General features: G+C 71.1%; 46 protein-coding genes (1 of these 46 running past the window's edge). 19 read left to right on the forward strand and 27 right to left on the reverse strand.

Annotated features, from left to right (window positions below; all coding sequences use genetic code 11):
- On the forward strand, positions 1–747 hold a 747-nt coding region (locus ACIRDX_RS03050; protein WP_396623927.1), incomplete at its 5' end, for a class II aldolase/adducin family protein.
- A 32-nt stretch (positions 748–779) separates the two neighbouring features.
- Here the strand turns inward: ACIRDX_RS03050 and ACIRDX_RS03055 are convergent.
- The 7 genes from ACIRDX_RS03055 to ACIRDX_RS03085 all read right to left on the reverse strand — a co-directional run bounded on the left by ACIRDX_RS03055 (position 780) and on the right by ACIRDX_RS03085 (position 13,801).
- The gene (locus ACIRDX_RS03055; RefSeq protein WP_396623928.1) at positions 780–1,709 is read right to left on the reverse strand and encodes a ThuA domain-containing protein; all 930 of its coding nucleotides are present in this window, start codon (positions 1,707–1,709) and stop codon (positions 780–782) included.
- A gap of 5 nt (positions 1,710–1,714) precedes the next feature.
- Positions 1,715–5,140, reverse strand: coding sequence for a PVC-type heme-binding CxxCH protein (locus ACIRDX_RS03060; protein WP_396623929.1), 3,426 nt, complete (start codon positions 5,138–5,140; stop codon positions 1,715–1,717).
- Between the two features lie 38 nt (positions 5,141–5,178).
- Entirely contained in the window at positions 5,179–6,195 is a 1,017-nt protein-coding gene (locus ACIRDX_RS03065) for an SGNH/GDSL hydrolase family protein (RefSeq protein WP_396623930.1), read from the reverse strand.
- 209 nt (positions 6,196–6,404) lie between these two features.
- Entirely contained in the window at positions 6,405–7,241 is an 837-nt protein-coding gene (locus ACIRDX_RS03070) for an aminoglycoside N(3)-acetyltransferase (RefSeq protein ID WP_396623931.1), read from the reverse strand.
- Between the two features lie 238 nt (positions 7,242–7,479).
- Positions 7,480–8,484: a YpdA family putative bacillithiol disulfide reductase gene (locus tag ACIRDX_RS03075; protein WP_396623978.1), complete on the reverse strand. Its 1,005-nt coding sequence runs from the start codon at positions 8,482–8,484 to the stop codon at positions 7,480–7,482.
- Between the two features lie 84 nt (positions 8,485–8,568).
- Positions 8,569–11,562: a chemotaxis protein CheB gene (locus ACIRDX_RS03080; protein ID WP_396623932.1), complete on the reverse strand. Its 2,994-nt coding sequence runs from the start codon at positions 11,560–11,562 to the stop codon at positions 8,569–8,571.
- Positions 11,546–13,801: an ATP-binding protein gene (locus tag ACIRDX_RS03085; protein WP_396623933.1), complete on the reverse strand. Its 2,256-nt coding sequence runs from the start codon at positions 13,799–13,801 to the stop codon at positions 11,546–11,548. The genes ACIRDX_RS03080 and ACIRDX_RS03085 overlap by 17 nt, the downstream gene beginning before the upstream one ends.
- Before the next feature lie 157 nt (positions 13,802–13,958).
- On the opposite strand from ACIRDX_RS03085, the gene ACIRDX_RS03090 reads away from it, so the two are divergent.
- Positions 13,959–14,702 carry a zinc ribbon domain-containing protein gene (locus tag ACIRDX_RS03090; protein WP_396623934.1) on the forward strand — a complete coding sequence of 248 codons (744 nt, stop codon included), beginning with the start codon at positions 13,959–13,961 and terminating at the stop codon, positions 14,700–14,702.
- On the opposite strand, the gene ACIRDX_RS03095 is transcribed toward ACIRDX_RS03090, so the two are convergent.
- Positions 14,657–15,916, reverse strand: a complete 1,260-nt coding sequence (locus tag ACIRDX_RS03095) for a PQQ-dependent sugar dehydrogenase (RefSeq protein ID WP_396623935.1) — start codon at positions 15,914–15,916, stop codon at positions 14,657–14,659. The two genes, ACIRDX_RS03090 and ACIRDX_RS03095, sit on opposite strands and share 46 nt — an antisense overlap.
- Positions 15,917–16,076: 160 nt before the next feature.
- Here ACIRDX_RS03095 and ACIRDX_RS03100 point away from each other — a divergent pair, with 160 nt between their 5' ends.
- Positions 16,077–16,640 carry a reverse transcriptase-like protein gene (locus tag ACIRDX_RS03100; RefSeq protein WP_396623936.1) on the forward strand — a complete coding sequence of 188 codons (564 nt, stop codon included), beginning with the start codon at positions 16,077–16,079 and terminating at the stop codon, positions 16,638–16,640.
- Positions 16,641–16,712: 72 nt separating this feature from the next.
- On the opposite strand, the gene ACIRDX_RS03105 is transcribed toward ACIRDX_RS03100, so the two are convergent.
- A complete protein-coding gene (locus ACIRDX_RS03105) occupies positions 16,713–17,489 on the reverse strand; it encodes a polyphenol oxidase family protein (RefSeq protein WP_396623937.1) in 777 nt (258 codons plus the stop codon).
- Positions 17,490–17,868: 379 nt separating this feature from the next.
- On the opposite strand from ACIRDX_RS03105, the gene ACIRDX_RS03110 reads away from it, so the two are divergent.
- Positions 17,869–18,201, forward strand: coding sequence for a hypothetical protein (locus ACIRDX_RS03110; protein ID WP_396623938.1), 333 nt, complete (start codon positions 17,869–17,871; stop codon positions 18,199–18,201).
- Here the strand turns inward: ACIRDX_RS03110 and ACIRDX_RS03115 are convergent.
- The 16 genes from ACIRDX_RS03115 to ACIRDX_RS03190 form a co-directional block, all read right to left on the reverse strand.
- A complete protein-coding gene (locus ACIRDX_RS03115) occupies positions 18,188–19,939 on the reverse strand; it encodes a hypothetical protein (protein WP_396623939.1) in 1,752 nt (583 codons plus the stop codon). The genes ACIRDX_RS03110 and ACIRDX_RS03115 overlap by 14 nt on opposite strands.
- 16 nt (positions 19,940–19,955) lie before the next feature.
- On the reverse strand, positions 19,956–21,704 hold the full coding sequence (locus tag ACIRDX_RS03120) for a radical SAM protein (protein ID WP_396623940.1): 1,749 nt from the start codon (positions 21,702–21,704) through the stop codon (positions 19,956–19,958).
- A 348-nt stretch (positions 21,705–22,052) separates the two neighbouring features.
- The gene (gene ftsZ / locus ACIRDX_RS03125) at positions 22,053–23,321 is read right to left on the reverse strand and encodes a cell division protein FtsZ (RefSeq protein WP_396623941.1); all 1,269 of its coding nucleotides are present in this window, start codon (positions 23,319–23,321) and stop codon (positions 22,053–22,055) included.
- A gap of 30 nt (positions 23,322–23,351) precedes the next feature.
- Complete coding sequence (gene ftsA / locus ACIRDX_RS03130) at positions 23,352–24,590, reverse strand: cell division protein FtsA (RefSeq protein ID WP_396623942.1); 1,239 nt, start codon at positions 24,588–24,590, stop codon at positions 23,352–23,354.
- A 29-nt stretch (positions 24,591–24,619) separates the two neighbouring features.
- A complete protein-coding gene (locus ACIRDX_RS03135) occupies positions 24,620–25,558 on the reverse strand; it encodes a cell division protein FtsQ/DivIB (RefSeq protein ID WP_396623943.1) in 939 nt (312 codons plus the stop codon).
- A complete protein-coding gene (gene murC, locus ACIRDX_RS03140; protein WP_396623944.1) occupies positions 25,558–26,964 on the reverse strand; it encodes a UDP-N-acetylmuramate--L-alanine ligase in 1,407 nt (468 codons plus the stop codon). Before murC ends, ACIRDX_RS03135 begins: the two co-directional genes overlap by 1 nt.
- 1 nt (position 26,965) lies before the next feature.
- Positions 26,966–28,090: an undecaprenyldiphospho-muramoylpentapeptide beta-N-acetylglucosaminyltransferase gene (gene murG / locus ACIRDX_RS03145; protein WP_396623945.1), complete on the reverse strand. Its 1,125-nt coding sequence runs from the start codon at positions 28,088–28,090 to the stop codon at positions 26,966–26,968.
- The gene (ftsW, locus tag ACIRDX_RS03150; protein WP_396623946.1) at positions 28,083–29,201 is read right to left on the reverse strand and encodes a putative lipid II flippase FtsW; all 1,119 of its coding nucleotides are present in this window, start codon (positions 29,199–29,201) and stop codon (positions 28,083–28,085) included. Before ftsW ends, murG begins: the two co-directional genes overlap by 8 nt.
- 184 nt (positions 29,202–29,385) lie before the next feature.
- Positions 29,386–30,777 carry a UDP-N-acetylmuramoyl-L-alanine--D-glutamate ligase gene (murD, locus tag ACIRDX_RS03155; RefSeq protein WP_396623947.1) on the reverse strand — a complete coding sequence of 464 codons (1,392 nt, stop codon included), beginning with the start codon at positions 30,775–30,777 and terminating at the stop codon, positions 29,386–29,388.
- Positions 30,774–31,859 carry a phospho-N-acetylmuramoyl-pentapeptide-transferase gene (gene mraY / locus ACIRDX_RS03160; RefSeq protein WP_396623948.1) on the reverse strand — a complete coding sequence of 362 codons (1,086 nt, stop codon included), beginning with the start codon at positions 31,857–31,859 and terminating at the stop codon, positions 30,774–30,776. The genes murD and mraY overlap by 4 nt, the downstream gene beginning before the upstream one ends.
- Positions 31,859–33,250: a UDP-N-acetylmuramoyl-tripeptide--D-alanyl-D-alanine ligase gene (gene murF, locus ACIRDX_RS03165; protein WP_396623949.1), complete on the reverse strand. Its 1,392-nt coding sequence runs from the start codon at positions 33,248–33,250 to the stop codon at positions 31,859–31,861. The genes mraY and murF overlap by 1 nt, the downstream gene beginning before the upstream one ends.
- Entirely contained in the window at positions 33,247–34,788 is a 1,542-nt protein-coding gene (locus ACIRDX_RS03170) for a UDP-N-acetylmuramoyl-L-alanyl-D-glutamate--2,6-diaminopimelate ligase (RefSeq protein WP_396623950.1), read from the reverse strand. The genes murF and ACIRDX_RS03170 overlap by 4 nt, the downstream gene beginning before the upstream one ends.
- A complete protein-coding gene (locus ACIRDX_RS03175; RefSeq protein ID WP_396623951.1) occupies positions 34,785–37,151 on the reverse strand; it encodes a penicillin-binding transpeptidase domain-containing protein in 2,367 nt (788 codons plus the stop codon). Before ACIRDX_RS03175 ends, ACIRDX_RS03170 begins: the two co-directional genes overlap by 4 nt.
- A complete protein-coding gene (gene ftsL / locus ACIRDX_RS03180; protein WP_396623952.1) occupies positions 37,148–37,531 on the reverse strand; it encodes a cell division protein FtsL in 384 nt (127 codons plus the stop codon). The genes ACIRDX_RS03175 and ftsL overlap by 4 nt, the downstream gene beginning before the upstream one ends.
- A 1-nt stretch (position 37,532) precedes the next feature.
- Positions 37,533–38,417, reverse strand: a complete 885-nt coding sequence (rsmH, locus tag ACIRDX_RS03185; RefSeq protein WP_396623953.1) for a 16S rRNA (cytosine(1402)-N(4))-methyltransferase RsmH — start codon at positions 38,415–38,417, stop codon at positions 37,533–37,535.
- 7 nt (positions 38,418–38,424) lie between these two features.
- Complete coding sequence (locus tag ACIRDX_RS03190; RefSeq protein WP_396623954.1) at positions 38,425–38,871, reverse strand: division/cell wall cluster transcriptional repressor MraZ; 447 nt, start codon at positions 38,869–38,871, stop codon at positions 38,425–38,427.
- A 135-nt stretch (positions 38,872–39,006) separates the two neighbouring features.
- Here ACIRDX_RS03190 and ACIRDX_RS03195 point away from each other — a divergent pair, with 135 nt between their 5' ends.
- The 9 genes from ACIRDX_RS03195 (at position 39,007) to ACIRDX_RS03235 (ending at position 47,870) form a co-directional block, all read left to right on the forward strand.
- Positions 39,007–40,077: a glycosyltransferase family 4 protein gene (locus ACIRDX_RS03195; RefSeq protein WP_396623955.1), complete on the forward strand. Its 1,071-nt coding sequence runs from the start codon at positions 39,007–39,009 to the stop codon at positions 40,075–40,077.
- 6 nt (positions 40,078–40,083) lie between these two features.
- Positions 40,084–40,944 carry a glycosyltransferase family 2 protein gene (locus ACIRDX_RS03200; protein WP_396623956.1) on the forward strand — a complete coding sequence of 287 codons (861 nt, stop codon included), beginning with the start codon at positions 40,084–40,086 and terminating at the stop codon, positions 40,942–40,944.
- The gene (locus ACIRDX_RS03205) at positions 40,941–41,684 is read left to right on the forward strand and encodes a polyprenol monophosphomannose synthase (protein WP_396623957.1); all 744 of its coding nucleotides are present in this window, start codon (positions 40,941–40,943) and stop codon (positions 41,682–41,684) included. Before ACIRDX_RS03200 ends, ACIRDX_RS03205 begins: the two co-directional genes overlap by 4 nt.
- Before the next feature lie 26 nt (positions 41,685–41,710).
- A complete protein-coding gene (locus ACIRDX_RS03210) occupies positions 41,711–42,463 on the forward strand; it encodes a glycosyltransferase family 2 protein (protein WP_396623958.1) in 753 nt (250 codons plus the stop codon).
- On the forward strand, positions 42,460–43,455 hold the full coding sequence (locus tag ACIRDX_RS03215; RefSeq protein WP_396623959.1) for an NAD-dependent epimerase/dehydratase family protein: 996 nt from the start codon (positions 42,460–42,462) through the stop codon (positions 43,453–43,455). Before ACIRDX_RS03210 ends, ACIRDX_RS03215 begins: the two co-directional genes overlap by 4 nt.
- Positions 43,455–44,558, forward strand: a complete 1,104-nt coding sequence (locus tag ACIRDX_RS03220) for a DegT/DnrJ/EryC1/StrS family aminotransferase (protein WP_396623960.1) — start codon at positions 43,455–43,457, stop codon at positions 44,556–44,558. The genes ACIRDX_RS03215 and ACIRDX_RS03220 overlap by 1 nt, the downstream gene beginning before the upstream one ends.
- A gap of 169 nt (positions 44,559–44,727) precedes the next feature.
- Complete coding sequence (locus ACIRDX_RS03225) at positions 44,728–45,567, forward strand: hypothetical protein (protein WP_396623961.1); 840 nt, start codon at positions 44,728–44,730, stop codon at positions 45,565–45,567.
- A 42-nt stretch (positions 45,568–45,609) separates the two neighbouring features.
- Positions 45,610–46,068 (forward strand): GatB/YqeY domain-containing protein, encoded by a 459-nt coding sequence (locus ACIRDX_RS03230; RefSeq protein ID WP_396623962.1) that lies wholly within the window; start codon positions 45,610–45,612, stop codon positions 46,066–46,068.
- Positions 46,069–46,214: 146 nt separating this feature from the next.
- A complete protein-coding gene (locus ACIRDX_RS03235; protein WP_396623963.1) occupies positions 46,215–47,870 on the forward strand; it encodes a CRTAC1 family protein in 1,656 nt (551 codons plus the stop codon).
- On the opposite strand, the gene ACIRDX_RS03240 is transcribed toward ACIRDX_RS03235, so the two are convergent.
- Complete coding sequence (locus ACIRDX_RS03240) at positions 47,851–49,440, reverse strand: tetratricopeptide repeat protein (RefSeq protein ID WP_396623964.1); 1,590 nt, start codon at positions 49,438–49,440, stop codon at positions 47,851–47,853. The two genes, ACIRDX_RS03235 and ACIRDX_RS03240, sit on opposite strands and share 20 nt — an antisense overlap.
- 41 nt (positions 49,441–49,481) lie before the next feature.
- Between ACIRDX_RS03240 and murJ the strand changes: the two genes are divergently transcribed.
- The 3 genes from murJ to ACIRDX_RS03255 all read left to right on the forward strand — a co-directional run bounded on the left by murJ (position 49,482) and on the right by ACIRDX_RS03255 (position 53,198).
- The gene (murJ, locus tag ACIRDX_RS03245; protein WP_396623965.1) at positions 49,482–51,101 is read left to right on the forward strand and encodes a murein biosynthesis integral membrane protein MurJ; all 1,620 of its coding nucleotides are present in this window, start codon (positions 49,482–49,484) and stop codon (positions 51,099–51,101) included.
- Positions 51,094–52,323, forward strand: coding sequence for an MFS transporter (locus ACIRDX_RS03250; RefSeq protein ID WP_396623979.1), 1,230 nt, complete (start codon positions 51,094–51,096; stop codon positions 52,321–52,323). The genes murJ and ACIRDX_RS03250 overlap by 8 nt, the downstream gene beginning before the upstream one ends.
- Positions 52,324–52,457: 134 nt before the next feature.
- A complete protein-coding gene (locus ACIRDX_RS03255) occupies positions 52,458–53,198 on the forward strand; it encodes a rhomboid family intramembrane serine protease (protein WP_396623966.1) in 741 nt (246 codons plus the stop codon).
- Between the two features lie 163 nt (positions 53,199–53,361).
- On the opposite strand, the gene ACIRDX_RS03260 is transcribed toward ACIRDX_RS03255, so the two are convergent.
- Positions 53,362–53,670, reverse strand: a complete 309-nt coding sequence (locus tag ACIRDX_RS03260; RefSeq protein WP_396623967.1) for a cupin domain-containing protein — start codon at positions 53,668–53,670, stop codon at positions 53,362–53,364.
- 182 nt (positions 53,671–53,852) lie between these two features.
- Between ACIRDX_RS03260 and ACIRDX_RS03265 the strand changes: the two genes are divergently transcribed.
- From ACIRDX_RS03265 to ACIRDX_RS03275, 3 genes are all read left to right on the forward strand, one after another.
- Positions 53,853–55,979 (forward strand): thiamine pyrophosphate-dependent enzyme, encoded by a 2,127-nt coding sequence (locus ACIRDX_RS03265; RefSeq protein ID WP_396623968.1) that lies wholly within the window; start codon positions 53,853–53,855, stop codon positions 55,977–55,979.
- Positions 55,942–57,042, forward strand: coding sequence for a hypothetical protein (locus ACIRDX_RS03270; protein WP_396623969.1), 1,101 nt, complete (start codon positions 55,942–55,944; stop codon positions 57,040–57,042). Before ACIRDX_RS03265 ends, ACIRDX_RS03270 begins: the two co-directional genes overlap by 38 nt.
- A 169-nt stretch (positions 57,043–57,211) precedes the next feature.
- Positions 57,212–57,671, forward strand: the 5' portion of a protein-coding gene (locus ACIRDX_RS03275) for a LuxR C-terminal-related transcriptional regulator (protein ID WP_396623970.1). The gene runs 155 nt beyond the window's last position; the window shows 460 of its 615 coding nt (coding positions 1–460); it begins with the start codon at positions 57,212–57,214; the stop codon falls past the right edge of the window.

Consider the following 57,671-nt stretch of genomic DNA (forward strand, 5'->3'; position numbering starts at 1 on the left):
CGCACGGCCCTGAATGCCACCGGCCTGCGCCCCTCCATCGAGACCAGCGTGCATGCGCTCATGCCGCAGCGCGTCGTCGTGCACGTGCACTGCGTGAACACGATCGCGTGGGCGATCAGGCGCGATGCCGAGGCCGTGCTGACGTCACGGCTGGCCGGCTTCGAGTGGGCGTTCGTGCCCTATGCGCGGCCGGGCCTCCCGCTGGCCGACGCGATTGCCCCGCGCCTTCGTCCAGGCGTGGACGTGCTGGTGCTTGGCAACCACGGGCTCGTGGTGGCAGCCGACACGGTCGGCGCGGCCGAGGCCCTGCTCGAGCGCGTCGTCGGCGCACTGGAGCGCCCCGCCAGGGCGCTCGTCCCCCCGGATGTCGATGACCTCGAGGCCCTGTGCGAGGGCACGTCCTACCGGCTCGCCGCCAACGACGACACGCACGCACTGGCCACCGACGAGCACGCGCTCGCCATGGGCGGCACGCAGGTGCTGTACCCGGACCACGTGGTGTTCCTCGGCGTTGGTGTAGCCTCCGACATCGCCAGCGACGCCGCCCTCGTGGCCGTGCCCGGACGCGGCGTGCTCGTGCGCCACGACGCGAAGCCCGCGGCCGAGGCGATGGGCCGATGCCTTGCCGACGTCCTCCGCCGCGTGGAACCCGGCGAGCCCCTCGCGGCCCTCGACGCGTCCCAGATCGACCAGCTGGTCAACTGGGACGCCGAGAAGTACCGGCAGGGGCTCATGCCCCATGCCTGATGCCTCATGACCGCATGAGGCATGACGCATGACTACCCCTTTGGCGCCTTCGACAGATCGAAGCTCTCCGGGGCGACGTAGGGGGTGACGGGCGTCGGGTCGGCGCCGCCCTTCGGGATGTCCTTGCCCAGCGCCCAGAGGATGCCGTTGACGACGAGGCGGCGCATCGAGGGCTGCTCGAAGTCGGCGGGATGGCCGAGCGTGGTGAAGAACACGCGCGCGCCCTTGTGCTCGCGCGTCCAGGCGACGGGTTGGTGCGTCGGGTACTTGTTGTCGGGCTTGATGGCCTGCTGCGAGTTGAGGCTGTCGCCCTCGAGCAGGATGGTCGCCGGGCCGTTCAGCGGCTCGACGTGATAGAGCCACGACCGCGCCGGGAAGGGCGACACGCCGCGCAGGATCGGGTGCTGGGCCTGCGTCGTAGTGAGGGTCACCGCCGTCGTCGACTTGTTGCCGTGGTGCGTGATCCACTTCTGCCCGAACACGTCGCGCCCGAACCCGTCGTTGAGCGCCACGTGCGGGCTGCCCTGGGGATACAGGAACGCGTGCGTGCTCGTGCGCAGGCCGACCACGGGCTTGCCCGAGTCCACGTACTTCATGATTCGCGCGAGCTGGTCGTCCGGCAGCGCGCGGAACCGCGTGAACATCACCATCAGGTCGGCCGTCTCGAGCGCCTCGAGGCCCTCGATGTTGGCCTTGGTCTGGGGAATCGGCTTCGAGGTGGCGACCGAGGTGCGCATCCCGAACTGCTTCTCCAGCATGGCCGCGATCATCGGCATGGTGATCTCGGACCGGTACTCGTCGTCGCCGGTCACGAACACCACGTGCGGCGCCCGCGCCTGCGCCTGGAGCGCACTGCCGACGCCCGCGGCCAGCACTGCCGCGACGCCCGCCGTGCCGAGTGCCAGCAGCACCCGCCGGCGCCCCGTGTTCCGTCCGCGCTGTCCCGCATCTCGTCTGGTCATGGTCCTCACTGTGGCGACACCTGCACCGGCTCCCGCACGACCTGCACGATGCCGTTCATCGTGCGCCAGTGGCCGGGGAAGGTGCACACGAAGGGATAACTGCCCGGCTGCGTCGGCGCGGTGAATCGTGCCTGCAGCGTCTCGCCCGGCTGCAGCAGGCGAATGGCGAAGAGCACCTCGGGCGTCTTCGGGATGAAGCTCTTGCCGAAGGCGTCGGGCGACGACACCATCGCCTCGGCGGCCAGGCCGACCGTCTCGAGCGCGCCTTCCTTGGTCACGAGCAGGTTGTGCGGCATCTCGTCGCGGTTGACGAACTCGATCACGACCTCCTCGCCCGCGGTCACGGTGATGCGCGACAAGTCGAACTTCATCTGCGCAGCCACGGCCTCGATGCGGATGATGCGGACGACGAGCTCGTCGAGCGCCTTCGTGAAGCGCTGGCGATCAGCCTCCGGCAGCTTGAGCGCGAGCTCGTGGCCAAAGCCCATCGCCTCGAGGAACGCCGGGCCGGTGCGGTCTGCCGGCGGGATGGCGCGCACGTGGGCGAGCACCGTGTCGGCCAGCGGCGCAACCTCCGCGGCGGGCCAGGCCGTCGACGGCAGCCGACGGATGGCGGCCATGGCCGCCTGCCGCTGCGTCGCGTCGCGCATGAAGGCCGAGAGCACGCCCACCGCCTCCGCTTCCTGCCCCTTCAACTGCGGCAACACCGCAATCCCCGCCGCATTGACCATCGTCGTCATGTCGCCGCCGAGCGTGACGGCCTCGGGGGCCCGGGCGATGCGGAACCCGTCGCGCATGAACACGACCTTGCGGTTCGCGTCGAGCACCGCCACGTACAGGCCCGAGCGCGTGTCCTGCGCCGCCGGCCACAGGCGGATCTCGTCGAGCGGCATGTCGGCGCCGAGGTCGACCTCCCACCACGGGTCCTGCTCGGCCGTCGTGAAGGCGTGCGTGCCCGTCAACGGGTCCTTGCCGGCGCTCGCCGCCATGTCGACACCGCCGTCGATGGCGCGCGGCGCATGCCCGCCCGTGGCGCCGCCAGCGACGATGCTCGACTGGGTGGCGGTGCCCTTGCGGGCGACGTTCTCGCCGCGGCTCATCACCTCGACCTCGGTCACGCTCAGCACCTGGGCGCGGCCGGGACGCACCAGCCGCACGTAGCGTCCGGTGACCGGCGCCGCGACCTGCCGGGGCGCCCCCGGCGTCGACGCCGTGCGCAGAGACGGCAGGAGCAGGCCCTGCAGGCTCGTGAGGGCGGGGCCTGCTGGCAGCTTCGTGGCGCCGCGGAGCATGTCGATGCGCAGGCGCGGCGACGAGGAGGCAAGCTCCCACGCGGCCGTCGCGTTGCCGTCGATCTGCATCAGCGCGAGGAAGGCGCCTTCGCGCACGCTGTCGGTACGCGCCTCGCGCGCGAGGCGCTCGACGGCGGACCGCTCGGGTGCGAGCTGTGCGGGTGACTGCGTGGCGAGCACCTGCATCAGGTCGGCGGCCGCGGCAGCGCTGCCCGGCTTGCCATCGAGCCGATCCACCGCGGCGATGATCTCGCGCAGCACCGAGGTGCCGTGCTGCGCGGCCAGCGCGTCGAGCGCCTCGCGGCGCGCGGCGGCGGGCACGCCCGGTCGCGAAAGGAGCGCCTCGTACACCGGCGTGCTGCGCTTCACCTGCACGAGGTCGGCAGGCGTGAGGCGATCGAGCACGAACGCGACGCCGGCCGCATTGCCCTCGGCGAAGCTCCCGCCGGTGGTCAGCACCGGCTTCCACACGGGCTCGAGCGTCGTGATGGTCGAGTCGAGGACGTAGTGCAGGTAGTAGTCCATCGGCCGGGCCAGCACCTTCAGGGCGAGGCTGGCGGCCTCGGCGGTCGGCACGAAGCTCAGGGCGCGCACCGCCTCGAGGCGCACGCGCGGCTCGGCATCGTCGATGGCCGCAGCCAGCAGCGCCATGCCGTCTGGTACGCGGTCGAACCAGTGCTGCAGCACGCGGACGCCGGCGGCCCGCGCGCGGAACTCCTTCGCGCCGAGCACCTGCTTGAGGAGCGGGATGTTCACGCGATCGTGGTGTTCGTGCACCCACAGCGCCTCGAGCACGTGGTGCTCGTACTCGACGTCGCTACGGTCGAGGCCGGCGAGCCACTGCTCCACCGCGGGGAAGAGCTCCGCGGCGTTGCGCTCGCGCAGCGCGAGGCGCGCGTGGTAGCGGGTACGGTCCTCGTAGGCCTTGAGCAGGTCGAGCTGCTGCGCGATGGCCGCGCCCTCGATCTTCGGCGCCGTCAGCAGCGGACGCCCTTTCGCCGTGATGCGCCAGATGCGGCCGCGCGACTTGTCGCGGCGGGCGTCGCGAATCGAGTACTGCATGTGCCCGATCAGCGGGTTGAACCAGTCGATCACGTACAGCGCGCCGTCGGGGCCGAACTGCATGCCCACGGGGCGGAAGTTCGGGTCGGTGGACTGCAGCAGCGGCTCGACCTCCACGCCCACGAAGCCGGAGCCTTCCTCGACCGTCTTGTACTGCTTGATGCCGAGGAACCCGATGACGTTGTTGTAGAGGAAGTTGCCCTGTGCCGACTCGGGGAAGTGGCGGCTCTTCACGAACTCGCTGCCGCTGGTCGGGCGCACGCGCGTCAGCGTCCACTCCTGCATCGGCTTCTGCTTGTTCGGGTAGTTGACGTGGCCCGAGAAGGCCGTGCCCCAGTAGTTGTAGCCGTTGGAGGCGTCGGAGACGAAGTTCTGCCCCCACTTGTCGATGACGTGCCCCCACGGGTTGGCGAAGGGGTACGACACGAAGACGTCGAGCTTCTCGGTGCGCGGCTCGTACCGCCACACGCCGGCGTAGGCCATGCGGCGCGGGCCGTAGGGCGTCTCGACCTGCGAGTGCAGGAAGGTGCCTTCCTGGAAGTACAGCGCGCCGTCGGGGCCCCACTGCCAGGCGTGGATCGAGTGGTGGCTGTCCTCGGTGCCGAACCCGTGCAGGAGGATGCGGCGCTCGTCGGCCTTGCCGTCGCCGTTGGTGTCCTTCATGAACATCAGGTTCGGCTGATGCGCGATGTACACGCCGCCATCGCCGAGCGCGAAGCCCGTCGGGATGTAGAGCTGATCGGCGAACACGGTGCTGCGATCGGCACGGCCGTCGCGGTTGGTGTCCTCGAGCACGATCAGCTTGTCGTTCGGCTTCTCGTCGGGCAGCGCGTGCGGATAGGTCGGCGAGGTGAGCACCCAGAGCCGTCCGCGCCCGTCGAACGTCATCTGCAACGGCTTGGCGAGATCGGGGAACTCGACTTCCGAGGCGAACAGGTTCACCTGGTAGCCGTCGGCGATCTTCATCCGCTCGAGCGCGACCTTCGGATCCTGCGACGCGAGATCGAGCGCCGCCCCGCGATTGGGTTCCTGTCGGTCGGCGACCTGCGCGGAGGCAACCGTCCCGCCCACGAGCATCACAATCAGGCAGCCTGCCGCCTGTAGCCTGTAGCCCTTCACTGCTGTGCCCCCTGCTGGTCGGGCGACACGGCGGAGCCGGCGGGTCGTGGCGGGGCGGGCGGTTTCAGGGAACGCGCCTGCTTCCAGATCTTCTTCTCCTGCTGCGCCACCAGTTCGTCGAGGCGCTTCATCTCGGGCGGGAAGCTGACCGAGCCGAAGGGATCGACGCGACGCCCCACCACGTACTCGGCGTTGAGCGGGCGGAAGCGGAGGAAGAAGAGGCGGTTCTTCTCGTTGATCAGGGTTCGAAGGTCCGCGTAGCCCTTCGAGGAGGCCGGCAACGTCTCGGGCGCCAGGCCCAGGGCCGTCAGCAGCGCCACCGCGAACGCCTTGTCGCCTTCCTCGTTGAGGTGCATCCCGTTGATGGTGAGCGGCGCCTTCGCCTCGGCCATGGCCTTCTGCATCGGCGTGAACACGTCGGCAAACGGCACGCCGACCTTCGCGGCCACGCGGCGCATGGCCTCCGTGTACCGCGCCAGCTCGCGCGTGCGGGCCGCGACGTCGACGTGCACGAGGCGATCGAGCCGCTCGTGCGCAATCGGCGAGACCAGCGCGAGGCGCGGGGCCTCGACGCCGTTGTACTTCGCGGCCAGGTGCCCGCGCAGGTACGCCTCGAGGTCCTTCTCGAACCGCGGCAGGCCCGCCTCGCCCTCGAACGACTCGTTGGCGCCGAAGAACAGCAGCAGCACGTCGGCCTTGAACGTCGCCAGGTGCGTCTTGGTCTCGCCGAAGTTCAACGGGCGCGGCTGCAGCGTGATCGTGTCGGCGCTCCAGCCCATGTTCCGCATCGAGAGCTCCAACTGCGGGTACAGCGACAGCAGCAGCGTCTCGAAGTGGTTGAAGTACTGCTGCCGGTCCGCGAGCGTGTTGCCGACGAGGATGATGCGGTCGCCCGGACGGAGTTCGAGGCGGGCCGATACAGGCGCGGGGGCCGGCTGGGCGATGAGCGGGGCGACGGACAGCAGCGCGCAGGCCGCCAGCCACAGCGCCCGACGATGGGGCGTGAAAGTCATGGTGGACATCGTGATCTGTCGCGACTGTAAGCCGCTTCCGCCCTGCTGGGCAAGGCGAAGCGGGACGACCGGGGGTTGGGCGCTTGGGGCTTGGGGCTGGGGGCTGGGGGCTCACGGCTCAGCGCGCTGGCCTTGGCTCAGGGCTCGCAGCACAGGACAGGTACAGGGTGCTGGGTAGGCCGGCAGAGGCACGGCTCTTGGGAATGGGGTCAGCGATCCGCGGGTGCCAGCAGGTCCGAGGCACGTGGCGGATCGAGGACGAGGGCGCGCAGGACGTCCATCGCGAAGCGCCCGAGGGCGGATGCGTCGAGCACCCAGCAGTCCGCATCGCCGATACGGCCGGCGGGCGGGTGCGTCTGGTCGATGAAGGCGTCGGTGATCTGGCGGAAGACGTCCTCGGGCCAGGCCGGATGGGCCGGCTCCGACGTGTCGAACTCCTCGCACGGACGCCAGACGCGCGCGCCCTGCTCGAGCACCGGCACCCGATAGCGCACGACCCGCTTGCCCGGCACGTCCACGAGGTGCTCGGCGTGGTGCAGGAACGTGACCTGATCGTGATCGCTGCCGAGCAGCAGGATCCGCCCGCCGAGCGCCGCGAACCGCGACAGTGGGGTGTCGGCTCCGTACGCGTAGGTCCAGGCCTGTGGGGCGAAGAGCGCTGCCGCATGCGGGCCGCGGCAGATGAACCGCACCACGTGGTCGTTGGCGACCGTGCCGGGCCAGGTGCGCAGCAGTTCGACAAGCGCCCCGTTGTCGCGGGCCGATCGCGCCGTCGCCGGATCGAAGGCGGGCAGGTGCTCGATCAGCCTGGCCTCGACGTCGGCCAGGAGCTCGCCGTTCCCCACCTCGTCGTAGAACGCCGGGCACGAGGCGTACATGAAGAGCGACCCCGCGTCGCCCACCGCCTCCTTCAGCGCCAGGTGAATCTGGTCGGGCCCACCCACTACAGCCCCGACCGCACGCACCGACGCGTGCACCATCAGGAGATCGCCCTCACGGAGCCCCAGGGCGCGGGCGTGCGAGACGAGATCAGCGCGGGAATGCATGGGCGGAAGCGGGTACCGGGTGCCGGGTACCGGGTACGGAAGCGTTGCCGAGTCGGGGCTCGGGGCTCAGGGCTCAGAAAGCACGCAGACGCGAGGGCCACGGGCCATGGGCGACAGGCTACCCGTCCTTGACGGACCTTCCGCCCGCAGTGTTCCGCTCGCGTCCTTCCCCAGTGGTGGTGCTCTACATGAGGCATGACTCATGACTCATGAGGCATGAGGCACGAGGCATGCCCCCCTACTCCTCCGTCTTCCAGTGCATCTCCCCGAAGCGGATGGCCTCGGTGTGCTGCCCGGCGATGTGCTTCACGATCTGCTGGGCGTGGAAGCGGCCGTTCTCGATGAACCACCGGTTGGTCTTGAGTCCGCCGCACACCGTGCCCGCCACGAACACGCCCGCCCGGGCGGTCTCGAAGGTCGTCTCGTCGAAGATCGGCGTGCGGTAGTCGTCGGCCGCGAAGGTGAGGCCGAGGGCTTCGAGGAACGCGAAGTCGGGCCGGTACCCCGTCATCGCCAGCACGAAGTCGTTGCCGATCTCGACGACGCCGTCCGGCGTGCGCAGCAGGATCGAGCGCTCGCGAATGGCCTCGATGGTCGTCGAGAAGTAGGCGCGGATCGCGCCTTCCTTGATGCGGTTCTCCAGGTCGGGGCGGATCCAGTACTTCACCGTCTCCGACAACGCCGCCGCCCGCACCACCATCGTCACCTCGGCGCCGTGCCGGTAGCAGTCGAGCGCGGCCTTGGCGGCCGAGTTCCGGCCGCCGACCACGGCCACGCGCTGCTGCACGTACGGGAACGGCTCGCGGTAGTAGTGCGTGACCTTCGGGAGGTCCTCGCCTGGGACGTCCATGCGGTTGGCGATGTCGAAGAACCCGGTCGCCACCACGACGTGCCTGGCCCGGTGGCTGCCGCGGCCGGTCTCCACGCGGAAGTCGCCCCGCGTGCCGTGCAGCGCCGTCACCGGCTCGTACAACCGGACGTCGAGCCCCTCGCGAGCCGCGACGCCGCGGTAGTACTCGAGGCCTTCCTCGCGCGTCGGCTTGTAGCCCTGCACCGGGAACGGATGCCCACCGATCTCGATCAGGTCGGGCGTGGAGAAGAACTCCATGCGGGCCGGGTAGCCCACGATCGAGTTGACGAGCGCGCCCTTGTCGAGGACGCGCGCCCGGAGGCCATGCCGGCGGGCCTCGATCGCGCAGGCGAGCCCCACCGGGCCCGCGCCAATCACCACGAGGTCGAGGATCTCTTCGGGAGCGTCTCCGGTGCGCACGCCCCCATTGTCGCAGGCCCGGAACCCCGTCCACGGCCCGCTCCCCGCCGCCCCGCCTCAGGGTCGGGGTTCGGCGGGGAGTCGCTCCTGCAGGCCGGGCACGTCCAGGGCGCGGACCGCGGCGATCCAGTGCCGGAGCTGATCTTCCTTGACGACCCGGGACGTGATGTCGAAGTGCTGCACCACGGCGCCGCCGGTCGACAGGGGCGACACGACCATGCGGTACCACCGGTGCCGGCCGGGCCCGTGGCACGGGTACTCGAGCTCGAAGAACGGCAGGTCTCCTCGCAGCACGCCGCGGATGCCGTTCTCGGCGGTCGTGGCGCCCGGGTCGTCGGGCCTGGCCCGACAGGCATCGAGGTAGTTCAGGCCCACGCCGCTGCCGAGGACGTCGGGCGCCTCGTTGGCCCGAGCGAACTCGGTCCAGTAGCGGTTGGCGCGGCGAATCACGCCGTCGGGGCCGAGGACGGCGACGTTGCCGGGAATGGCATCGATCACGGCCTGGAGCTGCCGCTCCCGGCTGCGCATTTCCGAGACCTCCAGCATCGCCAGCACCAGCCCGCTGGGCCGCAGCACCTCGTCGAGGTACGGCAGGACACGGACGAGCACTTCCGAGCCATCGGGCAGCATGATGTCGATCGACTCGGTCGTGCCGGTCGCGAGCACGCGTCTCGAGGGAGCGATGAGGTCGACGCCGTGGGCGGTGGGCACGACGTGCTCGAACGGCCGGCCGATGTCGTGCGGGAGGAGGTTGAGGATGCGCGTCGCGGCGGTGGTGTACTTGCGAAGCCGCAGCGTCTGGTCGAGGAACACCACGCCCACGCCGCTGGTCCGGAGCAGGTTGTCGATGTCGTTGCTGACGGCCGTCAGCTCGACGATCTTCGACTGGTACTCGGCGTTGATGGTGTGCAGTTCCTCGTTGACCGACTGCAGCTCCTCGTTGGTGCTCTGCAACTCCTCGTTGGAGGCCAGCAGTTCCTCGTTGGTGGCCTGCAGTTCCTCGTTCGAGGTCTCGAGCTCCTCGATGGTGGCCTGCAGGTGCTCACGCGTGTACTGCAGCTCCTGCTCGAGCACCGAGAGCCGCGACTCGGCGCGCGTGTCGTCCTGCATGGCTTCGGACGGCACGTCGGCCAGCGGGCTGGTGCCGCGCGAGAAGAACACCGCAAAGCAGCGGCCGCGGTCAGGACCGAGGTCGATGGGCCTGACCTGGATGCGCATGGGCGCCGACCCGTCGCCGGGATCGACGTTCTCGTACGACACATCCGCCCCGGTCTTGAGCGTCCGGGCCAGCGCCGCGCGGAGCATGGTGGCCAGCGGTCGTGGCAGCAGGCGCGACACCTCGAGGGTCGTGCGCCCCTGGGGCATCTGCAGCAACGCGCCCGCGTCGCCGAACGTGTGGAGCAGGTTGAACTCGGCGTCCACCAGCAGGCATTTCAGCTGCAGGACATCGGCCAGTTCCTGGTACACCCGCTCGAAGACACTGGCGTCCGGCACGGCCGCACGAGGCCGGGATCGGGCCAGCTCGTCGGGGATCGTGACGCGGCGGCTGCCGAGCGGCATGACGTCGAGCAGGCGCTGGCGCGACGGGCTGAGCGACCGGTAGATCCGCCATCGCGCGTCGATCGGCTCGAACAGGTGCGCCAGGCCGCCGAGGGTCTCGCTCGGCCCGAGAAACAGCACGCCCTGCGGCTGCAGGCCGTAGCCCAGCAGCGCGATCGCGCGCGGCTGCACCTCGGGCTGCAGGTAGATGAGCATGTTCCGGCACGACACCAGGTGCATGCGCGTCAGCGGGGGGTCGCGCAGCAGGTTGTGGCGCGCGAAGATCACGTGCTCCCGCAGCGATCGGGCCGCGCGATACCGGTCCCCGTCGCGCAGGAAGAAGCGCGACAGCCGCTCCGGCTCGAGGTCGGCCGCGATGCTCTCGGGATACAGCCCGTTGGAGGCGAACTCCACCGAGTCCGGATCGATGTCGGTGGCGAAGACCTTGATGATCGGCGCGGGGCCCTGCTTGGGCGCCTGCTCGAGGAGGAGCATGGCAATCGAGTACGCCTCCTCGCCCGTCGAGCAGGCCGGCACCCACACCCGCAGTTCCCGTTGCCGGGCGGCGAGCCGGAACAGGTCCGGCACGACGCGGTCGCGGAGCACGGCGAACGCCTCGGGGTCGCGGATGAACCGCGTGACGCCAATCAGCAGGTCGCGCTGCAGTTGCCTGAGCTCGCGCGGCGACTCGTCGAGCACCGTGAGGTACTGCTCCCAGTCGAGGCCGCGCAGCAGCCCCATGCGTCGCTCGATGCGGCGCAGCATCGTCTGGGGCTTGTAGCCCGAGAAGTCGGCGCCGAGCCGGTCGCGCAGCAGGGCGAGCACGCGGTGGAACTGGGACTCGGGGGCCAGGCCCGCCCGGGGCTGCCGGGTGGGGCTGGTGGCGTTGGCCAGCAGGGCGGCATAGCGCTGGACCAGGCCCGGCAGTTCCGCGACGTCGCTCACCTGGTCGGGCAGGCCGGTCGAGACGACGGACTGCGGCATTCCGTCGAACTGCGCCTCGTCCGGCGACTGCACCAGCACCAGGCCGTTGGCTTCCTTGATCGCGCGCGCCCCGCGGGTGCCGTCGCTGCCCGTCCCGGACAGGATGACCCCGACGGCGAACTCGCCCAGCGTGGCCGCCATCGACTGGAAGCAGACGTCGATCGGCAAGTGCAGCGCGCCCGGGGCGAGCGACGGCTCACGCAGGCGGAGCCGCCCGCCCTCGAGGACCATGTCCGTCTTGGGCGGATTGAGGTAGATCGTGTCTGGCTCGAGCGCGATACCGTCGGTGGCGCGCACGACCGGGAGCCGCGTGTGGCGCGCCAGCAGCTCCGCCATCAGGCTCTTGTAGTCGGGCGAGAGGTGCTGGATGACGACGAACGCCATGCCCGTGGGCGGCAACACGCCCGCGAAGAAGCGCTCGAGCGGCTCGAGGCCACCGGCACTCGCGCCGACGGCGCACACGGGACACCGCGGCACGTCGGGCGGGTCAGGCACGCCGGTGGACGGGAGGTCAGGTACGTCGTTCATCGAGGATTCTGCGCGCGGTCGACTGGAGCTCGGAGGGCGTCCATGGCTTCTGGAGCAGGGGGATGCCGGTCAGTTCGTCGGGAGTGGCCGCCTGCGAGGGCCGGCTCGGATACCCGGAGGTGAGCAGCAGGCGTGCCCGCGGTGCGAGCCGGGTCACGGCGTTGACCACCGCCGGTCCCCCACCGCCCGGCATCACCAGGTCGGATACGACGAGGTCGATGTCGTTGCCATGCTGGTGCAGCACGGCCACCGCATCGATGCTGTCGGTCGCAGTCAGCACGCGATAGCCGGCGAGCTTCAGCGTCCGGGCCGCGATGTCGCGCACCGCCGGCTCGTCCTCGACCACCAGCACGCGCTCGTGTCCGCCCACGGGCGCGCCGCGCCGCGGCGCCTCGACGACGGGCGCCTCCGGACGGCCCTCGAGCAGCGGCAGCAACACGTAGACCGTGGTGCCCGCGCCATGGCAACTCTGCACGTGCATGTGGCCGCCGTGCTGCTGCACGAGGCCGTACACCATCGCCATGCCCAGGCCGCTGCCCTCACCGACGCCCTTGGTCGTGAAGAAGGGCTCGCAGATATGCCGCAACGTATCGGGGTCCATGCCGCAGCCGTTGTCGCCGACGGTGAGCGCGACGAATCGCTGGCCGCGCACCGCCGGCGGGATCCACGACATGCCGGCGCCGGTCACCGGCGCCACGCGGATGCGGATCACGCCGTCGCCGGGGCCGATGGCATCGCGGGCGTTGGTGGCCAGGTTGAACACGATCTGCTGCAGCGCGCCGCCGTCGGCGAGCACCATGAGGTCGTGCGGCGCGTCGACGTCGACGCGGATGTTCTCGGGCACCAGCCGGCGCAGGACGGGCTGCAGATCGCGCACGAAGCCGGTCACCGACAGGCGCGTCGGCTGGAAACGCTGCTTCCGGCCGAAGGCCAGCAGTTTCTTCACCAGATCGGCGCCGCGCTCGGCCGCCCACATCACCTTGCGGAGGTCTTCCTTCGCGACGCCGGCCATCGGCGCCGCGAGGGGCACACCGCTCCCCTCGGGACCATCGAGCAGGTCGTCGACGTGCGAGACGTTGCCAATCACCACGGTGAGCAGGTTGTTGAAGTCGTGAGCGATGCCGCTGGCGAGCTGCCCGACTGCCTCCATCTTCTGCGCCTGACGCAACTGCTCCTCGGCCCGACGCGCGGCCGTGACGTCACGCAGCACAGAGAGGTGGCGACCAGGGAAGAAGCCTGCGCGCGACGAGTAGTCGATGTCAACTGGGGGGCGCCCCGGCAGGTCGAGGCGCAGCGACCCGTTCAGTTCGCCGTTGCGCAGCAACTCCGGCCAGATGTGCTCGAAGTCGGCGTACACCTCCCGCAGGTCGAGTCCCAGCATGTCCTCCGCGGTGCGCCCGAGCAGGCGCGCCGCCGCCTCATTGGCCTCCACACACCGTCCCTCATCGTCGGCGATGAGGATGCCGTCGACCGCGTGGTCGAACACGGCGCGGAAGTGCGCCGTCAGTTCGCGTTGCCGCTCGGCGGCCGCGTGGCCAGCGGTGACGTTGGTGTGCGTCACGAGCCTCCAGGGCGTCTCCTCCAGGGCCGAGGCGTTGAGGCGATAGTGCCTCACCTGGCCCGACACGAGGCACCGGTACGTGAACTCGAACGCCAGCGCTCGCCGGCCGAGGACGTCCTCCAGGCCCGCCGCCACATCGGCAACCGTCCTGCCATCGGGCGCGCCCATCACGTTCCGCGCGGTGGCCAGGTAGGGACTCCCGACACCGTCATCAGGGATGACCAGCCCGTTCTGGCGAACCAGCACGCGCCACGGCACGTTGGCGGCCTGGATGACCCCGGCGGGATCCAGAATGACCGCCTTGGCGGGCAGGGCGTCGAGCAAGGGTTGCTGGGCCGACAGGCTGTCGTGGGCCTCCACCGAGGCTTCCACGGCATGAATGCGTACGAGGCGTGCCGCCGTGCCGTCGGAAATGCGCACTGCCGTCTGGGTGACCGTGGCATGACGCACCGGTCCGCGCCCGAAGAACGCCACGCGGTGGGTGCCCATCGGCACGTGCGCGAGCGCCTGCTCCAGCACCCCGGCGCGTGGGAACTCGGTCCGGGCGGCAGAATTCAACGCCAGGACGCGGCCGTGTGCCGACAGCACCACGTGCGGCTCGGGCACGTACTGCAGCAGGCCAAGGATGGCGGCCTCGTCCCTCCGGTGTTCCGGTACCACGTCCTGGGAGAGCGTCATGGGCGTGCCCGCAACGCGACGTGGAACTCACGTGGCGACTACGGCCTCCGAATCGCCAAATCGACCAGACCAGCGAAAGGTAGAGTCAGGCCGATCCCCCGGATGGCCGGCCGCTCCTGCCGATGGCCCTTCCCCGGCGGGTGGCACCTGTGACAACGTGCGTCTCGTGATCCCCGACCTCGAACGCCTGCAGGCGCTGCAGGAACTGGAACGGCAGGCGGCCAGCCTTCAGACCGCCATCGGCCAGGTGGACGCGAGACGCCTCGCCATCGAGGCCCCCGTCGTCGAGGCCCGGAATGTCCTCGAGACGCTCACCCGGACCATCGAGGAGCGGCAGACCCAGCGCCGGGCCGGCGACCGCGACGTCGCGACCATCCAGCAGCGCCTCACCAAGTACCGGCAGCAGTTGATGGCCGTGACCAACGCGCGGGAGTACGAAGCGGCGCAGCACGAGGTGGCGACCGCCGAGGCCGACCTGAAGGCCCGCGAGGACCAGACCATCGCGCTGCTCTTCGAGCTCGACGAACTCACGCCACAGGCCGAGCAGGCGCGCCAGTTGCTGGCCGACCGTGAGGACGCCGCAGGCCTCGCGCTGGCAGGCCTGGCCGACGAGACGCGGCGACACAAGCTCGAACTCGCCAACGTGGAGGGCAGCATCACCGCGCTGCGCCCCACCGTGACTCCCACGGCGCTGGCCCTCTACGATCGCGTGTCGAAGCGCTACCCGCGCGGCGTCGTCTCCGAGCTCAAGGGCGAGCTCTGCGTCGCCTGCAACGTGAAGATCCGGCCCATGCTGGCCTCCGCGGTCCGCAAGGCCGAGCAGCTCGTGCAGTGCGAGAACTGCACGCGCCTGCTCTACGCCGTGAAGCCCGCCGCACCCGCCGCCCCGCCGGCAGGATAGGCCTCCTCGGCGCGTCCGCCCGCGACCTCGCGGTCGGCGCGCGGCACGGGCTCGAGCCGCACGATGCGGGTGGCCTCTCCCGATCGCAGCTCGAAGGCGACGTACACGAAGCCGTCAGGCCCCTGCCGCACGTCGCGAATGCGACCGTGCCCCTGCAGCAACTGCTCGACGTGCGTCACGCGACGGCCGTCGATGGTCAGGCGCACCAGTTGCTCCCCACCGAGCGCGCCCGCGAGCAGGCTGCCCTTCCAGCGCGGAAACCGATCCCCTGTGTACAGGGCCAGCCCCGAGGGCGCGATGGACGGCACCCACACATGCACCGGCGGCTCCATCCCATCACGCATCGTTCCCGCGTGGATGGCCGCCCCCGTGCGGTACATGACGCCGAACCCCACCACCGGCCAGCCGTAGTTCCGGCCCCGTTCGACCAGGTTGACCTCATCGCCCCCCTGCGGTCCGTGCTCGGTCAGCCAGAGACGCCCCGTCGCGCCGTCGTGAACCAGCCCCTGGGCATTACGGTGCCCGTACGACCAGATCTCGGGCAACGCCCCTGCCTGCCCGACGAACGGGTTGTCGGCCGGCACGCGCCCGTCGTCGTGCAGGCGCAGCACCTTGCCGTGGTGCGTCGACAGGTTCTGGGCCGGATGTTGCGTGAGGTCGCCACCCGGGTACACCTGCCGGTCGCCGATCGTGATGAAGAGGTGCCCCTGGCCGTCGAAGGCCAGGCGGGATCCGAAGTGCCCCTGCCCGTCGGACCAGGCACGCGCCTCGAGGATCTCCTGCACGTCCGACAACCGGCCGTCCGCATACCTCCCCCGGATCACCGCGGTGGTGTTCCGGGCGCCGTCGGCACTCGGCTTCGCGTAGGTGAGGTACACGAGCCGGTTCGACGCAAATCCGGGATGCGGGACCACATCGAGCAGCCCGCCCTGCCCGCCCGCCTTCACCGTCGGCACGCCCGTGACCGGCACGGGCGCCAGGCGGCCGTCGCGCACGCTGCGCAGCGCGCCTCCCCGTTCGGTGACGAGCAGTTCGCCGCCTGGAAGGAACGCGATACCCCACGGCACCTTCACCCCCTCGACGACGGTGACGATGCGGTAGTCGTGCCGCGCGGACGACTCGACGGGCGACTGGGCCAGCATCGCGGTCGATGCGGCGCCGAGCAGCAGGGCCATCACGGGAACGGCCGTGGAGATGGTGGATGCGTGGCGCATGGGGCCTGACCTCCGCGTCATCGTGGCACAACGCTTCCGGCGGTGGCGCTCCCGAACGGCCAGTCCGGTGCGTCCGAGGAACCCAGGCCGAGGCCTGAGCCCCAGCATCCGCCCCGCGACATCCGTTCGCAGACCGACGCATCAGCTACGATCGAGGCCGATGATCACGGCGTACACCGACGGAGGCGCGCGGGGCAATCCCGGGCCGGCAGGCTATGGCGTTCACATCCTGGATGAGACGGGGGCGACCCTGGCCGAACTGGTCGGGCCGCTCGGCCACGCGACCAACAACGTGGCCGAGTACTCCGGGCTGATTGCGGCCCTGCAGTGGGCCGTGGACCACGGCCACGACCGCCTGCGCGTGAAGATGGACTCCGAGCTGGTGATCAAGCAGATGCGGGGCGAGTACAAGGTGAAGCACGCGCAGATGCAGGTGCTGCATGCCGAAGCGCGCGCGCTCATCGCTCGACTGGGCCGTGTGACGTTCGAGCACGTCCGGCGCGAGCAGAACAAGGTGGCCGACGGCCTGTCCAACCGCGCCATGGACATCGTCGAGGGCAAGCCGATCGCCGAGGCGGTCGCGCCGAGCCCGGTCAGGCCGGCGGCGCCCGCGCCAGAGGAACCGCTCGCCCCCCGCACGATCCACATTCCACGTCCGCCCAAACCGTCGCAGGCACGGCAGCCCGCGTCGTCGATGCCGCGCTTCGACTTCGACATCGAGTAGACGCCGCGCCGCGGCCCTGCATCGGGCTGGCTCAGCAGGGCCGGGTTCGGTGGGCCGGGTTCGCCGTTCGCGCTACGCGTGCCCTCTGCGAATCGCCGCGACCATGCGCCCCGCGGCCGCGCCGTCGACCCGATGGGAGTGCAGCACGGCGGCGTGGGTCACCGTGCACAGTCCGGCCAGGTGCATCCGCGCACGTCCCACGCCCGCCAACGCCAGTTGGTCCTGCGTGATGGTCCACAGGTCGAGCAGGTACTTCCCCGGCATCGCGCGCCCGCGCCACCAGGTGCCGCGTTCGGCCTCCCCGGGCCAGGCCGCGGCGAAGGCATCGATGACCTCCTGGCTGACCTCGTAGACGTCGGGGCCGACGCACGGGCCGATCGCCACGATCAGGTCCTCGGGCCGCGTGCCGAACCGGTCGTGCATGAGTCCGACGATGCGGCCGGCCGCGCCGGCGACGGTGCCCCGCCAGCCGGCATGGACCGCGGCCACCGCGCCCGTCCGGACATCGACATAGAGGAGAGGCACGCAGTCGGCGGTCCGGATGGCGAGCGCGACATCCGCGCGGTCGGTCGCCAGCAGGTCACCCTCGGGCCACGCGCCCGCGCAGGGCGCGACGGCGTCGAGGTGCGCGGCCACGCCGTGCACCTGACGGAGCCGCCATACCGCATCGGTCGGCACGCCCAACCACTGCGCCAGCGGAGCCCAGCCCTCGCCGGCGTCGGCATGCGGGACATCGAGACCACGGGCACTGAACACGTGGCGGGCGTGGGGACGGAGGGCGACGCACTGCAGCGCCAGCCCCCAGGGCATGTCCACCCACTCGAAGGACGACAGCGGCGCAGGACGCATGGCCCGTCATCATGCAACGGCGGTTGCCGTCCGCCAACCCTGGTTGCCGGCACGTCTCGCAGGAATCCGGCCAGCCCCCGACCTGTCGACGCGCTGGCGCAGGCACGCGTCAACCCGCGTTGACGCGCGCGAGGTCGCGCCTGTCGAACGCTCCAGCCAGAAGGGTCCAAAGCAACACTCCAAGTTCTTATTTTTCAGTCACTTGCGCGTGATCAACCAGGCGCAGCCGGCGATGGCGCGCATCGTGAAGTGGTGAGAAGCGGACGCGAGACCCCGCCCATGTGGCTCCAAGCCGCCACTCCGGCCAGACGGCCGCGACCGGGTCTCCGTCCTTCACCCACGCCGCGGCTGCGCGCGGCGCACCACGGAGGAACACGTCATGGTCATCAGGATCGTCGCCGCCAACGAACAGGCCAGTCCCGCCGGCAAGCTCGCCGACGCAGAACTCCACTTCCCCGAGGGCCCGCTGCTCGGGCTCAAGCTGATCGGCTTTGCCATCTGGGAGCGTCGGTCGCCGTCGGGCCGCCGCAACGTGACGTTCCCCGCCCGCACGTACTCGGTGAACGGCGAGCGCCGCAGCTTCTCGCTGCTGCGCCCCCTCGGCGACGTCGAGGCCCAGGACCGCCTGCGCGACGAGATCCTGGCCACCTACACGCAGCACGAGGCGCAGAACGCACTCGCGTCGTCGGCCGCGGGGGTCAGCGCCCGGTGATGCGGACCGTGCGCACGCGTCCACCCGACAGGTAGGGCTCACGATCCTCGTCGACCCACACGCGCGTGACGACCGGTCGCCCCACCTCGGCGCGGGGCGGCCAGTCGAGCGCCGCGAGTCCCGCGGCGCCGAGGCGCTGGCGCAGCGCGGCCGACTCGGCCTCGTCGAGCACGAACGCGAGGGGCCGCCGCGCGTCGCGGGCCCACGCCGCGAGCGCGCTGAGAGCCTCGGGTGTGAGCAGGTCGGCGCGCACCACCGGGCGCTGCCCGTAGTACGACGCGGAGGCGCTGTGCTGGCTGGCGACGACCACCGCCGTGGTGGGGACCTGAGTGCGCACGAACTCACCCGCGGCCCGGTACCGGACCTCGCGGTCGCGGACGGAGAACACCGTCAGCCGCTGCGCCTGCTGCAGGTTCGGGAGCACGACCACGAGCACCGCCGCCGCGAAGGCGGGAAAGCGCCACCACGCCTCGCGGTCCGGCGTCGCGGCCAACAGGGCACCGGCGCCCACGGGCAGGATGGCGAGCGGCACGAGGATGAAACGCAGATAGCTCCAGGAGTCGAAGGGGGCGTAGACCAGATACAGGGCCAGCGTCACGAGCGTCATCGCCACAGGCGGCCACGCGCGCACGTCGCGGACGGCCGTGGCCAGCCACCACACGAGGCCGGCAACGAGGGCCAGCAGGGTGGCGACGCCGCACGACTCGACGAGCCACTGCGGATAGAGCGACAGGTTGGGCGCGACATGGGCGAAGGCGAACAGCTCGGACGCACTGCCATATCCGGACTGGGCGGGCGCTCCGTACAGCCGCCACTGCACCACGGCCACGGTCGCCACCGCGAGCATCGTCGCCATGGCGATGGCGCCGGCGCGCATCTCGGCACGCACGCGCCCGGGCGCGAGCCAGGCCTGCCAGGCGACGAGGAGCGCGAGGGGGGCCAGGTTCGGCCGTACCAGGATGGCGACGGCGGTGGCGAGGCTGGCCCCGGCGAGCGCCGGCTCGGACGGCCGCCCGGCAAGCGCGATTGCGGCAAGCCATCCCGCCAGGGCCGGTACGTCCGACATCGGCTGGAGCGCCTGGAACAGGAAGGTCGGCAGCGACGCCAGCGTGGCGACGGCGAAGGCGGCGCCCGCAGGCCCGATGCGTGGGCGCGCCAGTGCCCACAGCCCGAGGAGCGCGCCGATGGCAGCCGCCACGGGGAGCCCCTGCACGGCCAACGCCTCGCCGCCGGCCGCGAGGGCCAGTGCCTCGAGCCAGGGCAGGCCTGGGGGGTAGGTGGGCACGGTGCCGGTGCCGCCGGGGTCGGGCCGGGTGCCGAGCGGGCTCTGCAGCCAGGCGCCGGGCATGCCGGGCACGGCGAGCGGCACCGGTTGCCGAATCTCGCCCTGCACCCAGCGGCGCGCCTGCAGGAGGTACCCGGCGGAGTCGGCGCCGCCGACGTTGGTGGCGCCCCGAGCGACGAGGAGCAGTGCCACGAGGGCACACGTCAGCACCAGCGTCACCAGGTACGGCAGCGTGCTGGTCGAGAGGTCGCGCAGGACACCCGCGGCCCCACGCGCGAGCACCGCCAGCACCAGCAGCACGAGGGCGGCCGCCAGCGGCCGGGAAGGATGAGAGATGGAGAGGCCGATGGCCGGAACCGACAGGGGGCCCACCACCGCCACGATCGCGCCGACGCACGCGGCGCCCCAGGCGAGCGAGGCCAGCAGGGCGGCCGATGGACGATGCGCGGTCACCGCACCGTGGCCTGCGTCACGAGACGATGGGCAGGAGCTTGGCGTTCTCCTGCTGTCGCTTGGGGGGCAGCGTCCATTCCTCGCGCATGCCCTTGTCGAACTCGCTGCGGAAGAACGCGTCCTTCATGCCCGCGTCGATGACGTCCCAGGGCAGGAAGGCATCGCGGCTGCGGTCGCGGAAGATGTAGAAGCCGGCATCGACGCCCGTCGCCTCGACGGCCTCGCGCCAGTTCCCGCCATTGCGCTCCACCATGTCGATCACCGGGGCCACGCGGCGGTCGCCGAGCGACATCAGCGCCTGGTAGTACGAGTGCCGCTCCGACTTCACCGTGAAGTACACGTTGTCGAGGTCGGCCACCAGCTTCTTCAGCCGCTTCGCCTTGCGGTCGGTGATCGCCGGGTCCTCCATCGGGAGCCACTGGTAGGCGGTCCCGGGCTTCGGGATCAGCGGGTTGACGCTCGCCACGATGCGCCCGATGCGGCCCCGCGTCCGCTGGTGGTCGAGCATGATCCCGCGCAGGCGGGCCGTCAGGTCCCGCATCGCCACCAGGTCTTCGTCGGTCTCGGTCGGGAGGCCGATCATGAAGTACAGCTTGAGGTTCTCGACCCCGTTGGCAAACAGCAGGTTGGCCTTGTCGAGGATCTCCTCGTTGGTGAAGGTCTTGTTGATCACCCGGCGGAGCCGATCGGAGCCCGCCTCGGGCGCGATGGTCACACCGCGCTCGCCGCTGTCGACGAGCCGGCGCACGATCCGCTCGTTCAGGTCGTCGAGGCGGAGCGACGCCGGGCTGATCGAGTAGCCCATGCCGGCGAGCCGCTCGAGAATCAGCTCGATCTCCGGGTGGTCGCACAGCGCGATCGACACCAGGCCGACGCGATTGGCGTAGGGGCGCGCCGCTTCGGCCAGCGCCAGGATGCGCCCGGTCTCGAACGCGCGCACCGGCAGGTAGTTGTAGCCCGCCCAGCAGAACCGGCACAGGTTGGCGCAGCCGCGCACCACCTCGATCAGGAACCGCGATCCGAGCTCGGTGTCGGGCGTGAAGATCTGCGTGTGCGGCGGATCGAGCCGCTCGGTCGTCTTCACCGCTGCCTTGCGCACCGGTGCCGCACCGCCCCGCGCCGGGTCGCCCACCATGCCGCGCAAGGTGCCGTCAGGTGCGTACTCGGGCGTCCAGGCCGACGGGATGTAGAAGCCGCGCTCGTGCCCGAGCGACTCGAGCAGCGACGCCCGGCCCGTGGCCTCGCGGATCTTCTGCACCAGCATCGGCACCAGCACCTCGCCCTCGCCCGCCGCGACGACGTCGGCAAAGAGGGCGAGCGGCTCGGGGTTGACGAAGGTGACCGCGCCCCCCAGCACCACCAGCGGGTCGCGCCCCTGCTGCCGCTCCGCCGCGTAGATCGGCAGGCCGGCCAGCCGCAGCATCGTCAGCACGTTCGGGTAGTCCCACTCGAACGACACCGAGAAGGCGAAGACGTCGAACTCCTTGACGGGCGTCTGCGACTCGATGGTGAGGAGCTTCAGCCCCGCCGCCTGCTGCGCCTGCAACTCCTGGCGCGGCGGCAGGAACACCCGCTCACAGACCACGTCGTCCATCTCGTTGAAGAGGCGGTAGACGGTCTGGAAGCCGAGGTTCGACATCCCGATCGTGTAGGTGTTCGGAAAGGCGAGCGCCACGCGAAGGCGCTGCCCGTGCGGCTTCACGAGCACGCCAGCTTCGCGGGCCAGCGTGGCCCGGGCCCGATCGCGGAGGTCCTGCGCCTTCATGAGGGATCACCGCCCGGCCGGGGAGCCCGACACGGGTCCATGGGCACGGGGGAACATCCCAATCTAGCACGCCGGCACGGCCGCCGACGGGCCGGGAGCACCGGTACGACCGGCGCGGCCGCGCCGCGGACGTCAGCCCGGCCGGCCCGCGGCTCGGTCCATTCCGGGCCTGTCTCAGGCCGCCTGTGGACTGTGGCCTGTCGCCCGAGAGGCGCCGGCAAGGCGAACCACGGCGGGAAACGGCGGGGCGGGTACTCGGCCGAACCGGCAGACGGGGGAGTCGCCGGCTCGGCTTTGGGGCGTGGGGGACGCCGTGGCCCTCGCCTCAGGCCACGAGACGGCCGGGGCTCAGCTCTCGTGCCCCCGGTTCAGGAACGACGGCTTGTACTCCACGGGCGCGGCATCGTCGGTGCCCGTCGCCAGGTGCTGGTCATCGTCGAGCAGCATGGGCGGGGGAAGCACGGCCTGACGCCGGGCGGGATTGAACGCGAAGCCGGACGTGCCGGTGCCCCCGTTCGGCGACCAGTTGCCGTGGGTGACGTACTCGTCGAGGCCGACCGGGGTGCGGCTGGGCGTGGCCTGCGAGAGGCCGGGCTTGTCGAACCCCGTCGCGATCACCGTGATCTTGATGGTGCCGGTCATCGCGGGGTCGACCACGGCGCCGAAGATGATGTTGGCGTCCTCGTGGGCCGCGTCCTGGATGATCGCGGAGGCCTCGGCCACCTCGGTCAGCGAGATGTCGGTGCCGCCCGTGACGTTGATGATCACGCCTCGTGCGCCCTTCACCGACGCGTCCTCGAGCAGGGGGCTCGAGATGGCGCGGTTGGCCGCCTGCATGGCCCGGTCCTCGCCGTCGGCGACGCCGGTGCCCATGATGGCCAGGCCCATGTGCGACATGATCGTCTTGACGTCGGCGAAGTCGAGGTTGATCAGCCCGGGCACGAGGATCAGGTCGGAGATGCCCTGGATCGCCTGACGCAGGATGTCGTCGGCGGCCGCGAAGGCCTCCGGCAGCGGCGTGCGGCGATCGATGGTGGCGAGCAACCGCTCGTTCGGGATCGTGATCACCGTGTCGACGCACTCACGCAGGTCCGCGAGGCCGCGTTCGGCCTGCTCGGACCGCCGCTTGCCCTCGAACCGGAACGGCTTGGTCACGACCGCGATCGTCAGCGCGCCGAGTTCGGTGGCCAGGCTCGCGATCACGGGCGCCGCGCCCGTCCCCGTGCCGCCGCCGAGACCCGTCGTCACGAACACCATGTCGGCGCCGTCGAGCACCTCGATCAGCCGGTCGGTGTCCTCGAGTGCCGCGTTGCGGCCGACGTTCGGATCCGCGCCGGCGCCGAGTCCCTTGGTCAGCTTGCCGCCGATCTGGATCTTGGTCGACGCCGGGCTCTGCTGCAGCGCCTGCAGGTCGGTGTTGGCGACGATGAACTCGACGCCGCTGACGCCCGAGCGCACCATCCGGTTGACGGCGTTGCTGCCGCCCCCGCCCACGCCCACCACCTTGATGCGCGCGCCGGCGCGCACCTCGGTGTCGAGCGTCAGCCTGAGCGCCTGTTCCTCGGCGCTGCCCGCGCCGCGTCGACGGCCCGTGCCGTCAAGGTCATTGATGTGCATGCGTGTTCCCCCGTCCCCGTTCCCGTCGTCTCAACGCCCGATGAAGAAATTGTTGAACAGCGAACTCACGGCCTCGAGCAGGCGTCGCACGCCGATCGGCGACGACGCGGGCACGGCAGGCCGGTTCTTGTTCGCGTAGATGACGGCGCCGACGGCCGTCGCGTACATCGGGCTGCTGGCCTGATCGCCCAGCCCGGCGGCCCCGGCCGGCACGCCGCGACGCACCGGCAGGTCGAAGATCTGCTCGGCGATCTCGGCCATGCCGTCGAGGGACGCGCCCCCGCCGGTCAGCACGATGCCGGAGTGCAGCGAGTTGCTGCAGCCGGCCTTGTCGATCTCGTCCCACAGCATGTGGAACACCTGCTCGGCGCGCGGCTGCAGGATCTGCGAGAGGATGCGGCGCGACATGACGCGCGGGCGACGCCCGCCGACGCTGGCCACCTCCATCGTCTCGTCCTCGCCGACCATGGAGTTGAGCGCGCAGCCGCAGCGGCGCTTCAGCTTCTCGGCATCGGGGACGGGCGTGCGCAACCCGACCGCGATGTCGTTGGTGAAGTGGTCGCCGCCGATGGCGACGACGCCGGTGTGCCACAGGCTGCCGCGCTCGAAGATCGCGAAGTCGGTCGTGCCGCCGCCGATGTCGACCACGGCCACGCCGAGTTCACGCTCGTCTGGGGTCAGCACGGCCTCGGCGGCCGCCATCTGCTCCAGCACGGTGTCGACGACGTTGACGCCGGCGCGATTGACGCAGGCGATCAGGTTCTGCATCGACGCCGCGCCACCGGTCACGATGTGGACGTTCACGTCGAGGCGCGACCCGGTCATGCCGACCGGGTCGGCGATGCCTTCCTCGTCGTCCACCGCGAAGTCCTGTGGCAGCACGTGGAGGATCTCGCGGCCGCTCGGCAGGGCGAACGCCTTGGCGGCATCGATGGCGCGCCGGACGTCCTCGCGCGTGATCTCGCGCGTCTTGCCCGACACGGCGACGACACCGCGGCTGTTGAAGCCCTTGATGTGCGCGCCCGAGAGCGTCAGATAGGCCGAGTCGATCTCGATGCCCGCCGTCAGCTCGGCCTCCTCGACCGCCTTCTTGATCGACTCGACCGCCTCCTCGAGGTTCACCACCGCGCCACGGCGGATGCCGCGCGCGTCGGCGGTCCCGATGCCGATGATCTCGACATCGCCGTCGTCGGTCACCTCGCCGACGATGGCGGCGACCTTGGTCGTCCCGACGTCGAGCCCGACCAGGTATCGTTCATTCCGAGGCACGGTGCCCTCCCACTGCTTGCCTCATGAGTTCAGTGCTGTCCATCAGCGTCCTCTGGTTCCGCCAGCGCTTCCTCCACGGTTTCCCCGTCGGGGACCTGTGGCATCGTCGCGAAGGTCACGCCCGACTTGCGCGGGCGGACGTACACGCGGTTGTCGAACCGCAAATCCACCGATTCCACCTGCTCGACCATGCGGGTGAGCCGCTCCTGCATGTCGAGGTAGCCCTGCACACGCTCGGCGAACCGCTCGTGCCCGACCAGCAACTGCGCCGTGTCGCCCGAGAGCATCACCACGACGTTGCGCGGCTGCCGCACGTCGATCTGCGACACCCGCCCGAGCAGGCCCGCATCACGCAGCGACACCAGCACCGACGACACCAGCGCCACGCGCGCCTCGTCGGGAGGCGTGGCCGGCGGCGCGGCCGTGTCGACCAGGCCGTCGACGATGGGCAGGTCGAGGCGCCCGTACCGCGGGCCGAACTCGTCCACCACGGCGCCCTGCTCGTCGATGAGCAGCAGGAGATCGCCAGCGCGGGCGACGGCCATCGGCAGGCGCTCGGTGATCCGCACCTCGATGGTCGACGGCAGGGCGCGCCGGAGGCTCGCCTCTCGCACCCACGGCGAGGCCAGCAGCTTCTGCCGCCAGGGCTCCAGGCTGGTCCGGACGATGTTCCGGCCCACCAGGCCGTCGAGCAGCCCCTGCACCTCGCCCTGCGACAGCCGCGACACGCCGATCACGTGCAGCTTCTGGACCGCGAAGGCCTCGCCACTGGTCATCACGTGCTGCACGTACCAGCCCGACCCGATCAGCAGCACGACCAGCGTCGCGACGCGCGCGATGGTCCAGGCCCGGGCCCGCCAGGCCGCGCCGGCGCGCGTCCCGCCGTCGCGCGCGCGCAGCAGGCGCGGGTCGCGCGGGGCGGCGCCCGGCACGCGGCGTGCCCCTCGGCCCTGTGGACGGGGCGGCATCAGGCGCGTCCCTCCAGCGCGGCCAGCACGCGCGGTCCGAGGCTGCCGACCGAGCCGGCGCCGAGCGTCACGATCAGGTCACCGGGGCGCAGCAGTGCCGCGACCATCTCTGGCGCAGCGTCCAGGCCATCGACCAGGTGCACCTGTCGCCCGCTCCGCGCGCTGATGCGCTCGGCGAGCGCGGCGGAGGTGACGCCGGGCAGCGGGTCCTCGCTGGCGGCGTAGATCGGCAGCAGGCACACGTCGTCGGCGCGCGCGAGGACGTCGGCGAACTCGTCCATCAGGCCGGCGGTCCGGGTGTAGCGATGCGGCTGGAACAGCAGCACCAGCCGGCGCGCCCAGGCCTCGCGGCACGCGGCCACCACGGCCGCGATCTCGGTGGGGTGGTGACCGTAGTCGTCGACCACCAGGACCCCGGCGCGCTCGCCCACCACCTGCAGGCGGCGCTCGGCGCCGCGGAACTCGGCCAGCCCTGCCGCGATGCGGTCGAACGGGACGTCGAGCTGCAGCCCGACCCCTACCGCGGCGAGCGCGTTGCGCAGGTTGTGGCGCCCGGGCACGTGAATCGTCAGGCGTCCGAGGCACTCGTGCGCCTGACCCGCATCCGATCGCGCCGGCCGTCGCCACACCGTGCACGACGCCTGCCCCTTGCCGCTCTCGATGTCGCGGGCGACGAGCGTGGCGTCGTCATGGTCGGTGGCGTAGGTCACCACTGTCCGCGTCATGCGGGGCAGCAGGCCCATCAGCACGGGGTCGTCGGCGCACACCACGACGGCCCCGTCGAACGGCACCCGGTTGGCGAACTCGACGAAGGCGTCGAGCGCCCGCTCGAACGTCCCGTAGTGATCGAGGTGTTCGCGGTCGACGTTGGTGATCACGCTGATCACCGGCGACAGCTTGAGGAACGACCCATCGCTCTCGTCGGCCTCGGCGACGATGATGTCGCCCTGGCCGAGACGCGCGTTGCTGCCGAAGGCGCTGAGCCGGCCGCCGATCACGGCCGTCGGGTCGAGCCCCGCCCGCTCGAGCATCAGCGCGACCATCGACGTGGTGGTGGTCTTGCCGTGCGCCCCGCCGATGGCGATGCCGATGCGACGCAGGCGCATCAGCTCGGCGAGCATCTCGGCACGCGCGATGACCGGCACGCCGCGGCGCCGCGCCTCGACGATCTCGGGGTTGTCCTGCCGGGCCGCCGACGTCACGACGACGACGTCGGCCTCGCCGACATGCGCCGCATCGTGGCCCTCGTGCACGCGCACGCCCATCGACGCCAGCCGCCGCGTGATGTCGGTCGTCCGGGCGTCCGATCCGCTCACGACGTACCCGAGGTTCACGAGCAGCTCGGCGATGCCGCTCATGCCGATGCCGCCGATGCCGACGAAGTGCACGTGCCGGGGCGCAGACATGTCAGTGCCTCCCCTGCATGAGCGCCTCGGCCCGGGCGGCGATGACGTCGGCCGCATCGGGTCGCGCCAGGCCGCGCGCGCGCGTCGCCATGGCCACGCGCCGCTCGTCGTCGAGCAGCAAGGCGCGGATCTCGGCGGCAAGCCGCTCGCCGGTGAGGTCGACCTCGTCGAGCATCACCGCGGCGCCCGCCGCCTCGAGCGTGCGGGCATTGGCCCGCTGGTGATCGTCGGTGGCCTGCGGGAACGGGATGAGGATGCCGACCCGGCCCGCGGCGGTGAGCTCGGCGAGCGTCGTCGCACCGGCGCGGCACACCACCACGTCGGCGTCGGCCATCTGCTGGGGCATGTCGGCGATGAAGGCACGGACATCGGCTGCGATGCCGGCCGCGGCATAGCCCGCCTTCACCGTTTCGAGGTCACGCTCCCCCGTCTGGTGCACGACGGTGCAACCCTGGTCCGCCAGTTCACGAATGTGCGCCGCTGCCGCCACCATCGCCTGATTGATCGCGTGTGCACCCTGGGAACCTCCGAAGACGAGCACCCTCCGTTCACCCGCCGTGACCGGCCGCGGCCCGATGGCGAGGAACGCCTCGCGGACGGGATTGCCGGACACGAACCCGTGGCCATGGAAGAAGCGCAGCGACGACTCGTAGGTGACGCCTGCGGCGTCCACCAGCCGGGCGAGCCAGCGATTGGTCAGGCCCGGGGTCGCGTTCTGCTCGAGCAGCAACGTCGGGATTCCCCGCGCCGCGGCCAGGGCCACGACGGGGCCGGAGCTGTAGCCCCCGACGCCGATCACCAGATCCGGATGTCGCCGCGAGATCGCCTGCCAGGCGTCGAGGGCGCTCAGCGGCAGCAGGCCGACGCCACGCGCCACGGCCCCCGCGCTCTTGCCCTTGAGCCCCGCGCTGCGGATCACGTCCAGGTCGAAGCCCTCCTGCGGGACGATGCGCGCCTCGATGCCGCGCGCCGTGCCCACGAAGGACACCACGGTCCGCGGATCGCGCTTGCGCAGCGCGTGGGCCACGGCGATGCCCGGGTACAGGTGTCCCCCGGTGCCGCCGCCGGCAACCAGCACGTGGCGAGGCCGCGTGCCCACGGGCGCAGTGGCCGGGGTCTCAGGCATCGATGGACGCGTGCTGCGACACGTTGAGGAGGATGCCGAGGCCGATCAGGTTGACCAGCATCGAGGACCCGCCGGAGCTGACGAACGGGAGCGGGAGGCCCTTGGTCGGCAAGAGCCCCAGCACCACGCTGATGTTGATCAGCCCCTGCACGGCCATCATCGTCGTGAGGCCGACGGCGAGGAAGGTGCCGAAGCGGTCCTGGGCATTGGCCGCGATGCGCAGCCCGCGCCAGCCGATCACCAGCAGCGCGAGCAGGACGGCGATTGCCCCCAGCATCCCCAGCTCCTCGCTGATCACGGCGTAGATGAAGTCGGTGTGGGGTTCGGGCAGGAAGCGCACCTTCTGCAGCCCCTCCATCAGGCCGCGTCCCCAGTACCCGCCGGTCCCGACGGCGATCAGCGACTGGATGATCTGGAAGCCGCTGCCGAGCGGGTCGGCCCACGGGTCCAGGAACGCCATGACGCGCGCCTTCCGGAACGGCACCAGCCACACGAGCACGTACAGCACCGGCACGGCGACCAGCGCCGCCGCGCCGATGTAGTGCAGGCTCAGGCCGGCCGCGAAGAGCATCGCGAAGGCGATGAGGATGATCGAGACGGTGGTGCCGAGGTCGGGCTGGTAGAGAACGAGCGCGGCGATCGTCGCCAGCACGGTGCCGACCGGCACGAGCACGCTCCGTACGTCGTTGACCCGCTCCATGCGCTCGCTGAGCAGGCGCGCGACGAACAGGACCACGGCGAGCTTGGCGAACTCCGAGGGCTGGATGCCGACGCTGCCGACGCCCAGCCACCTGACCGCCCCCTTGACGCTGTGCCCGGCCCCGGTCAGCTTCATCACCGCGAGCAGGAGCAGCGCGGCAATCACCCCGCCCATGGCGGTGTTGATCACGGTGGGGTGCTGCCACGCGTGATACGGCACCCGCATCACGATCACCATCAGGAAGGCGCCGAGCGCCACCCACGTCGCCTGCCTGGCGATCAGCTGCACGGAGATCGACGTGGCGTCCATGGCCTTGCCCGCGAGCGCCGAATACACCATCACCACGCTCACGCACACGAGGAAGAAGGCGGCCCCGAAGAGCCACTTGTCCGACTTCAGCTTGCGAGCCATGACACCCTCCCCCTAAAGGCGCAGCGCGCTGCGCCCGAAACGATGGGGTGCGGAACGAATGGTGAGCGGTCAGCAGTCATCAGCAAGCGCACGGGCCGGGACACAGACCTCGCAAGACGGGGCATCCTGCGTTCCCAGCGGCCAGCTCCCGACCGCGTCGCGCCAGCTGATGACTGCTCACCACTCACCCGTTCCGCACCTCCTGGCCGCCGTGCGCCGCCGCGAGGCGGGCCACGATGGCCTTGAATGCGCGACCACGATCGGCGTAGTCGCGGAACATGTCGAAACTCGCGCAGGCCGGCGCCAGCAGCACCACGCCACCGGACGCCCGCTGCGCCAGCGCCTGCGACACCGCGTCGTCCAGCGTCGACGCGTGCGTCATAGGCACCAGCGATCCGAGGGCCTGCTCCACCAGTGGCGCCGCCTCACCGATCGCCACGACGCTGCCCCCGCGCGCACGCAGGGGCGGGCCGAGGCGCGCGAAGTCGCCGCCCTTGTACACGCCACCGACGATCGCCGTGACCGGCACGTCGAACGCCTCGATCGCCATCGTCGCGGCCTCGACATTGGTGGCCTTCGAGTCGTTGTAGAACCGCGCGCCGCCGATGGTGGCCACGTACTCGAGCGCGTGCTCGAGGCCCGTGAAGCCCTCGACCGCCTGCGCCATCGCCTCGCCTGACACGCCGGCGAGATCGGCCATCGCGCAGGCCGCCATCACGTTGCCCAGCATGTGACGCCCCGTGAGGCGCACCGCCGACACCGGCACCAGCGGCTCGGGACTGCCGCGGGCACGGCGCCGCGCAATCACGTCGCCCTGCAGCCCGACACCGTCCTCCTGCGACAGGTCGACGCCGAAGGGGACCAGGCGCGCGCCATGCCGCGCCGCATGGCCGCGGATGCGCGCGTCGCTCGCCGGCACCACCGCCCAGTCCGCCGGCCCCTGGTTCTCGAACACGCGGGCCTTGGCCTGCTCGTAGGCGGCCTCGGTCCGGTGCCGATCGAGATGGTCCGGCGAGAAGTTCAGCCACGCCGCGACGTGCGGGTGGTAGCGGACGATCGTCTCGAGCTGGAAGCTGCTCGTCTCGACGACGTGCCAGGTGTCGGGCGTCGAGGCGTCCACCTGCGCCGAGAGCGGGACGCCGATGTTGCCGCCGACCAGGACCTTCTGGCCCGAGGCGGCGATCATCCGGCCCACCAGCGTCGTCGTCGTGCTCTTGCCCTTGGAGCCCGTGATCGCGATCACCGGGCCCGCCAGGAACGACGCCGCGAACTCCAGCTCACCGATCACGGTGACCCCGCGCGCCCGCGCCGCCTCGAGGGGCACGGCATCGGCAGGCACGCCGGGACTCACCACCACGAGCGAGGCATCGGCCGGTACGTCGGCAGGCATCGCGCCCAGCGCCAGCGACACGCCGAGGGCCTCGAGGTCGGCCCGCTCGGCGAGCGCGTCCTTGGCGTCGATCAGCGTCACGCGCCCGCCGCGCTGCACGACGAGACGGCTCGCCGCCAGGCCGCTGCGCCCGCCGCCCACCACCGCCACATGGCGCCCCGAGACGTCGTACGGGATCGTCGTCATCGCAGCTTGAGGGTGGTGAGGCTGAACAACGCGCACACGATCGCGATGATCAGGAAGCGGGTGATGACCTTCGGCTCGCTCCAGCCACTGAGCTCGAAGTGGTGGTGCAGCGGCGCCATCCGGAAGATGCGCTTGCCGCGGAGCTTGAAGGAGCCGACCTGCAGGATGACCGAGGCGGCCTCGAGCACGAACACGCCGCCGACGATCACCAGCAGCAGTTCCTGCTTGATGAGGATCGCGACCGTGCCGAGCGCGCCGCCGAGGGCGAGCGACCCGACGTCGCCCATGAAGATCTCGGCCGGGTACGAGTTGAACCAGAGGAAGCCCAGGCTGGCGCCGACCAGCGCCCCGCAGAACACGGTGAGTTCGGCCGCCGGCGCGAAGCGCACCAGCAGGAGGTAGTCGGCGAGCACCCGGTGCCCGGTCACGTACGCCAGCGCCGTGAAGGTGGCCGCGGCCACGGCGAAGCAGCTGATGGCGAGCCCGTCGAGACCGTCGGTCAGGTTCACCGCATTGGATGAGCCGACGAGCACGAGCACCGCGAACGGGATGTACAGCAGGCCGAGATCCGGAATCAGGTCCTTGAAGAACGGGAAGATGAGCCGGGTGTTGTAGAGGCCCTTGTTGGCCAGCACGATCAGCGTGATGCCGACCAGCAACGCCACCACGAGCTGGCCGCCCGACTTGTAGCGCGGCAGCAGGCCGTGATGATTGCGCCGCGTGATCTTCAGGTAGTCGTCGGCGAACCCGATGGCGCCGAACGCCATGGTCGCGAGCACGGCGATCCAGATGTAGGCGTTGGTGAGGTCGGCCCACAGCAGCGTCGGCGTGATGGCCGCTGCCAGGATCAGCAGGCCCCCCATCGTCGGCGTGCCCGCCTTGGGACGATGGCTCTCCGGACCCTCGTGGCGGATCACCTGCCCGATCTGGAACTCGCGGAGCTTGCGGATCAGCAGGCCACCGAAGGCGAGGCTGATCACGAGCGCCGTGATGCTCGCTGCCGCCGTCCGGAACGTGATGTACCGCGTGACGTTGAGGATGGAGAACGTCTCGTGGAAGCGGAACAGGAGGTGGTACAGCATCAGCGTCCCCCCTCGGTGAGCGCCTGCACGACCACTTCCATCCGGATGCCCCGCGACCCCTTCACCAGCACGGCGTCGCCCTCGCGCACGAGCGTTCGGGCGAGGTCGGCGGCAGCGGTGCTGTCGGCCACGTGATGCACCACGGGCGCCCCCGCCGCGCGCGCGGCCTCGGCGAGCGCCCTGGCGGGCGCGCCGCCGACCGCGACGATCGCCGCCATCCCGAGTTCCGCAGCGCTCCGGCCGCACGCGGCGTGATAGCCCTCGCTGAACTCGCCGAGTTCGAGCATCTCGCCGAGCACCGCGAGGTGCCGCCCCGGCGTGCTCGCGAGCGTCTCCAGCGCACGCGTCAGCGCGCTCGGGCTCGAGTTGTACGCATCGTCGATCACCACCCAGCCGCCGGGGGCCTTCACCACCTCGCCGCGATGCGCGGCGGGCGCCAGGTCGGCGATGCCGGCGACGATGTCGTCGGCCGAGAGCCCGGCGGTGAGGCCGACGGCGGCGCCCGCGGCGATGTTGGCGAGGTTGGCCGCGCCGAGCAGGCGCGTCTCGATCGACCGGCGCTCGCCGAGGAGCGACAGCGTCGCCGCACTGCCGGCAAAGCCGCGGGCGCGCACGTCGCTCACGGCGACGTCGGCCGGCACGTCGACGCCGAACGACACCACGCGCCCCGGGAATCCGGCCACGCGCGCCGCGACCCTCGGGTCGCCCGCGTTGGCGACGAACACGTCGTCGGGACCCGCGCCCTCGAGGATTTCCTGCTTGGCGACCGCGATGTCCTCGACGCTGGCGAAGAAGCCCAGGTGGGCCTCGCCCACGTTGGTCCACACGCGGTAACGCGGCTCGGCAAGCTCGACGAGGCGTCGGATCTCGCCGAAACCGCTCATGCCGAGTTCCATCACCGCGAACTGCGGCGCCGTGTGCAGCTCGAACAGCGACAGCGGCAGCCCGATGTGGTTGTTCAGGTTGCCGCGGTTGCGGAACGTCGTGAACCGGCGTGCCAGCAACGTCGCCGTGATCTCCTTGGTCGTCGTCTTGCCGGCGCTGCCGGTGATCGCCACGACCGTCGAGCCCGCGCGACGCCTGATGGCGCGCGCCGCGTCCTGCAGGCCCCGCAGCGTGTCGTCGACGACGATCGCCGGCACCGGCGAGGCCGCCACCGCCGAGGCCTCACTCACCACGACGGCCGCCGCACCGCGCGCGATCGCGTCGGCCACGAACGCGTGACCGTCGAAGCGCGGACCGACGATGGCCACGAAGAGGTCGCCCGGCGCCACGGTGCGCGTGTCGATCGACACGGTCGGCAGCGGTACGCCGGCATCGCCGCCCACCAGGGCGCCGCCGAAGGCGCGGGCCATCTCGCCCGCCGTGAGCGCGAAGGGCTGGACGCTCATCGCGCGCCTCCCCGCCGCCGCAGTGCGCCGCGCGCGACCTTGCCGTCCTCGAACGGCAGCACGCGGTCGCCGATCGTCTGCGTCGACTCGTGCCCCTTGCCCGCGATCAACACCAGGTCGCCGGGCTGCGCCTCGACGATGGCACGCGTAATCGCCTCCTCGCGGTCGACGATGGCGCGCCAGGGCGTGGTCCGCACCGCGACGACGGTCTGTCCCGCGTGGCGCGTCGGGCGCTCCGGCTGCACCAGGCCACGCTTGATGTCCTCGATGATCGCGGCCGGATCCTCCGATCGGGGATTGTCCGACGTGAGGATCACGAGGTCGCTGAGCCGCGCCGCCACGGCCCCCATCAACGGCCGCTTGGTGCGATCGCGGTCGCCGCCACAGCCGAACACGGTCACGATGCGGCGCGGTGCGAGCGCGCGGGCCGTCTCGAGCAGGTTCTTCAGCGCGTCGTCGGTGTGCGCGTAGTCGACGATCACGCTCACGTCATCGTGCGCGCTCGACACCACCTCGAAGCGGCCCGGGACCGAGGGCATCTCGGCGAGGCCGCGCTCGATGTCCGCAACGGGGATCTCGAGGCCGATGCAGGCCGCCACGACCCCGAGGGCGTTGTAGGCGTTGGGCCGCCCCGGCAGCCGGGTACGCAGCCGCAGGGGGCCGGCAGGCGTGCGCAGCGTGGCGTCGATCCCGTCGAGCGTGAGCGACAAGGCCGTCGGCATCACGTCGGCCTCGCGCGAGAGCGCGAACGTGACCGGGCGACGCACCACGCCGACGAGGGACTCGCCGCGCGGATCGTCGAGGTTGATCGCGGCCGGCGCCTCCGGCGGCAACATCTCGAACAGGCGGCGCTTGGCCCGGAAGTAGGCCTCCATGTCGCCGTGGTAGTCGAGGTGATCGCGCGTCAGGTTGGTGAAGACGGCGGCGCCGAAGCGCGTGAACGAGACGCGCTCGAGATCGAGGGCGTGCGACGAGACTTCCATCGCGCAGGCGCGGCAGCCGGCGTCGACCATCTCGCGCAGCAGCCCCTGGAGATCGGGCGCCTCGGGCGTCGTGCGCGCCGAGGGGCGCTCGGTGGCGCCGATGCGCGTGCCGGTGGTGCCGATACGGCCGCTGGCCCACCCGGCGGCCGCGAACACGCCTTCGAGGAGGTACGTCGAGGTCGTCTTGCCGTTGGTACCCGTCACGCCCACCAGCAGCAGGTGGTCGCTGGGATGGCGATACCAGGTCGCGGCGCAGGCCGCCAACGCCACGCGCCCCTGGTCGGCGACGATCCATGGCACGTCGACCGAGAGCGGGGCAGGGCGGTCGGCCACCACCGCGATGGCGCCGCGGGCGATCGCCTGTGCGGCGTACTCCGTGCCGTCACGCTGCGTGCCCCGGAGCGCGACGAACACCGCGCCCGGCGTGACCGCGCGCGAGTCGTAGGCGATGCCGGTGACGACCTGCGTCGCGGCGGCGCCGAGCGCCGGCACCTGCAGCGGCGTCAGCCGCACCACCTCGGCCAGCAGGCCGTCGAGGGTCCAGGCCGTCGTCACGGCTGCCCCTCCACGATCGGCTCGGGCTCGGCCGGGTAGCGCGCGAGTTCGAGCAGGCACACGCCGCCCTCGCCGACCGGCGTGCCGGCGGGCGCGCTCTGCCGCACCACGAAGTCGCCGGCGCCGCGCAACCGGGGCTCCCAGCCCAGATCGATCAGCGTCCGCACCGCCACACGCGCGCTCTGCCCGGACAGGTCGGGCAGTTCGGTGCGTCCGGTCATCGCGACGCGGGGCACCCCGCCGCGGCTGTCGGCCGGCTGCAGTCGCGGACCGTCCTGCCCGCGCGCCACGACCAGCGGCGCCTGCTTGTTGACCGTGGGCGGAATCGCGAGGTGACGCAGGGTGGCGTCGGCGATGCGCTGGAACACCGGCGCGGCGACGGCACCGCCGTAGATGCTGCCCTTCTTCGGCGCGTCGATGACCACGATCATCGCGACGGCCGGGTTGCGCGACGGGAAGAAGCCGGCCGTCGACGCCATGTACTCCATCAGGTAGCCGCGGCCCCCGGGACCCAGCTTGCGCGCCGTGCCCGTCTTGGCCGCGATCGTGTAGCCCTGCTGGACGAGGCCCGAGAGCGCCGCCTTCGCCGTGCCGGTCTCGACGACCGACTCCATCAACGCGGTCAGGCGTGCGGACGTGCGCGGGCTGATGGCCCGGCGGACCACCTCGCGCGTCGTCGCCGTGCGCACGGTGCCCTCGATGGTCGCGCGCACGATGCGCGGCTTCAGCAGTTCGCCACCGTTGGCCACCGCGCTCATCGCCGCCGCCATCTGCAGCGGCGTCACGGCCACCGTGTACCCGATGGCGATGCGCGCCAGGTCGTGCTCGCGCACGTCCTTGACCTGCTTGGTGATCCCGGCGCTCTCGGCCGGGAAGTCACGCGTCGCGCGGGCGCCGAAGCCGAAGCGCTTCACGTACCGCATGAGCCGCTCGGTGCCGAGGCGCTGCACCGCCACGCGTGCCGTGCCGCAGTTGCTCGACTTGGCGAAGACCGTCTCGAACGGCACCACGCCGACCTGGTGCACGTCGGTGATGGCCTTCGCGCTGCCGAACCGGCAGGGCATCGTCGCGTCGACGATGTCGGAGGGTTCGATGACGCCCTCTTCGAGCGCGGCTGCGGCGGTGATGGTCTTGAACGTGGAGCCCGGCTCGTAGATCGACTCGACGGCGCGGTTGACGCGGTTGCGGCGATCGACCTGGCTCGAGTTGTTCGGGTTGAAGTGCGGCTCGCTCACCATGGCGAGGATCTCGCCCGTGTGCGGGTCCATCATCACGACCGTGCCGCCCTCGGCGCCGTGCGCGTCCACCGCGGTGCGCAGCTCGCGCTCGGCGATGAACTGCAGCCGCGCGTCGATCGTGAGCTCGAGGGTCATCCCCGCCGTCGGCGCCTTGTGGACCACGGCCGAGAGCACGTTCTGCTGGGCGTCGTGCTGCACGATCAGCGTGCCACCCGTGCCCGATACGGCCTCGTTGTGCACCAGTTCGAGGCCGCCGACGCCGTGGTTCTTCGCGTCGACGAAGCCGAGCAGCGACGAGGCGAGCTCGCGGTTGGGGTAGTAGCGGCGGCTCTCCTTCATGAAGCCGACGCCGTCGAGCTTGAGCGCGGCGATGCGCTGCGCCTCTGCCGGCGTCGAGCGCCGGCGGATGTACACGAAGGACTTCTTGCCCTGGAGGCGCTTCTCGATCGTCTCGCGCGTGTCGTCGGTGCAGGTCGCAAGCGCCTGGCACACGGCATCGGCGATCGTCGCGGCCTTGGCCGTATCGACGAGGGCCGTGTCGACCGTCAACGTCCCCGTGCGGCCGCCCTTGCCCCGGTTGACGATCAGGCCGCGGTGACGCAGGGCAGCGATCTTGCCGGCCTCGGTTTCCGAGAGCGTCCCGAGCACGAGCGCCTTGTCGCGACGCGCGTCGAGCCGCTGCGTGAGCGAGGCGCGCTCCTCGGCGTCGCAGTCGTCGAGCTCGGCGCAGAGCTTCGCCGCGAGCGCGGATGGGTCGTCCACATCGCTCGGCACCGCGTAGATGACGTCGCCGTCGACGCTGTAGGCGAGCAGGCGCCCGTAGCGGTCGAGCATCCGGCCGCGGCGCGGGTTGAGGTCGATGGTCTGGCTCTGCTGGCTCTCGGCCCGCGCCACCAGCGCGTCGTGCTGGTAGACCTGCAGGTGCACGAGCCGCAACACGATGCCGAGCGCCCAGAACAGCATCAGCGCGCCGGCCAACGCCAGACGCGGGCGCACCAGCGCGCGCCAGTCGGCCTGCGCGCCGTCGGCCTCGTGCTCGGCCTGGTGGGCCGCCCGGACGAGGCGCGGGTTGTTCAGCGTCGCGGCAGCGGGATCCGCGGCGGTGTCTCTGGTGCGGAGCGTCACCGCTGGGCCACCACGGCGCTGGCAGGCGGCGGCGTCGCCACCACCCGCTCGATGACGGCCGACGTCTCGCGCGTCGCCGCCTTCATCTTCAGCTGGCCGGTCGCGAGCGCCTCGATGCGGGACGGCCGCTCCAGCGAGACCTTCTCCAGCTTGAGGTGGCGCTGTGCCTCGAGCAGCGTTGCCCGTTCCCGCGACAGGTCCGCGGCCTGGCGACGGAGCTGGCGCGAGTCGAGGTGCTGCCACGCCGCGAACAGGACCGCGACGAGCACGCACGCGCCCCCGGCGACCGTTCGCACCAGGTCGCGCTGGCGCGCGTGGTCCACCTCGCGGACGATGGTGGTGTTGCGGACCTTCTTGTGGACGCCGAAATCCTGGTCCACGTCAGGCCAGCCTTTCGGCGACGCGCAGCTTGGCGCTGCGGGCGCGGGGATTGCGGGCCACTTCCTCGTCGGTCGCCTCGATGGGGCGGCGCGTCACGAGGGACACGAGCGGATCGGGGGCCTGCGCGAGGGACCGCAGCGTGTGCTTGACGATCCGGTCCTCGAGCGAGTGGAACGCGATCACGGCCAGGCGCGCGCCGGCGGCGAGCCGGGCGACGGCCGCGCGGATGAAGGTGTCGAGGCCCTCGAGTTCGCGGTTCACCCAGATGCGCAGCGCCTGGAACGTCCGGGTGGCCGGATCGATGCGCTGCCAGCCCTTGGTCGGCACGGCGCGGCGCACGATGGCCGCGAGCTGGCCGGTCGTCTCGAGCGGCCCCGCCTCGCGGGCGCGGACGATGGCGCGGGCGATGCGACGCGAGAAGCGCTCCTCGCCGTACTGGTAGATGACGTCGGCGAGCGCGCCTTCCTCGACCGTCTGGAGGAGTGCGGCCGCCGTCAGGCCGGAGTCACGGTCCATCCGCATGTCCAGGGGAGCGTCGGCCCGGAAGCTGAACCCCCGCTCCGCGTCGTCCAACTGCATGGAGGACACGCCGAGGTCCGCGAGGATGCCGCCGTCGACCACCGTCAGACCCCGGGCGTCGAGCACGTCCCCGAGGCTGCGGTAGTCGGCATGGACCATCTCGACGCGGTCGAGCCGGTCGGCCAGGGTCGTGGTGGCCAGCGACAGGGCCGTGCGGTCGCGGTCGAAGGCGAGGACGCGGGTGGCGCCAGCATCCAGGAGCGCACGGGTGTGCCCGCCCGCACCCAGGGTGCAGTCGACGAACAGGCCCCCGCGTGCGGGTGCCAGGTGGCTGATGACCTCCGCGACGAGTACCGGGGCGTGCATGACGCGGTCAGATCCCCAGTGCGGCGAGGTCGGCGAGGTGGGCGTCGGTGAGCCCGTCGGACAGGACCCGGGACCGGATGCGGTCGCTGTTCCAGATGTCGAGGCAGGTCTGCATGCCGAGGACGTCGACATCGGCAGACGCCCCGGCGGCTTCGCGGAGGGGTGGAGGGAGGACCACGCGTCCCTGGGCGTCGAATTCGGCCATCTGGCCCCAGTAGGAGGTGGTCATTTCGAAGGATTTGCGGGCCGGGTGGAGTTGCGGCAGCGATCGGAGCTTCTCTTCGATCGACTCCCAGACCTTCAGGGGGTACAGGCGGACGAATTCCCCAGTGGGAGACAGGCTGGTCAGGTAGAGCTCCGGCCCATACTCCTGCTCGATGTGCGCCCGAAAGGCGCTGGGCACCTTGAGGCGCCCCTTGTCGTCAATCCTTGTTGAAATGCGGCCGCGGAGCACCACAGTTCTCCACTTTCGTCCACTTTGGTCCACGGCGAGAATAGGCATCGCCGAAACGGGTGTCAACGGAAACTTCTGAGCAGGAAGGAGTTCGCCTTAGCTTCGCCGTTTCCGGCGTGCTAGGATGCTCGGCGCTTGGCCCCGACAGTGCTTGTCTGCGAGGCGCAGGTTCCCTTCGTGCGCGGGGGGGCCGAGGCGCTGGTCCGCGAGTTGGTCGCTCAGTTGGAGCGCCACGGCTGTCTGGTGGAGCGGGTCAGCGTCCCCTTCAAGTGGTACCCGAAGCCGGAACTGATGGCCCACGCCGCCGCCTGGCGGCTGCTCGACCTCACCGAGAGTTGCGGCCGGCCCATCGACCTGGTGATCCCCACCAAGTTCCCCACGTACTGCGTCCGCCACCCCCACAAGGTGACCTGGCTGATGCACCAGTACCGGGCCGCCTACGACCTCTGCGGCACCGAGTACGCCGATTTCGACCACCGGGAACTCGACACCGCCGTGCGGGAGCGGCTCCGGGCCCTCGACACCGAGATGCTCGGTGAGTGCGCGGCCGTCTACACGATCTCGCAGACCACGTCCGACCGCCTGACCCGCTTCAACGGCGTGCCGTCGACCCCGCTCTACCACCCCTCGCCCCTCGCCCCGAAGCTCCGGGCCGGGGCCTACGGCGACTATTTCCTTTCGGTCGGTCGCCTCGAGACCGTCAAGCGGGTCGACCTGGCCATCGAGGCCATGACGCACGTCCCGGCGCCGATGCGATTGCTCATCGCCGGGGAGGGCACCTACCGGCACGGCCTGGAGCGCCGTATCGAGGAGTTGGGCCTCGGCGACCGCGTGACGCTGCTCGGGGCCGTGGACGAGCCGACCCTCGTCGACCTCTACGCCGGGGCCCGCGGCGTGGTGTTCGCGCCGTTCGACGAGGACTACGGGTACGTCACGCTGGAGGCGTTCGAGGCGCGGCGGCCGGTGGTGACGGCCACCGACAGCGGCGGGGTGCTCGAGTTCGTCAGGCACGGGGTGAACGGCCTGGTGGGCCCGCCCGACGCTGCCGCGCTCGGCGCCTGCCTCGCCGAACTGGCCGACAGCCCTGCGCGAGCCGCAGCCCTGGGCGAGGCGGGGTACGATAGCACCCGCGCGATTTCCTGGGACGGAGTCGTTGCCGCGCTCACCGCCGGCCTGGCGCGACGCGAGGAACCGCCCGTCGCCTGACCTCTCGTGGCCGCCCCGGACACCGTTTCGATCCTCATCCCCGCCTTCAACGAGGGCCCTGTCGTGGGCGACGTCATCCGCGCGTTACGCGCGGCGGCGCCCTGGCACGAGGTGCTGCTCATCGACGACGGATCATCGGACGACACCGGCGCGGCGGCCGCAGCCGCAGGCGCGCGAGTGCTGCGTCATCCCTACAACAAGGGCAACGGGGCCGCGGTGAAGACCGGGCTGCGCGCAGCCTCGGGTGAGTACGTCCTGGTGATCGACGGCGACGGGCAGCACAAGCCCGAGGACGCCCAGGCGATCGTGGCCCTGCTCGGCGAGTACGACCTGGTGGTGGGCGCGCGTGCCATGCACACGCAGGCCACGGGGGCGCGTCGCATCGGCAACACCCTGCTGAACGCCTTTGCCGCCTACATGACCGGCCGGGAGATTCCGGACCTCACGTCAGGCTTCCGCGGCGCGCGGCGCGCCGTGCTGCGGGAGTTCCTGCACCTGATCCCGAACGGCTTCTCCACGCCGACCACGACCACGCTGGCGTGCATCAAGGCCGGCTACAACGTCCACTTCTACCCGATCGAGGCGCGGCAGCGCACGGGGACGTCCAAGATCCGGCTGGCCCGCGACGGAACCAAGTTCCTGCTGATCATCCTGAAGATCGTCACGATCTACAGCCCGATGCGGATCTTCCTGCCGCTCAGCGTCGGCGCCTTCCTGCTCGGCGTCCTCTACGGTGGCTGGACGGTGACCACCTCGGGCCGCATCGCCAACGGCTCGGTGCTGCTGCTGATGTTCTCCGTGCTCGTGTTCCTCGTCGGCCTCGTGTCCGAGCAGATCTCGGCGCTTCGCTCGGAGGGCCGCGGATGACGACGCCGCCCCGCGTCCTGGTGGTGACGCCGACGTACAACGAGCGCGACAACCTGCCCGTGCTGGTCCGGCAGGTACTCGCCGTGGGCGATCACGTCTCCATCCTGGTCGTCGACGACGCCTCGCCCGACGGGACGGGCCGGATCGCCGACGACCTGGCCGCCGAGTTCCCCGGGCGGATGCAGGTGCTGCACCGCACGGGCAAGCGCGGCCTCGGCCGGTCCTACGTCGACGCGCTGTCGATGGCCGTGACGATGGACGTCGACCTCGTCTGTCAGATGGACGCCGACTTCTCGCACGACCCGAAGTACCTGCCCGACCTGGTCGCGGCCATCGCCTCGGGGCCCTGCGACCTCGTGATCGGCTCGCGGTACCTGTACGGCGTCAGCGTGGTCAACTGGCCGCTGAGCCGGCTGATCCTGAGCACGTTCGCCAACCGGTACGTCCGGGCGATCACGGCGCTGCCGGCCCGCGACTGCACCAGCGGCTATCGCTGCTGGCGGCGCGAGGCCCTCGCCCGCCTGCCGTTGCGCGCCTTCGTGTCCGACGGCTACGCCTTCCTCGTCGAGATGCTCTACCAGGCGATGGGGACGGGCTGCCGCATCGGGGAGGTGCCGATCATCTACGTCGAGCGGCGCGAAGGGCAGTCGAAGATGTCGCGCGGGGTCATCCTGGAGTCGGTGTTCGTACCCTGGCGGCTCGTCCTGCGTCACCCGTCGTGGCGCGGGCGACGCGGCTGAGGTGTGCTAGTGTTGCCTGTTCGGGTATGCCAGAGACTCCTGCCAGAACACCTGCCGGTCTGAGCATCTTCTTCCCGGCCTACAACGACAGCGGCACCATCGCCAGCATGGTGGTGTCGGCGTTGCTGGCTGCGCGCGCGCTCACGCCGGACCACGAGGTGATCGTCGTCAACGACGGGAGCAAGGACAACACGCCCCACATCCTCGACGAACTGGCCCGGATGTACCCGCAGGTGCGCATCGTGCACCACCAGAAGAATCGCGGCTACGGCGGCGCCCTGCGCAGCGGCTTCGCGGCGGCCACCAAGGACTTCGTCTTCTACACCGACGGCGACGCCCAGTACGACCCCTCGGAGGTCGCCCTGCTGTGGGAGCGCATGGGCCCCGACGTCGACCTGGTCAACGGCTACAAGATCTCGCGCTCCGACCCGTTCCACCGCATCGTCATCGGCCGGATGTACCACCACACGGTGAAGACGCTGTTCGGCCTCCACGTGCGCGACGTGGACTGCGACTTCCGGCTGATGCGCCGGTCCATCTTCGACACGGTGACGCTGACCAAGGACAGCGGCGTCATCTGCCTCGAGATGATGAAGAAGATCACCGACGCCGGGTTCCGCATCGCGGAGGTGCCGGTGCATCACTTCCACCGCGCCTACGGCAAGTCGCAGTTCTTCAACTTCCGCCGCATCTTCAGGACCGGCCTCGACGTGCTGCGGCTCTGGCACGACCTGGTGATCAAGAAGGCGCACCAGGCGGGCCCGCAGGCGCAGGCATGAGCGACTACCTGGCGTCGTACCGCGGCCGCCGCGTGATGATCACGGGCGGGCTCGGCTTCATCGGCAGCAACCTCGCGCGCCAGCTGGTGGACCTCGGCGCCGACGTGCTGCTGGTCGACTCGCTCATCCCCGACTACGGCGGCTCGCTCGAGAACATCCGCGGCATCGAGGATCGCGTCCACGTCAACGTCGCCGACATCCGCCAGCAGACGACGATGAACTACCTCGTGCAGGGGCGCGAGGTGATCTTCAACCTGGCCGGGCAGGTCAGTCACATCGACTCGATGCGCGATCCCTACACGGATCTCGAGATCAACTGCCGCAGCCAGATGACCGTCCTCGAGGCCTGTCGCCGCAACAACCCCGGCGTCAAGGTCGTGTTCGCGGGCACGCGGCAGATCTACGGCAAGCCCGACTACCTGCCCGTCGACGAGAACCACCTGGTGCGCCCGACCGACGTCAACGGCATCAACAAGGCCGCCGGCGAGCAGTACCACCTGGTCTACAACAACGTGTTCGGCGTCCGCGCCTGCTCGCTCCGCCTCACCAACATCTACGGCCCGCGCCAGCTCGTGAAGCACAACCGCCAGGGCTTCATCGGCTGGTTCATCCGCCGCATCGTCGAGGACCAGGAGATCGAGATCTTCGGCGACGGCATGCAGATGCGCGACTTCGTGTACGTCGACGATGCCTGCGATGCGTTCCTGCGCGCGGGCGCCTCCGATGCGTGCAACGGCCAGGCCTTCAACGTCGGCGGGTCGGAGCCCATCAAGCACAAGGACCTCGTCGAGCTGATGATCGAGGTCGCCAACTCCGGGCGCCGGCGCTTCGTGGAGTGGCCCGCCGAGAAGAAGGCCATCGACATCGGCAGCTTCTACGCCGACTCGACGCGCTTCCGCACCTCGACCGGCTGGGAGCCGACCGTGACCCTGCGCGAGGGCCTCACGCGCACCATCGCCTTCTACCGCGAGCACCTGCCGCGCTACCTGTGATGCACACCCCCGACGTCCGCGTGCCGTTCCTGTCCCTGCGCCCGGGCGAGGATGCCGACGCCCTGCGCGCGGCCGTCAACCGCGTCATCGATCGCGGCTGGTTCATCCTCGGACCGGAGCTCGAGGCCTTCGAGGCCGAGTTCGCGGCCGCCGCCGGCGCCCCGCATGCCGTCGGCGTGAACACCGGGACCGACGCCATCGCGCTGCTGCTGCGCGGCCTCGGCATCGGCCCGGGAGACGAGGTGATCACCGCCCCGCTGTCGGCCGCCTACACCGCGCTCGCCGTGATGATGGCCGGCGCGCGACCCGTGTTCGCCGACATCGACCCGGAACGCCACACGATCACGCCCGAGACGATTGCGGCCGCGATCACGCCACGCACCGCCGCGATCATGCCGGTGCACCTGTACGGGCAGTCGGCCGACATGCCGGCCATCGCCGCGCTGGCCGCGCGCCACGGCCTGGCCCTGGTCGAGGACGCGGCGCAGGCGCACCTGGCCACCTGCGGCGGCGCCCCCGTGGGCAGCTTCGGCAGCGGCGCGGCGTTCAGCTTCTACCCGACCAAGAACCTGGGCGCGCTCGGCGACGGCGGCGCCATCACCACGGGCGATGCCGCCCTGGCCGACCGCCTGAAGCGCCTCCGCAACGGCGGCCAACGCACCACCTACCAGCACGACGAGTTCGGCGTGAACTCGCGGCTCGACGAGATGCAGGCCGCGATCCTCCGCGAACGGCTCCAGCGGCTCCCCGCCTGGACCGACCAGCGCCGGGCGCTCGCCGCCTGCTACCGTACCCGCCTGGCGGGCGCGCCCGTGCACGTGCCTCGCGAGTTCGATGCCGGGCACGTCTACCACCTCTTCGTGGTCAGGACCGCCCAGCGCGAGGCCTTCCGCGCGCACATGCTGGCCCACGGCGTGCAGACGCTGGTGCACTACCCGAAGGCGCTCACCGAGCAGCCTGCCCTCCAGTCGGAAGCCCCGGCGGACTGCCCCGAGGCCGTCAGGGCCGCGCGCGAGGTGTGCTCGCTGCCGCTGTACCCCTCGCTGTCCATGGACGACGCGGATCTGGTCGCCGACGCGGTGATGAGCTTCGGCAACCGGTAGGGCGCGGTGTCCCACCGCGCCGTCGACAGCTCACGGCGGGATGAGGACATCCCGCCCTACCTGCCCCGACTGCCGACTGCCGACTGCCGACAAGAGTCCTATACTTGTCTCTCGTGCGCACCGCGTCGTCTGCTCGTCGACGTTCGTCGCGCGCGTGCCAGGTGGTCCCATGACCCGACCGTTCCTGCTCGCCGCCGCCCTGCTCGGGGTGTCGGCCGTGTCCGTCTCGGCGCAGACCATCAGCCTCACCTTGCGGGACGGGCGGGTGACGCTGGTCACCCAGAACGCCACGCCCGCAGCCATCCTGGCCGAATGGGCCCGGCAGGGCCAGGTGCGCGTCGTCGATGGCGAGCGCGTGCCGGGCGCCCCCCTGACCCTCCGCCTCGAGAACGTGCCCGAGCGGGAGGCCCTCGACATCGTCCTGCGCGGCGCGGCGGGCTACATCGCGGCCCCACGCGCCCAGGCGGCCGCCGCCAACCTGTCGCGCTTCGACCGGGTGATCGTCATGGGCTCGTCGCCCGGGGCCAGCACGGCGGCCAGGAACGCACCCGCGCGGCCCACTCCGGCGCCCATGGCGCAGACCGCGCCCGTGGCCATGGAAGAAGACGCCCTGGACCAGCAGGCGCTGGTCCAGGACGAAGCGCCGACGCAGCCCGGCGGCGAGCAACCGGTGTCGTCGACCAACTTCGACTACGCGAATCCGCAGCGGTACTTCGCGGCTCGGCAGGCCGAACAGCAGGCGGCCGAGGCGGCGGCCCAGGGCGGCGCCGCGCAGCCAGCGACGTCGCCGCTCGGAGCCCTCGGGCAGACCACGAATCGCCCCGGGGTCCTTCCCGCGCCCGCAGCACAGGGGGGCCCGGGGGCAGCGGCCAATGGCGGCGCAGCCCCGGGCAATCCGTACGGCCTCCCCGCAGGCCAGGCACCGGGGTCGGCGGCCACGCCCTCGACGCTCGAGCCCGATCGCGCCAAGTACATCAACCCGTACTCCCCCACGCCGCCACGGCCATAGCCGGGTGAACGCCCGCCTGTCCGGGCGCGCCCACAGGAACGCATGAGCGACTCGCTTCCCGTCCGGGTCAACGCCGACCTCGCGTCGGCCCTCCGGTCCCGCGACCAGGAGACCCTCGATACCCTCCGCATGCTCAAGACCGCGCTCACCAACAAGCGCGTCGAGCTGATGCGTGACCTCGAGGACCGCGAGGCCCTGCAGGTGGTGACCGCGCTCGTGAAGCAGCGCAAGGACAGCGCGAGCCAGTTCGCCGCCGCAGGGCGCGAGGAACTGGCCGCCAAGGAGCGCCGGGAGGCGACGATCCTCGAGCGCTACCTGCCCGCCGCGCTCGACGAGGCGGCGCTGGCGGCCCTCATCGACGAGGCGGTCCGCGAGAGCGGTGCCACCGGGCCGAAGGACATGGGCAAGGTGATGAAGGTGCTGATGCCGCGGCTGGCCGGTCAGGTCGTCGACGGCAAGGCCGTCAACGAGCAGGTGAAGGCGCGGCTCGGCACCGCCTGAGGCGGGCTGGCCGCGCCGACGGGCCGGGCCATCACACCGTTAAACTTTCTTCACCGAGGTACGTCATATAAGAGGTGAAGGCTTCTGAAACGAGCCTCTCATCCATCCTCCTTTGACGGCCTCGTCCCTCAACGAGGCCGTCTTTTTTGTCTGTCCTCCCCCACTTCTCGCTGTTGCGGCGCTCGACCTGCCTGCTCCTGCTCGCAGCGGCGCCCGCCGTCGCCCAGTCGACGGTTCCCCGGTTCCGCAACGTGCAGCCGGCCAGCGGCGTCACGTTCACGCTGGAACACGCCCCGACGCCGCAGAAGCGCCTCATCGAGACCATGCCCGGCGGCCTGGCCGCGTTCGACTACGACGGCGATGGACGCCTCGACCTGTTCTTCGCCAACGGCAACGCGACCGCCGCCCTGGCCAAGGCCGACGCCCGCTATCACAACCGCCTCTACCGGAACCTCGGTGGCATGAAGTTCGAGGACGTGACCGAGCGCGCAGGCCTGGCCGGGCGCGGGTACGCCATGGGCGCGGCCGCGGCCGACTACGACAACGACGGCCATGTCGACCTCTTCGTACCGGGCGTCGGGCAGGCCACGCTCTACCGCAACGCTGGTGACGGGCGCTTCGAGGACGTCACGACCCGCGCGGGCATCGGGCCCTCGGCGTGGTCGGTGGCCGCCGCGTGGGTCGACGTCGACCGCGACGGGCGGCTCGACCTGTTCGTCGTGAACTACCTCGACTGGCTGCCCCAGGCCGATCGGTTCTGTGGCGACCGCATGCGCGACCTGCGCGTGTACTGTCACCCCAAGTACTTCTCGGGCCTGCCCAACCAGCTGTACCGCAACAAGGGCGATGGCACCTTCGAGGACGTGTCGAAGGCCAGCGGCATCGCCGCGCATGTCGGCAAGGGCATGAGCGTCGCCGTGGCCGACCTCGACGCCGACGGCCGCGACGACCTGTTCGTGACCAACGACGGCGTGCCCAACTTCCTGTTCCGCAACGTCGACGGGCGCCGCTTCGAGGAGACCGCCCTGCTGGCCGGCGTGGCGCTGCCGAGCTTCGGGCGCCCCATCTCGAGCATGGGCGCCGCCGTGCACGACGTCACCGGGGACGGCCGGCCCGACCTGCTGGTGACCGCGTTGAAGGGCGAGACGTTCCCGCTCTACGTGAACGACGGCGCGATGACCTTCCACGACGGCACGCACCAGGCGAAGCTGGCGGCCCCGAGCAGCCAGCGGAGCGGGTGGGGCCTCGCCTTCGCCGACCTCGACAACGACGGCCGGGTCGACATCGCCACCGCCAACTCGCACGTCAACGACCTGATCGATCGTTTCGAGGCGTCGAGCTACAAGGAGGCGAACGCCATCCTGCTGAACCGCGGCGGCACCTTCGAGGACGTCACCGCGCAGGCCGGCCCGGAGTTGGCGGCGACCGCAGCCGCGCACCGCGGCCTGGTGGCCGCCGACCTGGACGATGACGGACGCCTGGAGTTGGTGACGACGAGCCTCGGCGGCCCGGTCGAGATCTGGAAGAACGAGGGACCGGCCGGCCACTGGCTGCGCGTGCGCCTCCGGGGCCGCGCCTCCAACCGCGACGGGCTTGGCGCCGTGGTCACGGTCGGCGGTCGCCGCTTCGCCCTCTCGTCATCCTCAGGTTACGCATCATCCACGATGCAGGGCGTGCACGTGGGGCTCGGGGCGACGACCGACGCGCCGACGATCGAGGTGACGTGGCCCTCGGGCCGCACGCAGGTGGTGCAGGCGCCCGGTATCGATCAGGTGGTGGTGATCACGGAACCGGAGGCGTGATCGCGCTGGCCTCGGCCGGCGTGGCCTGGGCGGGGGCGGCCGCCTGCGACCGCTTCTGGTACTCGGCCAGCAGCGCCTTGGCGCGATCGGGCTTGCCGGTGCGCTGCATCGCCTGCGCCAGCTGGTAGTGCACGCTGCCGTCCGGGTCGGCGGCCAGGGCCTTCTCGAGGTGCGGGATCGCCGCCGCGTGGTCGCCCTTCTGGACGAGCGCGCGCCCGAGGGCGGCCTGGGCGGGCAGCAGCGAGGGGTCGGCCGCGGCGGCCCTGGTGAGCAACTCCACGGCGCGATCGACTTGCTGGGCCTGCAGCAGCGCCTCGCCGAGGGCCACCTGCAGGTCGGGAGCGTCGGGCACCATCGTGTGCAGCTTCTCGAGGAGCGGGAGCGCCGCCTCGAAGTCGCGCGCCGCGTACAGCGCTCCGGCCAGCTCACGCTCGAGGCCGGGATCGCCGGGCGTGAGCTTCAGCGCCTCGCGCAGCTGCGCGGCCGCCTCGAGCGGCTGGTTCTGGTCGCGGGCGATGCCGGCCCGCACCACGTACAGCTCGACCGACGGCGGCAGCTTCTCCAGCCTGTCGAAGGCGTTGCCGGCCAGATCGTTGGCCGCCTTGGCCCGCCAATAGAGCGGGGCTGGCTGGGTGGCCGTCGCCGTGCGCGTGAGCACGTCCTCGAAGTCGGCCGACAGGTACGCGCAGGCCACGGGCACGGTCGCGCACGCCGGCTTGTCGGCCTCGGCCTTCTTCTGCTCGACGGCCGCCCAGTCGGCGTGCCCGCTGGCCCCGTACAGGCGCGCGAGCGTGTGGTGGACGCCCGGCAGCGTCGGCAAGGCCGCCTGCGCCTTCTTGACCAGCGAGAACGCGCCGGCGTACTTCTCCTCGACCGTCATCACGTCGGCGGCCAGCAGCCACACGTACGGGGAGTCGGGATCGAGGCCCTGCAGTTTCGCGAAGGCGTCGCGGGCGACACCTTCGTAGCTGCGGCCGAGCGCGGCCCACACCTGCGGCGACTCGGGCTGCGCGGTCGCGAGGGCCCGCAACTGGACGCTGGCCTCGGCGAACTGGTCGAGCGACAGCAGGGCCTCGGCGAGCGCCTGGCGCGCATTGGCGTTGTCCTTGTCGGCCTGCACCACCTGCCGGAGCGGCGCGACGGCGTCCTTCGGCCGGCCCAGTTCCAGATAGGAGATGCCGAGGAACAGCTTCGCGGGCAGGAGGTCGGGACGGAGGCGCAGGGCCTCCTGCAGGGGCGCGATGGCCTCGCCCGTGCGGCCACCCATCGCGCGGGCCATCCCGAGCTGCATGTGGGCCACCGCGTCGGTCGGGACCCGGGCCGTGAGCCGCTGGTAGATCGCCTCGGCCTCGCCGAAGCGCGAGGCCTCCATGGCCGCTTCGCCCTGCGCACGGAGCCCCGCGGCATCCTCACCGCCGGCAGCCGGCTGGGGACGACTCGCCGGCAGGGCCTGTGCCGCGAGCCCCGGGGCCGGCAGGCCGCCGACGAGCATGACCATCACCACCGACATGCCGAGCGAGTTCATCACCGAGCACTTGTAGGCCGTCGGCGACGGATCCGTCAACCGCACCCGGACAGGACCGGCGCGAGTCCGCGTGCGAGAATGGCGCGGTGACGCGTCCGTCCGGCCCCTCCCTGACCCGCACCGCCGGCCTGGTCGGCAGCGCGACGATGGCCAGCCGGATCCTGGGGCTGGTGCGGGAACAGGTGCTGGCGCATGCGTTCGGCGCCAGTCACCAGATGGACGCGTTCAACGTCGCGTTCCGGCTGCCCAACCTCGTCAGGGACCTCTTTGCCGAGGGCGCGATGACCGCCGCCTTCGTGCCGACCTTCAGCCGCACGCTCACGCGCGAGGGCAAGGACGCCGCCTGGACACTCGGCCGGCGGGCCATCACCGCGCTGCTGCTCGTGACGTCGCTCATCGCACTGGTGGGGATCCTCTTCGCCGAGCCGATGACGCGCGCCTTCGCCGGCGAGTTCGCGGCGGTGCCCGGCAAGTTCGAGCTCACCGTGCGCCTGACGCGGCTCATGTTCCCGTTCCTGCCGCTGGTGGCCGTCTCGGTCGCGGCGATGGGCATGCTCAACGCGCTCGGGCGGTTCTTCGTGCCGGCGCTCGCCCCGGCCACCTTCAACCTCGCGTCCATCGCCTGCATCCTCCTGCTCGTGCCGCTGATGCCGGCCCTCGGCGTCGAGCCCGTGACGGCGCTCGCGTTCGCCGTGGTGGCAGGCGGCCTCGGGCAGGTGCTCCTGCAGTGGCCGCAGCTGCGCGCCGAGGGCTTCCGCTTCAGGCCCGACTTCGCGCCGCAAGACCCCGGCCTCCGCGAGATCCTCCTGCTCATGGGCCCCGGCACGCTCGGCGTGGCCGCCACCCAGTTCAACGTCTACGTCAGCACCGTGCTGGCGACCAGCCAGCAACCGGGCGCCGTGTCGTGGTTGAACTACGCGTTCCGCATCCTGTACCTGCCGATCGGGCTGTTCGGGGTGTCGATCGCGAGTGCCTCGCTGCCGCTGATCTCCCAACACGCCGCCCGGGAAGACACGGAGGCCGTGAGGCGGACCGTGGCGCATGCCATGCGCCTGATGCTCACCCTCACCGTGCCGGCCAGCGCCGGGCTGCTGGCTCTCGCCGTCCCGATCGTGCGCGTCATCTTCGAGCGGGGCCAGTTCCTGCCGAGCGACACGCAGGCGGCCGCGCTGGCGCTGATGGCGTATGCGCCTGGCCTGGTGGGGTACTCCGCGGTGAAGGTGCTGTCGCCGACCTTCTACGCGCTGCGCGACAGCCGGACGCCGGTGGTGATCAGCGTCACCGCGGTGCTGATGAACGCGGCGCTGAGCCTCGCCTTCGTGGGACGACTCGGCTACGTCGGGCTCGCCCTGGGTACCGCGCTCGCGTCACTGCTGAATGCCGGGCTGCTGCTGGTGCTGCTGCGGCGGCGGATCGGCGGCATCGAGGCCAGGCGGCTCGCCTCCACATTCGTGCGCATCGGCATCGCGAGCGCGGTGATGGCAGGGGCGGCGTGGGGTACACACGCCCTTCTGGAGGCGCGCGTGGTGCCGGGCCCCGGCTTGGTCGCCCAGGTCGTCCGGGTGGCGTCGGCCATCGGCGTCGCGCTGGTGGTACTCGTGCTGGCGGCGCGCGCCCTGCGCATCCAGGAGTTCGACGAGGCGGCCGGGCGCCTGCTGCGCCGCCTCCGCGGACGCGGCAAGACCTCGACCCGTGGCGATGCCTGATCCGGCCAGAGCGACGCCGCCGGTGGATCGCCGCCCGCTGGGCGTGGTTTCGTCGGCGCACTTCATGGTGGACGCCTACTCGAACATGTACGCGCCCCTGCTGCCGCTGCTGATGCCGAGGCTGGGCATGAGCCTGCAGGCCGCCGGCACGCTGATGATGATCTTCCAGGGCGCGGCGTCCCTCTCGCAGCTCGGCTTCGGCCGGCTGGCCGACCGCGGCCATGCGCGCGCCCTGCTGATCGCGGGCCCCCTCGTGAGCGCGGTGGTCCTGAGCCTGATCGGGCTCGTGCAGCACCAGGCCGTGCTGGCCCTGGTGCTGGTGGTGGGAGGGCTCGGCGTCGCGGCCTTCCATCCGCCCGGCGCCATGGTGGCGCACACGGCCGGGCGCCTGAAGCCCGGCACCGCCATGGCCGTCTTCGTGACGAGCGGATCGGTCGGCTTCGCCCTGTCGCCGCTCATCGTCGCCAATGCGGCGGGCCGGTACGGCCTCGGGGCCACCACGTGGTTCCTGTTGCCGGGACTGGCCTGCGCCCTGCTGTTCGCACGCCTGGTGCCGGCCCTGCCGCTGGCCGAGCCGCACGCGCACCACGGCGGCCTGGCCGCGCTGCGCCCGCAGGCCAGGAACCTGTTCCTCCTCTACGTGCTCGTCGTCATGCGGACGGTGGTGTCGCTGTCGTTCGCGACGTTCGTGCCCGTCCTGCTGACACGGCAGGGCCTGTCGGTCGGCGAGGCCGGCAGTGCCATGGCGCTGTACCTCTTCATGTCCAGCGTGGGCGGGTTCTGGGGAGGCCGGTTGGCCGACGCCTTCGGGCCGCGGCGCGTGATCCTGCTCTCGTTCGTCATGGCAGCGCCGTTCCTCCTCGTGGCGCCGCAGGCGGAGGGGTGGGCCTTTGCCGGGTTGCTCGCCCTCGGGGGCTTGTTCCTGCAGTCGACCCTCCCGGTGAACGTCAGCTTCGGGCAGGCACTCGCGCCCCACAGTGCCGCCACCGTGTCATCGCTGATGATGGGCGTGGCGTGGGGGACGGGCGGCATGCTGGTGCCGGTCACCGGCACCGTTGCCGATGCGCTCGGGCTGCCGACGACCCTGACGCTGCTCGGGGCGCTGCCCCTGGTGGCGGCCGCTCTCGCGTCGCGCCTGCCAGCAGCCCCGCCCCTGCCGATCCACGTCGAGCCCGTCGAGGTGAACGTGGCCGCCGTGGACCCAGCCGCAGACGAGGAGTGAGGGGCACTTCATGCCTCATGAGTCATGAGTCATGAGTCATGAGTCATGACTCAGGCCGAAGGGGGAAGGGGAAAGGGGAAAGGGCGGAAGGGCGGAAGGCCGAAGGGGGAAGGGGTGAAGGGTAGACTGGTGACGTGCCTCGCCCACCCAGCTATGCGCGCGTGTCGTACCAGTTCGGTCCGGGTCCGCTGACGCCGGCGGTCAAGGCGCTGCTCATCGCCAACGTCGTGGGCTTCTTGGCCCAGTTGGTCGCGCCGGCGTTGACGACCTGGGGCGGCCTCACGCCGGCGGCGGTGCTCGAGTCGTTCTGGATCTGGCAACCGTTCACCTACATGTTCCTGCACGCGGGGCTCACGCACCTCGTGTTCAACATGCTGGCGCTCTGGATGTTCGGGGTGGAACTCGAGCAGTTGTGGGGCACCCGGGCCTTCGCGCGCTTCTACCTGCTCTGCGGCCTCGGGGCCGCGGCCACCACCATCGCGGCCTCGCTGCTGCCGTTCGGCTTCGCCTCCAGCCTGTACCTCACCGCCACCGTGGGCGCGTCGGGCGCCATCTACGGACTGCTGGCCGCCTTCGGGATCACGTTCGCGAACCGGCCGATCTACATGTACTTCCTGTTCCCGGTGCCGGCCCGCATCTTCGTGCTGATCACCGGGGCCATCACGCTGTTCCTGTCGATCACCTCGTCAGGCGGCACGATGGCGCACCTTGCGCACCTGGGCGGGTTGGTCACGGGCTGGCTGCTGCTGATGCAGGGCCGGGGCGGACTCACCGCCGAGATCAAGTACCGCTACACCAAGTGGCGCCTGCAGCGGGCCCGCCGCAAGTTCGGCGTCCACCAGGGCGGGCGCGGCGGCGGGTGGAACGTCCACTAGTAATTCAAGATTCAGAATTCAGAGTTCAGAGTTCAGAACTCGGAATTCCGGATTCGCATTCGGAGTTCGGGATTCTTCGCTCAGTGCTCAGACCTCGAGTCGCGCGACGTTCGCGCCGTCGTGATGCAGGCGGCGCTCTGAATTCTGAATTCCGAATTGCTTCCTACCGCGCGGGGCTGAAGACGCCGAGCACGAAGGTGTCGTCGAGCGCCACGGCCTGGTGGGCGACACCGCTCGGGATGTGGAGCACCTCGCCCTCCTCCACCCGCACGTCCTCGCCCCCGACCAGGAACTGCAGCGCGCCCTGGAGCACGTAGGTCATCTGCTCCTCGTCGTGCGCGTGCAGCGGCACCAGGGCCCCCTTCTTGAGGTACACCTGGGTCAGCGTCTCCCGCTCGCCCCGGACGACCTTGCGCGACACCATCTCGGTCACCTTCTCGAGCGCGATCTCATCCCAGCGGTACAGGGGCATGCCTCATCGTACCCGGCAGGCGTGTCCCCCCGCGCCCGACCTGCCTGACCGCCCGTCCATCGTGCCGACGCCGCCTCGCGGTACAGTAAGGAGCGGGCCGTCCTATAATCGGGATGCATCAGAAAAGAAGCATTGTGCATGCTTGAGTCCACCCTCGCCGTCAGACCCGTTCCCGCCGCATCATGAAGACCGTGGCGGCGCATCCCTCCTCTTCGACGCTGGCCCCCGATCAGGCCCTCTCGCGCGACGTGCTGCTGCGAGCCTATCGGTGGATGGTCCTGTCCCGTCGCCTCGACGACAAGGAGATCCAGCTCAAGAACCAGAGCCAGATCTTCTTCCAGATCAGCGGCGCCGGACACGAGGCGATCCTGGTCGCGGCTGGCATGGCGCTGCGCCCTGGCGTCGACTGGGCCTATCCCTACTACCGCGATCGCGCCTTCTGTCTCGCGCTCGGCGTGACGCCCCTCGAGATGCTGCTGCAGGGCGTTGGCGCCAAGGACGACCCCTCGTCTGGCGGCCGTCAGATGCCGTCGCACTGGGGGCACACGCGCTGGAACATCGTGTCGGGGTCGAGCCCCACGGGCACCCAGTGCCTGCAGGCCATCGGCTGTGCGGAGGCCACGCGCCTGCTCACCGAACTCCCGGGCCTGCCCGACGCGGAGCGCCCGGCCCCCGACGCCGTGACCTACGTGTCCATCGGCGACGGCACCACGAGCGAGGGCGAGTTCTGGGAGTCGCTCAACACGGCGAGCAACGGCCGACTGCCGATCGTCTACCTGATCGAGGACAACGGCTACGCCATCTCGGTGCCCGTCGAGGTGCAGACGCCGGGCGGCGACATCTCCAGGTTGGTCGAGGGCTTCCCGCACCTGAAGGTGTTCAGGGTCGACGGCACCGACCTGCTGGCCAGCCTGCGCGTGATGGAAGACGCCGTGGCCTACGCGCGCAGCGGCGAGGGCCCGGCCTTCGTGCACGCGAAGGTGATTCGCCCCTACTCGCATTCCCTGTCGGACGATGAACGGCTGTACAAGACGGCGGCCGAGCGCGCCCGTGAGGCGACGCGCGATCCGATTACACGCACGGCCGAGTACCTGATCGCCGAGGGCCTCGCGACGCGCGAGGATCTCGACGCCCTGCAGGCCGACGTGGATCGCGAGATCAACGAGGCCACCGACATCGCACTCGCGGCCGCCAAGCCGACGCGCGACACCGCCGGGCTGTACGTGTTCTCTCCCGACGTGGACGTCACGGCGCCAGGCTGGGAATCCGAACCGGTGGTGGAGGGCAAGCCCGACACGATGGTCGCCGCCATCAACCGGACGCTCCACGACGAGATGCGCACGAATCCGCGCATCGTCGTGTTCGGCGAGGACGTGGCCGACGCGAGCCGCGAGGGCGCGCTGGCCGAGGTCTCGGGCAAGGGCGGCGTCTTCAAGGTGACGCACGGGCTGCAGCGCGAGTTCGGCGGGCAGCGCGTGTTCAACTCGCCCCTGGCCGAGGCCAACATCGTCGGCCGCGCCACCGGCATGGCGACGCGTGGCCTCAAGCCGGTGGTCGAGATCCAGTTCTTCGACTACATCTGGCCCGCGTTCATGCAGATTCGTGACGAACTCACGATGCTGCGATACCGGTCCAACAACACGTTCACGGCGCCGGTCGTGATCCGATCGCCCATCGGCGGCTACCTGCGCGGCGGCGCGCCGTACCACAGCCAGTCGGGCGAGAGCATCTTCGCCCACTGCCCGGGCATCCACATCGCGTTCCCGAGCAATGCCGTGGATGCGGCCGGGCTGCTGCGCACGGCGATCCGCTGCGACGACCCGGTGCTGTTCCTCGAGCACAAGCACCTGTATCGCCAGACCTACAACAAGGGCGTGTACCCGGGTGCGGACTTCACGATCCCGTTCGGGCGCGCGGCCGTGCGCCGCGCCGGCACCGACATGACCGTCGTCACCTGGGGCGCCCTCGTGCAGCGCACGCTGCTGGCGGCGCAGCAGGCCGAGAAGGACGGCATCAGCGTCCGCGTCATCGACCTGCGCACGATCATGCCGTGCGACTGGGACACCATCGGCCAGGCAGTCCGCGAGACCAATCGCCTGATCGTCGCGCACGAGGACACGCTCACCTCTGGCTTCGGCGCCGAGATCGCCGCGCACGTCGCCGAACACTTCTTCGAGCACCTCGACGCGCCGGTCCTGCGCGTGGCGGCCATGGACACGCCGGTGGCCTACTGCCCCGACCTCGAGGAAGAGATCCTTCCGCAGTCGGCCGATGTCCTTGCCGCCATCCGCAAGCTCGCCGCGTACTAGCCCTCTCACGACGGGCGCCGCCTGCGGCGCCCTGCTCTGCCTCCTGACGCTCGGGCTGGACGCGCTGCTCCCAGGCGGACTGGCACCGCTCGGCGCGCGCCTCATCGCCGCAACGCGCGTCGAGGTGCTGCGCTCGGCCGGGGCCATCCCGGCCTTCCTCGCCGGCGAGTTCGAGGACGCTCACGGCTTCGCGACGCGCCCCGACGGCACCGCCCTCGTGTTCGATCGGCGTCGCCATCGCGTCTACGCCATCGATCCGGCCCGCACCGCCGTGCGGCCGCTCGTCGAGATCGGGTACGAGGTGGGCCGGGTGCTTCGCCCCACCGCCTTCCACGTGGCCGACAGCGGCGACTTCATCGTGGCCGACGCGCCCGGACGACAGCCACGCGTCTCGGTGTTCCAGGGCAACGGCCAGGTGCTGAACACGTTCTCGGTGGCCACCTCGGAGTCGCCCCGCGTCACCATCGACAACGTGGTGTTCAACGGCATCGCCGCCGCGAGGTACACGGGCACGACCGTCCTGGTGAACCAGCCCGAGCGAGGCGCCCTCGTGTCGGAGTACAGCGTCACGGGCGCGATCCAGCGCCAGTTCGGCCTGCTGCGGCGCACCGGCTTCGAGTCCGACCCCGACGTGCACCTGGCCCTCAACACGGCGCTGCCCCTGCCGGCCCCCGACGGGGGCGTCTACGTGGTCTTCCTCGCAGGCCCGCCGGCCTTCCGCAAGTACTCCGCCACCGGCACGCTGGAGTTCGAGCGGATGATCCAGGGCCGCGAGCTCGACCCGATCGTGCAGGCCCTGCCGACCACCTGGCGGCGACGCAGCGTGGACGACGTCAGCTTTCCCGTGGTGGTGCCGAGCGTGCGCACGGCGGCCGTCGATCGGCAGGGGCGCCTGTGGATCGCCCTGCCCACGTCACACGTCTACGTCTTCGACCGCGACGGCGAGAAGGTCCGCACCCTCCAACTGGCCGGAGCTGGCGTCCTCACGCCCTCGTCCCTGTGGTTCGCGCGCGACGGGAGACTGCTGGTGACGCCGGGGCTCTATGAGTTTGTTCCCTGGTAATTCAGCGATGCTGCGATGCCGCAATGTCGAAGGGACAAGGGGCAAGGGCCAAGGGACAAGGCAAAGGGCGACTGCCGACCGCCGACTCCCGGCTGCCGCCCCCGATCCGTGACATACCTGCTACCGTGATCAGACCGGGCGGCCTCGTCGACGCGTCCTAGGAGTACACATGGACATCCTCCTCATCGCCCCGTCGGCGCGCCGGCGGGGTCTGCTTCGTGAACGTCTCGAAGGTGCCGGCCTGTCGGCCGCGGCCGAGGCGGCGCTGCCGAGCGACGCGGAAGACGTGACCGCGTCGGTGGGCCTGGCCGATGCCGTGCCGGAGGGCCGCGACTGGATGCAGGCGCTGATGCCGCTGCAGGGGCTCGCCGTCCTCGGCGCGCAGCCGCCCGCCGTGGACCGCCTCCGGGGCCTCGCGTTGTCGGGGTGGGCAGCGCTGCCGGTGGACGTGTCGCCGTCGCAGTTGCGGCAGGCGCTCGAGATGATCGACGCCGGCTATGCCGTGGCGCCGGGGGACTGGATGCGTCCCGTGCCCGCCGGGACGACGGTGGCCTCACGTGCCGACGTCACCGACGACCTGCACGATGCCACCCTCACCGAGCGCGAGCAGGATGTCCTCGATCTGTTGG

This window comes from Luteitalea sp. (genome assembly GCF_044337415.1).
Classification (GTDB): Bacteria; Acidobacteriota; Vicinamibacteria; order Vicinamibacterales; family Vicinamibacteraceae; genus Luteitalea.

What these genes read in the sequence shown, in the direction of transcription:
- ACIRDX_RS03055 (WP_396623928.1), bottom strand. Translation starts at nt 1,709, where the DNA reads ATGACCAGACGAGATGCGGGACAGCGCGGACGGAACACGGGGCGCCGG.
- ACIRDX_RS03060 (WP_396623929.1), bottom strand. Translation starts at nt 5,140, where the DNA reads ATGCTCGTGGGCGGGACGGTTGCCTCCGCGCAGGTCGCCGACCGACAG.
- ACIRDX_RS03065 (WP_396623930.1), bottom strand. Translation starts at nt 6,195, where the DNA reads ATGACTTTCACGCCCCATCGTCGGGCGCTGTGGCTGGCGGCCTGCGCG.
- ACIRDX_RS03070 (WP_396623931.1), bottom strand. Translation starts at nt 7,241, where the DNA reads ATGCATTCCCGCGCTGATCTCGTCTCGCACGCCCGCGCCCTGGGGCTC.
- ACIRDX_RS03080 (WP_396623932.1), bottom strand. Translation starts at nt 11,562, where the DNA reads ATGAACGACGTACCTGACCTCCCGTCCACCGGCGTGCCTGACCCGCCC.
- ACIRDX_RS03085 (WP_396623933.1), bottom strand. Translation starts at nt 13,801, where the DNA reads ATGACGCTCTCCCAGGACGTGGTACCGGAACACCGGAGGGACGAGGCC.
- ACIRDX_RS03095 (WP_396623935.1), bottom strand. Translation starts at nt 15,916, where the DNA reads ATGCGCCACGCATCCACCATCTCCACGGCCGTTCCCGTGATGGCCCTG.
- ACIRDX_RS03100 (WP_396623936.1), top strand. Translation starts at nt 16,077, where the DNA reads ATGATCACGGCGTACACCGACGGAGGCGCGCGGGGCAATCCCGGGCCG.
- ACIRDX_RS03105 (WP_396623937.1), bottom strand. Translation starts at nt 17,489, where the DNA reads ATGCGTCCTGCGCCGCTGTCGTCCTTCGAGTGGGTGGACATGCCCTGG.
- ACIRDX_RS03110 (WP_396623938.1), top strand. Translation starts at nt 17,869, where the DNA reads ATGGTCATCAGGATCGTCGCCGCCAACGAACAGGCCAGTCCCGCCGGC.
- ACIRDX_RS03120 (WP_396623940.1), bottom strand. Translation starts at nt 21,704, where the DNA reads ATGAAGGCGCAGGACCTCCGCGATCGGGCCCGGGCCACGCTGGCCCGC.
- ftsZ (WP_396623941.1), bottom strand. Translation starts at nt 23,321, where the DNA reads ATGCACATCAATGACCTTGACGGCACGGGCCGTCGACGCGGCGCGGGC.
- ACIRDX_RS03135 (WP_396623943.1), bottom strand. Translation starts at nt 25,558, where the DNA reads ATGCCGCCCCGTCCACAGGGCCGAGGGGCACGCCGCGTGCCGGGCGCC.
- murC (WP_396623944.1), bottom strand. Translation starts at nt 26,964, where the DNA reads ATGTCTGCGCCCCGGCACGTGCACTTCGTCGGCATCGGCGGCATCGGC.
- murG (WP_396623945.1), bottom strand. Translation starts at nt 28,090, where the DNA reads ATGCCTGAGACCCCGGCCACTGCGCCCGTGGGCACGCGGCCTCGCCAC.
- ftsW (WP_396623946.1), bottom strand. Translation starts at nt 29,201, where the DNA reads ATGGCTCGCAAGCTGAAGTCGGACAAGTGGCTCTTCGGGGCCGCCTTC.
- murD (WP_396623947.1), bottom strand. Translation starts at nt 30,777, where the DNA reads ATGACGACGATCCCGTACGACGTCTCGGGGCGCCATGTGGCGGTGGTG.
- mraY (WP_396623948.1), bottom strand. Translation starts at nt 31,859, where the DNA reads ATGCTGTACCACCTCCTGTTCCGCTTCCACGAGACGTTCTCCATCCTC.
- murF (WP_396623949.1), bottom strand. Translation starts at nt 33,250, where the DNA reads ATGAGCGTCCAGCCCTTCGCGCTCACGGCGGGCGAGATGGCCCGCGCC.
- rsmH (WP_396623953.1), bottom strand. Translation starts at nt 38,417, where the DNA reads ATGCACGCCCCGGTACTCGTCGCGGAGGTCATCAGCCACCTGGCACCC.
- ACIRDX_RS03205 (WP_396623957.1), top strand. Translation starts at nt 40,941, where the DNA reads ATGACGACGCCGCCCCGCGTCCTGGTGGTGACGCCGACGTACAACGAG.
- ACIRDX_RS03210 (WP_396623958.1), top strand. Translation starts at nt 41,711, where the DNA reads ATGCCAGAGACTCCTGCCAGAACACCTGCCGGTCTGAGCATCTTCTTC.
- ACIRDX_RS03215 (WP_396623959.1), top strand. Translation starts at nt 42,460, where the DNA reads ATGAGCGACTACCTGGCGTCGTACCGCGGCCGCCGCGTGATGATCACG.
- ACIRDX_RS03220 (WP_396623960.1), top strand. Translation starts at nt 43,455, where the DNA reads ATGCACACCCCCGACGTCCGCGTGCCGTTCCTGTCCCTGCGCCCGGGC.
- ACIRDX_RS03225 (WP_396623961.1), top strand. Translation starts at nt 44,728, where the DNA reads ATGACCCGACCGTTCCTGCTCGCCGCCGCCCTGCTCGGGGTGTCGGCC.
- ACIRDX_RS03230 (WP_396623962.1), top strand. Translation starts at nt 45,610, where the DNA reads ATGAGCGACTCGCTTCCCGTCCGGGTCAACGCCGACCTCGCGTCGGCC.
- ACIRDX_RS03250 (WP_396623979.1), top strand. Translation starts at nt 51,094, where the DNA reads ATGCCTGATCCGGCCAGAGCGACGCCGCCGGTGGATCGCCGCCCGCTG.
- ACIRDX_RS03260 (WP_396623967.1), bottom strand. Translation starts at nt 53,670, where the DNA reads ATGCCCCTGTACCGCTGGGATGAGATCGCGCTCGAGAAGGTGACCGAG.
- ACIRDX_RS03265 (WP_396623968.1), top strand. Translation starts at nt 53,853, where the DNA reads ATGAAGACCGTGGCGGCGCATCCCTCCTCTTCGACGCTGGCCCCCGAT.
- ACIRDX_RS03270 (WP_396623969.1), top strand. Translation starts at nt 55,942, where the DNA reads ATGTCCTTGCCGCCATCCGCAAGCTCGCCGCGTACTAGCCCTCTCACG.